This is a genomic window from Streptomyces sp. NPDC005775 (assembly GCF_042871565.1).
GTDB lineage: Bacteria > Actinomycetota > Actinomycetes > Streptomycetales > Streptomycetaceae > Streptomyces.
The window spans coordinates 69,660-127,330 of sequence record NZ_JBIAIU010000004.1 but is presented as its reverse complement, the minus strand read 5'-3'; the positions used below and the strand labels follow the sequence as shown (position 1 = coordinate 127,330).

Annotated in this window: 31 protein-coding genes, 1 tRNA gene and 3 pseudogenes (1 of these 35 only partly in view); 23 read left to right on the top strand and 12 right to left on the bottom strand. The window is 72.6% G+C overall.

All coding sequences use genetic code 11. The features are described from left to right. Positions 1–546: the start of a dynamin family protein gene (locus ACFYPA_RS11040; protein ID WP_359354363.1), read on the bottom strand. The gene continues 1,107 nt to the left of window position 1, outside the view; 546 of the gene's 1,653 nt are visible here — the first part of the coding sequence; its start codon is at positions 544–546; its stop codon lies beyond the left edge, outside the window. A gap of 317 nt (positions 547–863) precedes the next feature. Here ACFYPA_RS11040 and ACFYPA_RS11035 point away from each other — a divergent pair. Further along, positions 864–936 (top strand) — tRNA-Arg (locus ACFYPA_RS11035). Between the two features lie 220 nt (positions 937–1,156). Here the strand turns inward: ACFYPA_RS11035 and ACFYPA_RS11030 are convergent. Next, positions 1,157–1,342: a hypothetical protein gene (locus ACFYPA_RS11030; protein ID WP_389131191.1), complete on the bottom strand. Its 186-nt coding sequence runs from the start codon at positions 1,340–1,342 to the stop codon at positions 1,157–1,159. Positions 1,343–1,646: 304 nt separating this feature from the next. Here ACFYPA_RS11030 and ACFYPA_RS11025 point away from each other — a divergent pair, with 304 nt between their 5' ends. After that, positions 1,647–2,300, top strand: a complete 654-nt coding sequence (locus ACFYPA_RS11025) for a DUF4097 family beta strand repeat-containing protein (RefSeq protein WP_359085913.1) — start codon at positions 1,647–1,649, stop codon at positions 2,298–2,300. Positions 2,301–2,366: 66 nt separating this feature from the next. Here the strand turns inward: ACFYPA_RS11025 and sbnB are convergent, their stop codons facing one another. After that, a complete protein-coding gene (gene sbnB, locus ACFYPA_RS11020; RefSeq protein WP_389131188.1) occupies positions 2,367–3,365 on the bottom strand; it encodes a 2,3-diaminopropionate biosynthesis protein SbnB in 999 nt (332 codons plus the stop codon). Positions 3,366–3,502: 137 nt separating this feature from the next. Between sbnB and sbnA the strand changes: the two genes are divergently transcribed. The 16 genes and pseudogenes from sbnA to ACFYPA_RS10940 all read left to right on the top strand — a co-directional run. Beyond that, complete coding sequence (gene sbnA / locus ACFYPA_RS11015) at positions 3,503–4,537, top strand: 2,3-diaminopropionate biosynthesis protein SbnA (RefSeq protein WP_389131186.1); 1,035 nt, start codon at positions 3,503–3,505, stop codon at positions 4,535–4,537. 40 nt (positions 4,538–4,577) lie between these two features. Continuing rightward, positions 4,578–5,417, top strand: coding sequence for a 4'-phosphopantetheinyl transferase family protein (locus ACFYPA_RS11010; protein WP_389131185.1), 840 nt, complete (start codon positions 4,578–4,580; stop codon positions 5,415–5,417). Further along, positions 5,372–6,328 (top strand): ornithine carbamoyltransferase, encoded by a 957-nt coding sequence (locus ACFYPA_RS11005; RefSeq protein WP_359085909.1) that lies wholly within the window; start codon positions 5,372–5,374, stop codon positions 6,326–6,328. The genes ACFYPA_RS11010 and ACFYPA_RS11005 overlap by 46 nt, the downstream gene beginning before the upstream one ends. Beyond that, a complete protein-coding gene (locus ACFYPA_RS11000) occupies positions 6,325–7,638 on the top strand; it encodes an MFS transporter (RefSeq protein ID WP_389131182.1) in 1,314 nt (437 codons plus the stop codon). Before ACFYPA_RS11005 ends, ACFYPA_RS11000 begins: the two co-directional genes overlap by 4 nt. A gap of 58 nt (positions 7,639–7,696) precedes the next feature. Further along, on the top strand, positions 7,697–8,638 hold the full coding sequence (locus ACFYPA_RS10995) for a TauD/TfdA family dioxygenase (RefSeq protein ID WP_359085907.1): 942 nt from the start codon (positions 7,697–7,699) through the stop codon (positions 8,636–8,638). A gap of 23 nt (positions 8,639–8,661) precedes the next feature. Then, complete coding sequence (locus tag ACFYPA_RS10990) at positions 8,662–8,907, top strand: MbtH family protein (RefSeq protein WP_389131709.1); 246 nt, start codon at positions 8,662–8,664, stop codon at positions 8,905–8,907. A gap of 46 nt (positions 8,908–8,953) precedes the next feature. Continuing rightward, positions 8,954–13,996: an amino acid adenylation domain-containing protein gene (locus ACFYPA_RS10985; protein WP_389131179.1), complete on the top strand. Its 5,043-nt coding sequence runs from the start codon at positions 8,954–8,956 to the stop codon at positions 13,994–13,996. Continuing rightward, positions 13,993–24,621, top strand: coding sequence for an amino acid adenylation domain-containing protein (locus tag ACFYPA_RS10980; RefSeq protein ID WP_389131176.1), 10,629 nt, complete (start codon positions 13,993–13,995; stop codon positions 24,619–24,621). The genes ACFYPA_RS10985 and ACFYPA_RS10980 overlap by 4 nt, the downstream gene beginning before the upstream one ends. 147 nt (positions 24,622–24,768) lie before the next feature. Further along, complete coding sequence (locus tag ACFYPA_RS10975) at positions 24,769–25,719, top strand: TauD/TfdA family dioxygenase (RefSeq protein WP_359319131.1); 951 nt, start codon at positions 24,769–24,771, stop codon at positions 25,717–25,719. Then, complete coding sequence (locus ACFYPA_RS10970) at positions 25,716–26,465, top strand: thioesterase II family protein (protein WP_389131173.1); 750 nt, start codon at positions 25,716–25,718, stop codon at positions 26,463–26,465. Before ACFYPA_RS10975 ends, ACFYPA_RS10970 begins: the two co-directional genes overlap by 4 nt. A gap of 23 nt (positions 26,466–26,488) precedes the next feature. Next, the gene (locus ACFYPA_RS10965) at positions 26,489–26,713 is read left to right on the top strand and encodes an MbtH family protein (protein WP_359085901.1); all 225 of its coding nucleotides are present in this window, start codon (positions 26,489–26,491) and stop codon (positions 26,711–26,713) included. Beyond that, the gene (locus tag ACFYPA_RS10960; protein ID WP_389131170.1) at positions 26,706–35,912 is read left to right on the top strand and encodes an amino acid adenylation domain-containing protein; all 9,207 of its coding nucleotides are present in this window, start codon (positions 26,706–26,708) and stop codon (positions 35,910–35,912) included. Before ACFYPA_RS10965 ends, ACFYPA_RS10960 begins: the two co-directional genes overlap by 8 nt. 64 nt (positions 35,913–35,976) lie before the next feature. After that, positions 35,977–36,744: an ABC transporter ATP-binding protein gene (locus tag ACFYPA_RS10955; protein ID WP_359085899.1), complete on the top strand. Its 768-nt coding sequence runs from the start codon at positions 35,977–35,979 to the stop codon at positions 36,742–36,744. Then, positions 36,744–38,702 (top strand): FtsX-like permease family protein, encoded by a 1,959-nt coding sequence (locus ACFYPA_RS10950; RefSeq protein WP_389131167.1) that lies wholly within the window; start codon positions 36,744–36,746, stop codon positions 38,700–38,702. The genes ACFYPA_RS10955 and ACFYPA_RS10950 overlap by 1 nt, the downstream gene beginning before the upstream one ends. Positions 38,703–38,750: 48 nt before the next feature. Beyond that, positions 38,751–39,752, top strand: a pseudogene (locus ACFYPA_RS10945) (hydroxyacid dehydrogenase); the annotation flags it as partial. An 80-nt stretch (positions 39,753–39,832) separates the two neighbouring features. Continuing rightward, positions 39,833–40,147: pseudogene (locus tag ACFYPA_RS10940) on the top strand (chorismate mutase); the annotation flags it as partial. 76 nt (positions 40,148–40,223) lie between these two features. Here ACFYPA_RS10940 and ACFYPA_RS10935 read toward each other — a convergent pair. Together ACFYPA_RS10935 and ACFYPA_RS10930 are read right to left on the bottom strand one after the other, a co-directional pair. Beyond that, positions 40,224–42,119 carry a BTAD domain-containing putative transcriptional regulator gene (locus ACFYPA_RS10935; RefSeq protein WP_389131164.1) on the bottom strand — a complete coding sequence of 632 codons (1,896 nt, stop codon included), beginning with the start codon at positions 42,117–42,119 and terminating at the stop codon, positions 40,224–40,226. 237 nt (positions 42,120–42,356) lie between these two features. Beyond that, entirely contained in the window at positions 42,357–42,869 is a 513-nt protein-coding gene (locus ACFYPA_RS10930) for a phospholipase (protein WP_359085896.1), read from the bottom strand. Positions 42,870–43,126: 257 nt separating this feature from the next. Between ACFYPA_RS10930 and ACFYPA_RS10925 the strand changes: the two genes are divergently transcribed. Then, positions 43,127–46,117, top strand: coding sequence for a BTAD domain-containing putative transcriptional regulator (locus ACFYPA_RS10925; protein ID WP_359354318.1), 2,991 nt, complete (start codon positions 43,127–43,129; stop codon positions 46,115–46,117). A gap of 103 nt (positions 46,118–46,220) precedes the next feature. Here ACFYPA_RS10925 and ACFYPA_RS10920 read toward each other — a convergent pair whose 3' ends face one another. Continuing rightward, positions 46,221–46,466 carry a hypothetical protein gene (locus ACFYPA_RS10920; RefSeq protein WP_359319120.1) on the bottom strand — a complete coding sequence of 82 codons (246 nt, stop codon included), beginning with the start codon at positions 46,464–46,466 and terminating at the stop codon, positions 46,221–46,223. A 282-nt stretch (positions 46,467–46,748) separates the two neighbouring features. On the opposite strand from ACFYPA_RS10920, the gene ACFYPA_RS10915 reads away from it, so the two are divergent. Together ACFYPA_RS10915 and ACFYPA_RS10910 are read left to right on the top strand one after the other, a co-directional pair. Next, positions 46,749–48,350: a tryptophan halogenase family protein gene (locus tag ACFYPA_RS10915; RefSeq protein ID WP_389131159.1), complete on the top strand. Its 1,602-nt coding sequence runs from the start codon at positions 46,749–46,751 to the stop codon at positions 48,348–48,350. Between the two features lie 121 nt (positions 48,351–48,471). Next, positions 48,472–48,786: an L-rhamnose mutarotase gene (locus tag ACFYPA_RS10910; RefSeq protein ID WP_359085933.1), complete on the top strand. Its 315-nt coding sequence runs from the start codon at positions 48,472–48,474 to the stop codon at positions 48,784–48,786. An 18-nt stretch (positions 48,787–48,804) separates the two neighbouring features. On the opposite strand, the gene ACFYPA_RS10905 is transcribed toward ACFYPA_RS10910, so the two are convergent. The 4 genes from ACFYPA_RS10905 to ACFYPA_RS10890 all read right to left on the bottom strand — a co-directional run bounded on the left by ACFYPA_RS10905 (position 48,805) and on the right by ACFYPA_RS10890 (position 54,522). After that, the gene (locus ACFYPA_RS10905) at positions 48,805–49,251 is read right to left on the bottom strand and encodes a DUF1772 domain-containing protein (RefSeq protein ID WP_359319117.1); all 447 of its coding nucleotides are present in this window, start codon (positions 49,249–49,251) and stop codon (positions 48,805–48,807) included. 87 nt (positions 49,252–49,338) lie between these two features. Then, on the bottom strand, positions 49,339–50,943 hold the full coding sequence (locus ACFYPA_RS10900; protein ID WP_389131156.1) for a von Willebrand factor type A domain-containing protein: 1,605 nt from the start codon (positions 50,941–50,943) through the stop codon (positions 49,339–49,341). Positions 50,944–51,076: 133 nt separating this feature from the next. Then, positions 51,077–51,955, bottom strand: a complete 879-nt coding sequence (locus ACFYPA_RS10895) for an ABC transporter permease (protein ID WP_359085890.1) — start codon at positions 51,953–51,955, stop codon at positions 51,077–51,079. Beyond that, the gene (locus ACFYPA_RS10890; protein ID WP_389131706.1) at positions 51,952–54,522 is read right to left on the bottom strand and encodes an alpha/beta fold hydrolase; all 2,571 of its coding nucleotides are present in this window, start codon (positions 54,520–54,522) and stop codon (positions 51,952–51,954) included. Before ACFYPA_RS10890 ends, ACFYPA_RS10895 begins: the two co-directional genes overlap by 4 nt. Before the next feature lie 306 nt (positions 54,523–54,828). On the opposite strand from ACFYPA_RS10890, the gene ACFYPA_RS10885 reads away from it, so the two are divergent. Continuing rightward, positions 54,829–55,380, top strand: a complete 552-nt coding sequence (locus ACFYPA_RS10885) for a GNAT family N-acetyltransferase (protein WP_389131153.1) — start codon at positions 54,829–54,831, stop codon at positions 55,378–55,380. A gap of 50 nt (positions 55,381–55,430) precedes the next feature. Here ACFYPA_RS10885 and ACFYPA_RS10880 read toward each other — a convergent pair whose 3' ends face one another. Next, positions 55,431–56,186 (bottom strand): hypothetical protein, encoded by a 756-nt coding sequence (locus tag ACFYPA_RS10880; protein ID WP_359319109.1) that lies wholly within the window; start codon positions 56,184–56,186, stop codon positions 55,431–55,433. A gap of 126 nt (positions 56,187–56,312) precedes the next feature. Here ACFYPA_RS10880 and hemC point away from each other — a divergent pair, with 126 nt between their 5' ends. After that, positions 56,313–57,248 (top strand): hydroxymethylbilane synthase, encoded by a 936-nt coding sequence (gene hemC / locus ACFYPA_RS10875; protein ID WP_389131150.1) that lies wholly within the window; start codon positions 56,313–56,315, stop codon positions 57,246–57,248. A 24-nt stretch (positions 57,249–57,272) separates the two neighbouring features. On the opposite strand, the pseudogene ACFYPA_RS10870 reads toward hemC, so the two are convergent. After that, a pseudogene (locus ACFYPA_RS10870) lies at positions 57,273–57,419 on the bottom strand (DUF4291 domain-containing protein); the annotation flags it as partial. Positions 57,420–57,671 lie beyond the last annotated feature (252 nt).

Here is a 57,671-nt window from a genome sequence, read left to right as displayed (position 1 = left end):
GGCGGCCAGGACGCGGTTGCGCACGACGAGCGAGTCGATGTCGGGGGCGTCCAGCAGGGCGAGGCCGCGCGGCAGACCGGGGGCGGTCTCGACGCGCAGGGCGGTTCCTTCCTCGGCGGCGCTCCCGTCGAGTCCGTCGAGGTCGTCGCACTGGCCGGGGTCGGCCGACTCCTCGGGCGACAGCCAGACCCGGGTGAGCTGGGGCAGCACCCGGATGTCGGCGAACCAGTGGTGATCGTCCGGATGGCAGACGAGCACCGGTGTGCGGGTGGTCGGGCGCAGCACCCCTGCCTCGCTGACCCGGCGTCCGACGAGGGAGTTGACGAGCGTCGACTTGCCCGCGCCGGTGGATCCGCCGATGACCGCGAGCAGGGGCGCCTCGGGGTCCTTGAGCCGGGGCAGCAGGTAGTCGTCGAGCTGGGCGAGCAGTTCGATCCTGGTCTGCCGGGCGCGTGCGGCTCCTGGGAGCGGGAGTGGAAGACGCACGGCAGCGACACGGTCGCGCAGGGCGGAAAGTGCGTCGATGAGCTGAGGCCGTACGTCCAAGGTCACCACATGCGAAGAATGCCCAATTTTGGCGCCTTTTTGAAGCGTATAGCCACCTCTGCGCGCCGGTTCCCCCGTCCGGCCAGGGGTGACGAAGGGGGCGCAGGCATAACGAGTGCACAACACCCGGGGCGTGAGGCGTCAAAAGCGATGCATGAATCGCACCTACCTGCGATTATCGTCTCGCTTCACCGAACCTCCACATCGTGCCACGCAGGTGAAGCAACCGGGCCGCGTCGGTCGGAGCCCTATCCTTGTCCCGGCAAGGTCACGGACCACCCCGGTCCAGGGCTTCAGGTCATCGCGGCCGACACCCGGCCCCCGTAGCTCAGTGGATAGAGCAGGCGCCTTCTAAGCGCTTGGCCGCAGGTTCGAGTCCTGCCGGGGGCGCACATCGCGCACCACTATGAGGCCCTCCACCCCGGAGGGCCTTTTCGCTGGTCAGACGCACCCTAGAGGGTGGCCCGTAGAGGCCGTGTAAGCGCCGGACCGGCCTCTGGAGGCTGCGAGGGCGGTCCGGCGCTGTCCGGCTGTCACCGGGTTTCTGCGGGTGGCCACGGTGAATGCACGGTGAAGTTCTCCGTGCCCCCGTCAGCCCGCGTCATCCCCGTCAGATGGCCAGCAGGACCGGCACGCTGTTCCCCTCCCATGCCGGGCCCCGCGCCGGCGGAATGCCGTCGTTGAGCGACTTGGTCAACCGCTTGCGTCCCAGGTCGTACACCCGCTTACCCAGGGCTGAGGCATACGCGTCAGGGGTGAGGACCTTCGCCGAACGGCACAGGATCGCTTCACGCACCGCACCCGTGCCGGCCCGCGAGTGGGTCTGCGGGGACAGCCCTTCGGGGCCGTAGCCGCAGCGCGTGCCAGTCGCGTTCCGTATCCAACAGCCAGTCAGTGACGCGTAGCTCGGTGTCCGCACGAGTCACCTCAGGCCCGCCTCCGGCGGGGCCTTTGCACAGGTCGCAGCACGGTGGAGCGGCCGGCGTGGCGAACGCGTACATGCCCGCCCCCGCGGCGGCAGGGCTACGGATGTAGGGGCGTCATAGATGTGCGGGGGAACGTGGCGGTACTGGCCCGGTAACCGTTCCAAGGGAGATTCGATGAAGCGCCCGCTCCGCACGAAGACCGCGGTGTACGTCATGGCCGCAGTGCTGTCCGGGGGCCTCGCCTCCGGCTGCACGGGCAAGACCAGCGAGGAGTCCACCTCGTACACCGTCGACGACCACGTCACCTCGCTCCGGGTCTCGACCTCGGGCGGCCGCATCGCGGTGGTGATCGGCGGGGGCTCCTCGATCAGGGTGACCGAGGAGATCCGGTACGACGACGAGAAGCCGGCGACCAAGCACTCCACGCGGGGCGGCGAGCTGGCGCTGAGCGCGCCCTCCGACTGCGGGGGCGGCTTCGGTGGCGGGACCTGCGAGGTGAACTACCGCGTGGAGGTGCCCAAGGCGCTCGCCGCCCGGCTGGAGAGCGACGGCGGGGACATCGAGGTGGACCGGGCCGTGGCCGGCCGGCTCACCGCGCGCTCCGACGGGGGCAGCGTGAAGGTCGGCTTCGCCGAGGCGCCCGAGGCGGTGGATGTCGCCAGTTCCGGCGGCAACGTCACCATCCGGGTACCGGACAGCGCGTACACGGTGGACGCCGCGACGGACGGCGGCAGCCAGCAGGTGAAGGTGCGGACCGACCCCGGCTCCGCCCACCGCATCCGCGCCCGGTCGGACGGGGGCGGCATCTCCGTACTGCCGAACAGCTGACCGGGGTGGGGGCGGACCCACGGTGGGTGTGCGGGCCCCCCGTGGGCCCGCATACCCACGGTGGGGTCAGGCCTCCAGGAAGTCGTCCACCCGGACTCCGAGTCCCTGCTGTCCGGCCTGCTCCCGTACGAACTCGGCGAGGGCGATGTCGAGCACGCCGAGACCGAACGGGGAGTACACCACGTGCTGCCCCGCGCGACGGCTCAGCGCTGCCTCGCCCCGCAGCAGGGCGCCGATCGGCGCGGCGACGAACTCGCGGTCGCCGGTGCGCTGTTCGGCCAGGTGCAGGGACGTGCGCTCACGGCAGACGTGGTCGGCGTCGTCCACGACGTTCACCGCGTCCAGGATCGCCTCCACCGTCAGGTCACGGAGCGAGATGTGCAGGACGGTGGTGCCGGGCGCGCAGGCGGCGAGGTCCAGGTGCGGCTCGGCCGCCGTGGTGGCGAGTGAGACGAGCGGATGGGTGGCCAGCGCGTCGGCCAGGTCGGTCACCGGGTAGGCCTTCACGCCCGGCACCTGCTCGGCGCAGGTGAGGGCGAAGGCCTCGGCGCGCGCCGGATCGGTGTCGTACAGCGCCGCCTCGCCCAGGCCGGGCAGCGCGGCGGCCAGGAAGCGCAGGATCTCCAGGTTGATCACACCGCAGCCGATCAGGACGACTCCGGCCGGCGGGTCCTGCTCGGTGAGCACCCGGGCGGCCAGCGCGGCACTGGCCGCGGTGCGCTTGGCGGAGATGACGGAGCCTTCGATGAAGGCCGAAGGCTGTCCGTTCTCCAGCGAGTTGAGGGTGATGCTCGCGCTCGCCCGCTCCAGGCCCGCCGCGACGTTGCCCGGGAAGGAGGCGATCCACTTCATCCCGGCCACCGGCGAGTCGCCGCCCCGGTAGGCCGGCAGGCCGATGATCCGGTCCCGCTGGTGCTGCTCCTCCGGGAAGCGCAGGAACGTCGAGTGCGGCACCGCCGTGCTGCCCTCGTCGTGCAGTCGGTACGCCTCGGCAACGAGATCGATGATCTCCAGCTCCCGGCCCGCCAGGGTCTTCGATACGTCGGCTCGCCGAACGATCAGCATCCCGGTTCCTTCCGATAGTCGAGTTCTGTGGCGACCCTGCGGAGTCCCCCTATAGCGCTTCTCTAATAGAACGCGCATAGAACAGTTCATCACCGTGGGGGCCGGGAAAATCGATAGAGACAGCGAAGGGCAGCCGCATGAGCCGTCCCGTACTCAATGGGATTCTTGACACCATCGGGGACACCCCGCTGGTGGAACTGACCAATGTGTTCCCGGGCTTCGGTTCCCGGGTCTTCGCGAAGATGGAGAGGTTCAATCCAGGCGGAAGCATCAAGGACCGGTCCGCTCTCAACATGCTGCTGACGCGCATACGCCAGGGCGAACTGGTCCCCGGGCGCTCGGTGGTCGTCGAGTCGAGTTCCGGGAACCTGGCCATCGGAATAGCGCAGATATGCAAGTACTTCGGAATCGACTTCATCTGTGTCGTCGACGCGAAGACCACGACACAGAACCTGGCACTGCTGTCCGCGTACGGCGCACGCGTCGAGGTCGTCCGGACCCCGGACCCGGTCACCGGGGAGTACCTCGGCGCCCGGCTCGACCTGGTCAGGGAGCTGGTGGCCACGGTCCCGGGCGCTTACTGGCCCAACCAGTACGCCAACCCGCTCAACCCGCAGGCGCACCACCAGACCATGCGCGAGATCGCGGAGGCGCTCAACGGCGAGGTGGACTACCTCTTCTCGCCCGTGAGCACGTTCGGAACCCTCCTCGGCTGCGCCCAGTACATCGATCAGCACGCCCTTCCCACGACGGTGATCGCCGTGGACGCGGTCGGCAGCGCCATCTTCGGACAGCCGCACGCCCGGCGTCTCATTCCCGGGCACGGCGCCTCGGTACGGCCGGCCCTGGTCGACCCGTCCGCGGCCGACGAAGTGGTCCACGTCAGCGACCTCGACTGCCTCGTCGCCTGCCGGCGCATGGTGAACCGGGAGGGAATTCTCGTCGGCGGTTCCTCCGGGGCCGCAGCCGCCGCACTGGAGAAATTCCGTACCCGGATTCCCGACGGGTCGAATTGCGTCCTCGTGTTTCCGGACGGCGGCGACCGTTACCTCGACACCATCTATTCCGATTCCTGGGTCGCGACGAATTTCGGAGAGGTTTCCCATCTCTGGAAGCGCTCCCTGACGACGACCCCGGACCCGAGGCTGACCGCGGCCGCCGCGGGCGCCTGACCCGGTCCGGACGGCACCGACCAGAAAGGGGGTAACGCCCATGAGCGCCGAGGACTTCTCGGATGTCTTCGACGCCGGTGTGACGCACGTGTGGTGGGGGACGGTCACCGAGCCGGTCGGCCCGGATGGCGCCCTCGTGCTGTCCGCGGAGGAACGCACCGCGGCACGCACGATGACCACGGAGGCGGGCGCGTACTACTCGGGCGCCCACCTCGCGGTCCGCCGCATCCTCGCCGGCTACCTCGGGACCGGCCCGGCCGCCCTCCACTTCGGGCGGCTCCGCTGCCCGGAGTGCGCGGACCCCGGTCACGGCGCCCCGTGCATCGTGCGGCCGTCCACCGAACTGAGCTTCAGCCTGTCCCGCTCGGGACCGCACTGGCTGCTCGGCGTCACGGGCGGCGGCCGTCGGATCGGCGTCGACCTGGAACAGGTGCTGGGGTTCGACACGGCGTCGGTGGCGCCGTCCGTGCTGTCCGACCGCGAGCTCGCGCACCTGCGGGAGGAGGACGGGCCGGCGGCGCAGCTGGCCGTCTTCCTCCGCTACTGGACCCGCAAGGAGGCGGTGCTCAAGGCGAGCGGTGTCGGTCTCATGACCGATGTGCGGGCCGTGGACGTGCACGCGCCGCCGGGCAGCGGTCCGCTCCTCGTCCATCACGCGGCCGCCACCGGCCCCGCGGCCTGGGTGGTCGAGGACCTGGCGGTCGGACCCGGCCGGTACGCGGCCGTGGCCCGGGAGGCCTCGGCCGCCGGGCCGGTCCGGCTGATCGGCAGACAACCCCCGGCCGGACATGGCCGTCCGGAACCCCCGGAACCCCTCCAGACTAGGAGTACAACGTGGCCAGCACAGCCGCACGCCACCTCATCTCACTCGATGACCTGACCGATGGTCAGCTGCGATCCGTCGCCGCCCGCGGGGCGGAGTTCTCCTCCGGCCGGGCCGGGCGGGTCCGTCCGCTGGACGGTGCGGTCGCCGGGATCTACTTCCGGAAGACCTCCACCCGCACCCGTACGGCGTTCTCCTCGGGTGCGCTGCGGCTCGGTGCGCAGATCGTCACGTTCAACGGCGGTGATCTGCAGACGAACACCGGAGAGACCAGCGCGGACACCGGGCTGGTGTTCTCCCGGATGCTCGACGTGCTGGTCGCCAGGACGTCCGGGGACCCGGCCGAACTCCGCGCCTGGGCCGCCCAGTCGCGGATGTCGGTCGTCAACGCCATGAGCGCCGACGAGCATCCCACCCAGGGGCTCACCGATCTCACCACCCTGCTGGGGCACTTCGGGCGCATCGACGGGCTGCGGGTGCTGTACGTCGGCGAGGGCAACAACACCGCGGCGGCGCTGGCCCTCGGTCTGACCCGGTTCCCGGGCACCGAACTGGAGCTGCGCACCCCGCGCGGCTACGGGCTCGCCGGCGACGTGCTGGCCCGCGCGCTGGCGCACGCCGATGCCCACGGATCCCGGATCACCGAGCGGCACGACATGGCCGGCCTCCCGGCCGGGGCGGACGTCATCTACACCACGCGCTGGCAGACCACCGGCACCAGCAAGCCCGATCCCGCATGGCGGGAGCGGTTCGCACCGTTCCAGGTCAACGAGGCTCTGTGGGAGGGCAGTCCGGAGGCCGTCTTCATGCATGACCTGCCCGCCCATCGCGGCGAGGAGGTGACGGCCGAGGTGCTGGACGGAAAGCGGAGCATCGCCTTCGACCAGGCCGAGAACAAGATGCACAGCGCGATGGCGGTCCTGGAGTGGTGCCGGGCCGGCACGGGGGACGACGGGGAGGAGGGGTGAGCCTGCTCGACAAACCCGTCCAGGAGCCCCAGCCGGCGCCCCCGCCGCTGCGCCGCAACCGGGACTTCCTCCTGCTGTGGACCGGCGCGGGCCTCTCGCTGCTGGGTCTGCGGGCCAGTGTGGCCGCGTATCCGATGCTCATGATCTTCTACGAGGGCAGTGCGGCCGGTGCCGGCATGGTGGCGTTCGCCGCCCTGCTCCCGCAGTTGGTGGTGCAGCTGCCCGCCGGGGCCATGATCGACCGGTGGGACCGGCGCCGGCTGCTGATCGTCTGTGACCTCGCCGGGCTGCTCGCGATGGCGGCCGTGGCCGGCTCGCTGGCCGCCGGGCGGCTGTGGCTGCCGCTGGTGATGACGGCGGCCTTCGTCGACGGAACGGCGGGGCTGTTCTACCGGCTGGCCGAACGGGCGGCCGTCAGCCATGTCGTCCACCCCGCGCACCTCTCCTCGGCCCTCGGCCAGAACGAGGCGCGCGGACAGGCGGCCGGGCTGCTCGGTCAGCCGGCGGGCGCCGGGCTGTTCACGTTCGGGCGGTGGACGCCGTTCGCCTTCGCCGCCGTGACCCACGTGGTCGCGCTCTGGACCCTGCTGCTGATCCGCAAGCCGCTCCAGGGTGAACGGGCCGCCCCGGCGGGCTCGTTGCGTGCCGAGATGGCCGAGGGCATCGGGTGGGTGTGGCGGCAGCGCTTCATGCGGGCCGCCGTCGGACTGATCGCCGGAAGCAACCTGATCTTCCAGGTGCTGCCCCTGACCCTCGCGCTCATCGTCAAGGAGAACGGCGGCTCCGCGATGACGTTCGGCCTCATCGGCCTGGTCGCGGGACTCGGCGGAGTGGCGGGCGCGCTGGCCGGGTCCCGGGCGGCGGGACGGGCCCGGCCCTCCGTCGTGCTGGCCGGCTCCCTGAGCGTGTGGGCCGCCCTGATGGCGCCGGTCGCCTTCACCACCGATCCGTACGTGCTGGGGGCGCTGCTCGCCGGGATGAGCTTCGCCGGGGCACTGATGAACGTGGTCGCGGGTGTGCACCAGGTGCGGATCACGCCCGAGCCCATGCAGGGCCGGGTGACCAGCGTCTTCGCGCTGCTCGGCTCCGGCATGGCGTCGGCCGGGGCGCTGGCCGGCGGGGTGCTGCTCACCGCGTTCGGCACGGACAGCGCGGCCCTCGGTGCCGCCGCGGCGATGGGGCTCCTGGCCCTGGTCGCGGTGGTGGCCCCGGCGCTGCGGGACCCGGCCGGACTGCCGGTCCGTTCGCCGCGCAGCGAGGAAGCCGGCGAGGAAGTCCCGGCCCGTATGGCGCGTAGCGAAGAAATATAGGCCCGCCTCAGAGGGTGGGTCCCGAGGGGCGAGTCCCCTGTCGAGAAGGAGAGCACGCATGGAGAACAACGTCTCCTGGAGCCCCGCGGAGATCACCCCGGCCGATACCGGCACGGAGCCGACCGCGCGGGGCCTGGCCGGTCACCTGAACTCCCTGCCGGACCTCGGCGGGCTGCTGGCCCGCGAGAAGGCCCTGGTCTTCAGGGGGTTCGGGGTCGGCCGGGCGGAGCTGGACGAGGTGATGGACCTGCTGCTGCCGAACCGGCTCGCGTACGTCCACGGCAACTCGCCGCGCACCAAGGTCGGTTCCAATGTGTACACCTCGACCGAGTACCCGGCCGAGTTCAGCATCTCGATGCACAACGAGATGAGCTACGCCCATCAGTGGCCGGCCCGGCTGCTGTTCTTCTGCGAGACCGCGCCGCTGACCGGTGGTGCCACTCCCGTGATCGACGGCACCCGCTGGCTCGGATGCCTCGACCCCGAGGTGCGCGACGCCTTCGCCGGTGGAGTCCGCTACAGCCAGAACCTGCATGGCGGGATGGGGCTCGGCAAGAGCTGGCAGGCGACGTTCGAGACCGAGGACCGCGACCGGGTCGAGGCGTTCCTGAGCGAATCGGGCGCCGACTGGAAGTGGCTGCCCGACGGCTCGCTGCGCGTCAGCCAGCTGCGGCCCGCCGTCATCCGGCATCCGGTCACCGGTGACGAGGTCTGGTTCAACCAGGCCGACCAGTGGCACCCCGCATCGCTCGGCGACGACACGGCCGCGGCCCTGGCCGCGATCATGCCGGCCGAGCAGCTCCCGCAGTCCGTCAGCTTCGCCGACGGCTCCCCCATCCCCGACGCGTACGCGATCCAGGTCCGCGACCGGGGCCTCGAGAACGCCGTGGACGTCGACTGGCACACCGGTGACCTGCTGCTCATCGACAACGTGCTGGTGGGCCACGGCCGCCGTCCGTTCACCGGCCCGCGACGGGTCCTCGTCGCGATGTCCGACTGATCACCTCACACATCCAGTCACACATCCAGGAGAGAACCGTGTCCGCTGCGAACACAGAGAACGCCGTGCAGACCGCGCCCGCCTACCGCGTGGTGCTCAACGACGAGGAGCAGTACTCCGTCTGGTGGGCCGACCGCGAGCTGCCCGCCGGCTGGGAGGCCGAGGGCACCGAGGGCAGCCGCGAGGAGTGCCTCGCCCATGTCGGACGGGTCTGGACGGACATGCGCCCGCTGAGCCTGCGCCGGCGCATGGACCCCGTCGCCGGCTGACCCTCGACCTCAACACTGCCGATCACCGACAAGGAGCAACGAAGACATGAATCCCGAGTCGCGTACGGGCGCCTCCCCCAACGAGCCCCTCCTGGCTCATGAACTCGTAGCGAGCCGCGCGGCGGCGACTCCGGATGCTGTCGCCGTCGTCGATGACGCGCAGGAGATCAGCTACGCCGAGCTCGACACCCGCGCCGACCGGCTGGCCCACCAGCTGCGCGGACGGGGTGTCGGGCCGGGGTCCGTCGTGGGCGTCTGCCTGCCCCGCAGCGCGGAACTGGTCAGCACGCTGCTCGCCGTATGGCGGGCGGGCGCGGGCTATCTGCCGCTCGACCCGGCCCAGCCGGCCCTCCGCTCCTCCTGGATGCTCCAGGCCGCCGGGGCCGCCCTCGTCATCACCGATCACGACTCCGCACACGTGGCACAGGGTTCGGGCGCGCAGCCGCTCGTCCTGGCCGAACTGGCGGACGCGGCGGCGGACCTGCCGAGCGGCCCGCCCGTGGCCGACGCCGGTCAGCAGGACGCCGCCTACGTCATCTACACCTCCGGTTCCACCGGGGAGCCCAAGGGCGTGGTCGTCACCCACGCGGGCATCGCCAACCGCATCGCCTGGGCCACCGGGACGCATGGCCTCGGGCCGGCCGACCGGCTGCTGCACAAGACCGCGGTCACCTTCGACGCCCATGTGTGGGAGATCTTCGCGCCCCTCGTCAGCGGAGGCACCGTGGTGCTGGCGCCCGCGGGCGCCGAGCGGGACGCCGCCGCCCTGCTGCGTACCGTCGCCGAGCGACGTGTCACCGTCCTGCAGGTGGTTCCCTCGGTGCTGCGGCTGCTGGCCGACGAGGACGGCTGGCAGGGCTGCGGGTCGCTGCGGCTGCTCTTCTCCGCCGGGGAGCCGCTCCAGGCCGAACTGGCCCAGCGGGTGCTGCGCCGGGCAGCGCGCCGGGAGGGCGACGCCGAGCTGGAGATCTGGAACACCTACGGACCCACCGAGTGCGCGATCGACGTGACCGCCCACCGCTTCGACGCGGCTCAGCTGTCGGGCCCCGTGCCCATCGGCCGGCCCATCGGCGGGATGCGCGCCCTGGTCGTCGACGCGGCCGGCGCGCCGGTCGGGGTCGGCACGCCGGGCGAGCTGTACGCGGGGGGCGTGGGCGTGGCCCGCGGGTACCTCGGCAGCCCCGCGCAGACCGCAGACCGCTTCGTGCCCGACCCGTTCGCCAAGGACGGCTCGCGGCTGTACCGCACCGGTGACAAGGTGCGCTGGCGCAAGGACGGCGTGCTGGAGTACCTGGGTCGCATCGACCACCAGGTGAAGATCAACGGGGTCCGGATCGAGCCGGGTGAGATCGAGAGCGCGCTCAGCGCCCATCCGCGGGTCAGCGGCGCCGTCGTCACCGCGTTCGGCACCGCCCAGGGCGACAAGCGGCTCGCCGGATACGTCACCGCCGACGCCGACGACGTCGTCGCGGGTCTGCGAGCGTTCCTCCAGGAGCGGCTGCCCGACACCCACATACCCGCGGTCTTCATCCGTCTCGACGCCTTCCCGCTGACCGTCAACGGCAAGGCCGACCGCGCCGCGCTGCCCTCCCCCGAGCTTGCCGCCGGCACCGGCCGGCCCGCCTTCCGGGCTCCGTCGACCGAGGCCCAGAAGCTGGTCGCCCAGGCCTGGCAGGAGCTGCTGGGAGCCGACGGGGTCGGCCTCGACGACGACTTCTTCGGCCTCGGCGGAACGTCCCTGCAACTGACGAGACTCGCGAGCCGGCTGCGTACCGCCACCGGCCAGAAGATCCAGCTGCGCGGGCTGTTCACCGCCACGACCGTCGAGGCGCAGGCAGGGCTGGTCACGCCGGACGGCGCGGCGGACGCGGCCGGAGAGCCGGCCGAGGCACCGATGACCGCGGTGCCGCGCGACGGCGGACCGCTGCCGCTCTCCTTCGGCCAGCGCCGGCTGTGGTTCCTGGACCGGATGAACCCGGGGAGCCCCGAGTGGGTCGCCGGCATGTTCCTCAAGGTCCCGGAGGGCACCCACGTCAGCCATGTGCGGCGCGCGCTCAACGCCCTGGTGGAGCGGCACGAGGCGCTGCGGACCCGGTACGCGGTGGTGGACGGCGAGTCCGTCCAGTACATCGCCGAGCCGCACCGGGTCGAACTGCGTCATCTGCACGCCGACCGGGACGAGTTCACGGCCCTCGTCAAGGAGGACTTCAGCCGCGGCTTCGACCTGGAGAACGGCCCGCTGCTGCGCGCCATGCTCGTCCGGCTGCGCCGCGGGGACCACATCGTCACCGTCGCCATGCACCACATCACCACCGACGGCTGGTCGTCGGACATCCTGGAGCGCGAGTTCCACCAGCTCCTGGCGGCCTACCGCGCGGGCGAGCAGACCGCCGTGCTGCCGGTGCGGACGCTCGACTACGCCGACTACGCCGGCTGGCAGCGCGCCCGTCTCACCGACGGGGTGATCGCCAGGGAGCTCGACCACTGGCGCGGGGCCCTGGCCGGTTCCGTCCCGGTGGAACTGCCCACCGACCGGCCGCGCGCGGCCGTGCGCGACGGCCGCGGTTCCGTCGTCCACTTCTCCGTGCCCGCCCCGGTGGTCACGGCCCTCACCGAACTGGGCCGGCAGCACGGCGCGACGCCCTTCACCACCCTGCTGACGGCGTACGCCACGCTGCTCGCCGCCCACAGCGGCCAGTGGGACGTGCCGGTCGGCACCCCGGTCGCGGGGCGTGGCCGGCCCGAGACGGAGAACGTCGTCGGCTTCTTCCTCAACAGCCTGGTGCTGCGCTGCGCGCTGGAGGGGAAACTCACCTTCCGCGAGGCACTGGAGCGGGTCAGGGCGACCGGCCGCGAGGCCTTCGCCCACCAGGACCTGCCGTTCGAACGCCTGGTGGAGGAGCTGGCGCCGGAGCGCGACCTCTCCCGCACCCCGCTCTACCAGGTCGCCTTCGACCTGCACGACGAGTCGTTCAACGGCGCGGTCCAGGAGCAGGAGGACATCGCGACGCTCAAGGAGATGTGGAACGTCGCCCACACCGACCTGACGCTGTACATGCGCCGTCACGAGGACGGCACCCTGTTCGCCAGCTTCGAGTACGCGACCGCGCTCTACGACGAGGCCACGATCGCGGCTCTCGCCGAGCGCTTCCAGCGGCTGCTGGGCTCCTTCGCGGCGGACCCCGGGGTCCGGCTCGACGCGGCCGGCATGCTCTCCGGGGCCGAGTACCGGGAGCTGACCGACGGCTGGGCGAAGGCGCCGGCCGGGCCGGTGACCGCCGCGGTGCACGAGGTGTTCGAGCAGCGGGCCGCGCTCACCCCGGAAGCCGTGGCCGTCGAGGAGGAGGGCCGGCGCGTCTCGTACCGGGAGCTCGACGCACGGGCGAACCGGCTGGCCCACCACCTGGGGTCGCTGGGCGTCGGCCCGGAGAGCCTGGTGGGGGTCCTCCTGGACCGCGGGGCCGAGCTGACGGCCACCCTGCTGGCCGTCTGGAAGGCGGGCGGCGCCTACATCCCGATGGACCCGGCCTGGCCGGCCGAGCGCGTCGCTGGGGTGTGCTCCGATGCCGGGGCGACGGCGGTGGTGACCACCGCCGGGTACGGCGAGCGGTTCGAGGGGTACGACGGCGAGCTGGTGCTCACGGACACGGACGCCGACGAAGCGGCCCTGGCCGCGCTGCCGGTGACGGCCCCCGCCGTCACCGCCGATCCGGACCGGCTGGCCTACGTCATCTACACGTCGGGTTCCACCGGCCGCCCCAAGGGCGTCGCGGTGGAGCACCGCGGTCTCGCCAACCACCTGCGGTGGGCCGTCGACGCACTGGTCTCCCGGGGCACCGGCGGCAGCGCGGTCTTCTCCTCCACCGCCTTCGACCTGACGATGCCCAATGTGTGGGCGCCGTTGCTCGCCGGGCAGCGCGTGGTGATGCTGCCGCAGGACATGGACCTCACCGAGCTCGGTGAGCGGCTCGCCGCCTCGGGGCCGTACAGCTTCCTGAAGCTGACGCCCGGGCATCTCGACATCCTCACCGGGCAGTTGTCCGCCGAGCGGGCGCAAGCGCTGGCCGGGGTGATCGTGGTGGCCGGTGAGGCACTTCCGGGGGCTCTCGCCCGTCACTGGGCGGGGCTGCTCGGCGCCGGCCGGCTCATCAACGAGTACGGGCCGACCGAGGCGTCCGTGGGCACCTGCGTCCACCCCGTGGCCGCCGACGAGCGGGCCGCGGTGGTCCCGATCGGGCGGCCGCTGCCCGGGATGGCGATGTACGTCCTGGACGCGGGGCTGCGGCCCGTGCCGCCCGGCACGGTCGGTGAGCTCTGCGTCGGCGGTACGGGGGTGGCCCGGGGCTACGCGGACCGCCCGGAGGCGACCGCCGAGCGCTTCGTGCCGGACCCGTACGGCCCGGCCGGAGCGCGGCTGTACCGCACCGGGGACCTGGTGCGGTGGCTGCCCGGCGGGGTCGTGGAGTTCCTCGGCCGCGGCGACCACCAGGTCAAGATCCGCGGCTATCGCGTGGAGCCCGGCGAGGCGCAGGCCGTGCTCGCCGGTCACCCCGGCGTGCGGGAGGCGGCCGTCGTCGCCCGCACCGACGAGGCGGGAACGGTCCGACTGGCCGGTTACTACGTGCCGGCCTTCGGCCCGACGGACAGCGGGGAGCTCAGCGCGTACTGCGCCGAGCTGCTCCCCGACTACCTGGTGCCGTCCTCGTTCACCGCGCTGGAGTCCCTCCCCCTGAACGCGAACGGAAAGCTCGACCGGGCGGCCCTGCCGGACCCGCGGGCCGTCGCCGAGGAGAGCGGGCCGGGCGACGCCCCGGAGAGCGCGCTGCAGGAACGTATCTCCGAGATCTGGGCGGAACTGCTCGGCGCCCACGTCGGAGTGCACGACAACTTCTTCCGCTCCGGCGGGAACTCCATCCTCGCCATCCGTCTGATCGCGGCGATGCAGTCCGAGTTCGACATCGCCCTGCCGATCCGGCGGATCTTCGAACACCCCACCGTCGCCGGTCTCGCGGACGCCGTCGAAGCCGACATCCGGGCCGAGATAGAGCAGCTGTCCGACGCCGAACTGCTGGAGGACCAGAGCGCATGACCATTCAGGAAACGACTCCTGTGGACCAGAGAGCCGCGGCTGCCGCCGAACGCCGCGCCGAGCTGCTGCGCAGCCGGCTCGCGGGCCGGCGCTCCGGTGGCCGCCCGAAGTCCGCGTCCCTGTCCCTGCCGCGCGCCGACCGCGACACACCGCTCCCGCTCTCCGCCGGACAGCGCCAGATGTGGTTCCTCAACCGTCTCCAGCCGGACAGCGCCGAGTACCTGGTGCCGATGGTCCTGCGGCTGAGCGGCACCCTGGACCGGGCCGCGCTCGCCGGGGCGTGGCAGACGATGACCGACCGCCACGAGATCCTGCGCACCCGCTACGGGCTGTCGGGCGTCGAGCCGGTCCAGCTGATAGACGCCCCCGCGCCGGTCGCCCTGCCGGTCGTGGACCTGTCCGGTGAGCCGGCCGCCGACCGGGAGCGGCTGGCCGCCGAACTCGTCGAACGCGAGGTCACCACGCCCTTCGACCTCGCCGCCCAATGGCCCGTCCGGGCCCGGCTGGTGAAGCTGGCCGAGGACGAGCACGTCCTGGCCGTGGTCTTCCACCACATCGCGTGCGACGCTTGGTCGATCCGGGTGTTCGCCGGTGAACTGAGCAGTCTCTACGGCGGTACGCCCCTGGCCCCGATGTCCACGCAGTACGCCGACTACGCGTCCTGGCAGCACCAGCAGCTGTCCGGGCCCGCCCTGGAGCGCGGGCTGGCGCACTGGCGGGGACTGCTCTCGGGCGCCCTGCCCACCGAGCTGCCCGCCGACCGGCCGCGGCCCGCGCTCCGGGACACCACCGGCGCCGACGTGCGGTTCACCTTCCCCGCGGAGCTCGCCGCGCGGGTCCACGCGCTGGCCGGAAGCCACCGCACCACCCCTTACGCGGTGCTGCTGACGGCCTTCCAGGTCCTGATCTCCCGCTACACCGGGCAGCCCGACGTCTCCGTGGGCACCGTCGTCTCCGGGCGCACCCGCCCCGAACTCCAGCAGCTCATCGGCTACGGCATCAACACCGTGGTGATGCGCGGGAGCTGGGCGGACGACCCGGGCTTCGGTGAACTGCTCGACCGGACGACGGGCGCGGTGCTCGACGCGTTCGACCACCAGGAGGTGCCGTTCGCGCGGCTGGTGGACGAGCTGCAGCCGGACCGGGACATGTCCCGCACGCCGCTGCACCAGGTCGCCTTCACGATGCACGAGCAGCGCATCGACGCCCTCGCCCTGCCCGGTCTCGCCGTCGAGCAGTACGGGCGGAGCGAGACCGTCGCCAAGTACGACCTGACCCTCCAGATCGAGGAGGGCCCCGACGGCTCGCTGGGCGGGGCGCTCAACTACGCCACGGCCCTCTTCGACCACGCGACCGTGAACCGTATGACGGGCCACCTGCGGCGGCTGCTCGACGAGGTCACCGCACGTCCCGGAGTCCCGGTCTCCCGGCTGCGGATCCTCGACGACGAGGAGTACGCCGCCGTCACCGGCGCACCTGCCGGAACCCGCCCCGCCGCGCCGGCCGAGCGCTGTGTGCATCAGGTCTTCGAGGAGCGGGCCGCCGCGACACCGGACGCCGTCGCCGTCACCGCGGGCGGCCTCTCGCTCACCTACCGGCAGCTCAACGAGCGGGCCAACCAGCTCGCCCACCATCTGCGCGAGCTGGGGGCCGGCCCCGAGCAACTGGTCGGCCTCTGCCTGGAGCGCGGCGCCGAACTCCTTCCCGCCCTGCTCGGCATCCTCAAGTCCGGTGCCGGCTACCTGCCGCTGGACCCGGCCAACCCGGCCGAGCGGCTCGGTTACGTCCTCGAGGACGCGGGCGCCCGGATCGTCGTCGCCACCTCCACGACCGCCGCCGCCCTGAAGGACGTGCACGACGGCGGGCTCGTCGTCCTGGACCGCGACGCGGAACGCATATCGGCCCGCCCCCTCACGGACCCCGAGCCCCTCGCGGGCCCGGACTCCACCGTGTACGTCATCTACACCTCCGGCTCCACCGGCCGGCCCAAGGGTGTGGTGCTGGAGCACGGCAACGTGACGCGTCTGCTGTCCACGGCCCATGAGCACTACGACTTCACCGCCGAAGACGTCTGGACGATGTTCCACTCGTACGCCTTCGACGTCTCCGTCTTCGAGATGTGGGGCGCGCTGCTCCACGGCGGCAGGCTGGTGGTCGTGGACCAGGACACCGCCCGGTCGCCGTCCGACTTCCTGGACCTCCTGGTCTCGGAGCGGGTGACGGTCCTCTCCCAGACCCCGACCGCCTTCCGCTCGCTGGTGACGGCGGCCGGCTCGGGCGATCCGAGGATCGACGAACTCGCCCTGCGCGCGGTCGTCTTCGCCGGCGAGAAGCTCGAAGTACCCGAACTGCGCCCCTGGACGGACCGGGTCGGTCCCGACGGGCCCGCTCTCGTCAACATGTACGGCATCACCGAGACGACCGTGCACACCACCTACTACCGGATCGGGGAGAAGGACTTTGATCCGCTCTCGGGCAATCGGGTGGGCCATCCGCTCAGCGATCTATCGGTGTACCTGCTGGACGCCTCGGGAAACCCGGCGCCCATCGGCGTCCCGGGTGAGATACACGTCGGCGGTCCGGGAGTCGCGCGCGGCTACCTGGGCCGGCCGGAGCTGACGGCCGAACGCTTCGTGCCCGACCCCTTCGGACCGCCCGGCGCGCGGCTCTACCGCAGCGGCGACGCGGCCCGGCGGCTGGCGGACGGCAGCCTGGAGTTCGTCGGCCGGATCGACGGGCAGGTCAAGATACGTGGCTACCGCGTGGAACCGGGCGAGATCGCCCACGCGCTGCTGGAGCACCCGGGCGTCGGCGAGGCCGTCGTCCGGGTCCGCGAGGACAGTCCGGGCGAGAAGCAGCTCGTCGGTTACCTCGTCGCACAGGGCCCGGGCGGGCTGCCGGAGGCCGGTGCGCTGCGGGCCCTGCTGCGCCGCACCCTGCCCGAGTACATGCTGCCCGCCGCGTTCGTGGCGCTCGACCGCATCCCGCTGACCGTCAACGGCAAGCTCGACCACCGGGCGCTGCCCGCCCCGGACCAGCAGACGCTGCGCGGCACGGCCGCGTACACCGCCCCTCGTACGCCCGTGGAGGAGCGTGTCGCCGCGGTCTGGGCCGACGTCATCGGCGTGGACCGGGTGGGGGTGGAGGACTCCTTCTTCGACCTCGGCGGCGACTCGATCCGGGCGATCGCCCTGGTCGGCGCGTTGCGCGCGGCGGGCTACGACGTGGCGGTCCGCGACGTCTTCGACTTCCGTACGGTCGCCCTGCTCTGCGAGTCCCTCACCGGCCGCCCGGCCCTGGCCGCAGGCAACGAGACCGTCCAGCCGTTCGCGCTGATCACCCCGGAGGACCGGGCGGCCCTGCCGGCCGGTGTCACGGACGCGTACCCGCTGTCGCAGATGCAGCTCGGCATGGTCGTCGAGATGCTCGCCGACACCACCCGCAACCTCTACCACAACGTCTCGACGTTCAGAATCCGCGACGACCGCCCCTTCGACGCCGAGGCGTTCGCCGAGGCCGGGCGGATCGTCACCGCGCGCCACGAGGTGCTGCGCACGTCGATCGACCCGACCGGCTACACGCAGCCCATGCAGCTCGTGCACGCCGAGGCCGTCATGCCGCTCGGCCACCAGGACCTCCGAGGGCTGGGTCCGGCCGAGGTCGACACCGCGTTGCGTGCCTTCACCGCCGCCGAGCGGGCCGACATCTTCGATCTGTCCGTCCCCTCCCTGATGCGTTTCTTCGCGCACCTGACGGACTCCGACGACGGCTGGTGGATCTCGGTGACCGAGTGCCACCCGATCCTGGAGGGCTGGGGGCACCACTCCCTGCTGATGGAACTGGTGGAGTGCTATCAGGCGGTGCGCGACGGCCGGGAACCGGAGCCCTACGACGCTCCGGCCGTCCGCTTCGCCGACTTCATCGCCGGTGAGGTGCGCGCCCTGGACTCCGAGGAGGACCGCGGCTACTGGCGGTCGGTCGTCGAGGAGCACGCCGCGCTGCGACTCCCGCAGGGATGGGGCGACAGCCCCGAGCTGCCCCGGGAGACCGTCCAGGCGGGCATCGTCTGGACCGACCTGGAGGACGGGCTGCGGGCCCTGGCCAGGCGCGCCAGGACGTCGATGAAGAGCGTCATGGTGGCGGCCCACCTGACGGTGATGAGCCGGCTCACCGGTGAGTCCGCCTTCCACACCGGGCTGGTGTGCGACGCCCGGCCCGAACTGGCGGGCGCCGACCGGGTGCTCGGCATGTACCTCAACACGCTGCCGTTCGCCCACGACCGCTCCGCGCGTACCTGGTCGGAGCTGGTGCGTCAGGTCTTCGCCCGTGAGGTCGAGCTGTGGTCCCACCGCCGCTACCCGATGGCCGCGATCCAGCGCGAGTGGGGCGGCACGCGCCGGCTGCTCGACGTGTACTTCAACTACCAGGACTTCCGGCAGGTCGACGCCGGTCTGGTGGACCACGAGGGCGGGATCGACGACAGCCCGTCGGAGTTCCCGCTGACCGTCTCCTCGCGGGTCGGCCACATCATCGTGACCGCCGACTCGCACGCCGTGAACCGGGCCAACGCCGACCGCCTGGTGGCGATGTACCGCACCGTGCTGGAGGGCATGGCCGCCGACCCGGACGGGGACGCCACCGGTGACCTGCTCGCCGACGACGAGCGTGCCCGGCTGCTGACGGACTGGAACGCCACCTCGGTGGAGCGTGCCGCGACCCCCGTGCAGGCCCTCTTCGAGGCGCGAGCGGCCGCCACCCCGGACGCGGTCGCCCTCGTCCACGACGGCGGCCGGTTCACGTACGCCTGGCTGAAGGAGCGCTCCGACCGGTACGCGGCCCGGCTGCACACGCTCGGCGCGGGCCCCGAGTCGGTCGTCGGACTGTTGCTCGACCGTACGCCGGAGCTGGTCGCCGCGATGCTCGGCGCCTGGGGAACCGGCGCCTCGTACGTGCCGCTCGACCCGGCCTTCCCGGCCGACCGCGTCGGCTACGTCCTGTCCGACGCGGGCGCGGACGTGGTGGTGACCGACTCCGCCCTGGCCGGCTCGCTGGACGGGGTGTACGAGGGCGAGCTCCTGGTCCACGACCTGCCGTGGCCCGCCGCGGAGTCCCAGAAGCCGGTCGCGGCCCGCTCCGGCAACCTCGCGTACACGATCTACACCTCGGGCTCGACCGGCCGTCCCAAGGGTGTCGGGATCGGGCACGCGGCGCTGGCCAACCTGCTGCTCGCCCTGGCCCCGGAGCTCGGCTCCGGCGAGACCTCCACCTGGCTCTCCCTCACCTCCGTCTCCTTCGACATCTCCGGCCTGGAACTCTTCCTGCCGCTGGTCACCGGCGGCCGGCTGGTGCTGACCGACAGCCTGCGGACCAAGGACGGGGCGGCGGTGTCCCGGCTCGTGGAGGACCACGGCATCACACACGTCCAGGCCACGCCGTCCGGCTGGAACCTGCTGCTCCGCTCCGGCTTCGGCGCGGCGCCCGTCACCGCGCTCACGGGCGGCGAGGCGCTGCCCGCCGAGCTGGCCGGTGAGCTGCGCTCCCGGGTCGGCCGTCTGGTGAACGTCTACGGGCCGACCGAGACGACCATCTGGTCCACGAGCTGGGAGGTCCCCGAGGAGCCCGGCCAGGTCTCGATCGGCCGGCCGATCGCCAACAACACGGTCTACGTCCTGGACGAGCTGATGCGCCCCGTCCCGGTCTCGGTCCCCGGCGAGCTCTACATCGGGGGCACCGGGCTGGCCCGCGGCTACCGCAACCTGCCGGAGCGCACCGCCGCCTCCTTCGTCCCCGACCCCTTCTCCGCGGTGCCGGGAGCCAGGCTCTACCGCACCGGCGACATCGTCCGGTTCCGCCCCGACGGCACCCTGCTGTACACCGGGCGGGCCGACAACCAGGTCAAGATCCGCGGAGTGCGGATCGAACCGGGCGAGATCGAGTCGGTCCTGAGCGGGCTCCCCGCGGTCGCCCACACCGCCGTGACCGTCCGCGAGGACACACCGGGCGACAAGCGGCTCGTCGCGTACGTCGTGCCGGCCGCCGGCCAGACCGTGGAGCCGGGCGAACTGCGCAGGCAGCTGGCCTCGTCGCTCCCCGAGGCGCTCCTGCCCTCTGCGTTCGTCCTGCTGGACGAACTCCCGCTGAACGCGGCGGGCAAGATCGACCGGCGCTCCCTGCCCGCACCCGCGCAGGACGCCCTGGCCTCGGCCGCCTACGTGGCGCCCGGCACTCCGGACGAGGAGCGCCTCTCCGCGCTCTGGGCCCAGGTGCTGGGCGTGGACCGGGCGGGGGTCGAGGACTCCTTCTTCGACCTCGGCGGGGACTCGCTGCGCGCCATCAACCTGGTCGGCACCCTGCGCGCCGCCGGGTACGACGTCGCCGTCCGGGACGTCTTCGCGCACCGTACGGTCGCCGGTCTGGCGCGTGCGGTCGAGGGACGCCCCGTGCTGAGCGAGTCGATCACCGGCGTGGCGCCGTTCGCCCTGCTCGACGCCGACGACCGGGAACTGCTGCCGGCCGGGCTCCTGGACGCCTACCCGGCCTCACAGCTCCAGCTCGGCATGCTGGTCGAGATGCTCGCGGACACCGGTGGCAGCACGTACCACCAGTGCGTCTCCACCCGGGTCCGCGACGACCACCCGTTCTCCCCGTCCGCCCTGCGCGCGGCCGTCGCCCGGGTCACGGCCCGCCACGACGTGCTGCGGACCTCCTTCGACCTGGTCGGGCACTCGGTGCCCATGCAGTTGGTGCACGAGAGCGTCGACGTCCCGGTGCGCGTGCACGACCTGCGCGGTCTGGACGCGGCGGCGCAGGAGCGCACGATGGCCGAGTTCCTCGCGGCCGAGCGGGCCGACCCCTTCGATCCGGCCGCGGCGCCCCTGCTGCGGGTGGCGGTCCACCTGGAGAGCGATGCCGCCTGGCGGGTCACCTTCAGCCAGCCGCACGCCATCACCCAGGGCTGGGGGCAGTTCGCGCTGCTCACCGAACTGGTCGACTGCTACCGCGAGATCCTGGACGGTACCGGGGACGCGGAGCCGTACCAGGCGCCGCCGGTGCGGTACGCCGACTTCGTGGCGGGAGAACTGGAATCCCTGGGAGCCGGCACGGACCGTGCGTACTGGCGGGGCGTCACCGGTGCGTACGCTCCGCTGGAACTGCCCGCCGGATGGGGGGAGGCGGGTGAGCGCCGCACCCATGTGGTGCCGGTCGTCCTCACCGATCTGGAGGAGCGGCTGCGGGCGTTCGCCTCGCGCAGCCGGGTCTCGCTGAAGAGCGTGCTGCTCGCGGCGCATCTGAAGGTGATGAGCCTGCTCACCCGGGAGGAGACCTTCCACACCGGCCTGGTCGCCGACGCGCGTCCCGAGGTGCTGGGCGCCGACCGGGTGCTGGGCATGTACCTCAACACGCTGCCGTTCGCGTACGACCGTTCGGCGGGCAGCTGGCACGAGCTGGTCCAGCAGGTCTTCGACCGCGAGGTCGCGCTGTGGCCGCACCGCCGCTATCCGATGTCCGCGATCCAGCGGGACGCGCCCGGTGCCCGCCGGCAGATGGACGTGCTGTTCAACTACCACGACCTGAGGATCTTCAACAGCGACCGGATCGACGCCGGTTCGAGCATCGGGCAGACCACCACCGAGTTCGCGCTGAGCGTCGCCACCGGCGGCGAGGGCCTCAATCTCACGGCCGACTCGCGGGTGCTGAGCCGGGCGAACACCGAGCGGCTCGCCGGAATGTACCGGGCGGTGCTCGTCTCCATGGCCGCCTCGCCCGACGGCGACCCGCGGGCGGTCCTCCTCGACGCGGGCGACCTGGAGCGGCTGGACGCCTGGACCGACACCCGGCGCGAGCCGGAGTGGGTGGCGGTCGAGCAGGAGGTGGACCGGTTCGCGGCGACGCACCCGGACCGGGCCGCGATCACGGCGGACGGGGTGGAACTCGACTACGCCGAGGTCGCCGCGCACACCAGCCGGCTCGCCCACCACCTACGGGCGCTCGGCGTCGGCCCCGACACCGTCGTCGCCGTGCACGCACGCCGCTCCCCCGCCACGGTGCTGGCGGTGCTGGCGGTCCTCAAGGCGGGCGGCGCCTACCTGCCGCTCGACCCGGACCATCCGGCCGAGCGCCTGGCGTACATGGTGCGGGACGCGGGCGCGGTCGTCCTCCTGGCCGAACAGACCCTGCCGGGGCTCCCGGTGACCGGGGTGACGACGGTGGCGCTGGACCGGCCCGAGGCGTGGGCCGGCTGCCCGGCCGACGCTCCGGTGCCGCTCGCGGAGCCGGACCACCTGGCGTACGTCATCTACACCTCGGGCTCCACCGGGCTCCCCAAGGGGGTGCACGTCACCCGTCGGGGCATGGCCAACCACCTGCTGGCCAAGGTCGAGGACCTCTCGATGACCGGGGCCGACTCCGTGGTGCAGAACGCGTCGATGGCCTTCGACATCTCGGTCTGGCAGATGCTGTCGGCCTTCGTGGTCGGCGGGCGGGTCCGGGTCGTCGGCCCGGACCACGCGGTCGACCCCGAGGCGCTCTTCGGGCGGACGGCCCGGGAGCGGATCAGCGTCCTGGAGGTCGTGCCGTCCCTCCTGCGGGCGTCGCTGGACGCCTGCGACGCGGGAACGCTGGAGCTGGAGCTGCCGGATCTGCGGTGGATGGTGGTGACGGGTGAGGCGCTGCCGCCGGACCTGTGCCGTCGCTGGTTCGCCCGCTTCCCGTCGATCCCGATGGTCAACGCGTACGGCCCCACCGAGTGTTCGGACGACATCACGCACGCGGTGATCCGTGCCGGCGACCGGGTGGGCGAGGCCCGGGTCACCATCGGGCGGCCGGTACGCAACACCCGGCTGTACGTGCTGGACGCCGACATGGCGCCGGTGCCGGTGGGGGTGCCCGGCGAGCTGTACGCGGGCGGCCTCGGGGTCTCCCGCGGCTACGGCGGCCGGCCCGCCCTCACGGCCGAACGCTTCGTCCCGGACCCGTTCGGTCCGCCCGGCGGGCGGCTCTACCGCACCGGCGACGTGGCCTCCTGGAACGAGGACGGCGGCATCGAGTTCCTCGGCCGGGTCGACCACCAGGTGAAGCTCCACGGGGTACGGATCGAGCTCGGCGAGATCGAGTCGGCGCTGACCGCGCTCGACGCGGTCACGGACGCGGCGGTCGCGGTGAAGCAGGGCCCGCTCGGCCACGAGCACCTCGTCGGCTACGTGGTGACCGCCGACGGGGCGGCGCCCGACTCGGCCGCGCTGCGCGAGGCACTCTCCCGCGCGCTGCCGGAGACGATGATCCCGTCGGCCTACGTCCAGTTGCCCGCCCTGCCGTTGACATCCAACGGCAAGGTGGACCGCAAGGCGCTGCCCGATCCGGACCGGTGGGCCGGCCAGGACGACCGCCCGTACACGGCTCCGCGTACGGCCACCGAGCGGACGATCGCGGCCATCTGGTCGAAGGCGCTCGGCATCGAGCCGATCGGCCGCGAGGACAGCTTCTTCCGGCTGGGCGGCGACTCGATCCTGGTGATCCAGGTGATCGCGGCCGGACGCCGGGCCGGGCTGCCGATCTCTCTGTTCCTGCTCTACCGGCACGAGACGCTCGCCGCACTCGCGGCGGCCGTCGACGCCGAGCGGGTGCCCGAGCCGGCCGCCCGGACCTCGGGCGCCGTCGACGTCGCGGCCGTGCGGGCCGCGCTCGCCGGGAGCGGGGTGCCCGGCGCGAGCCTGGCGGTGATCGAGGGGGGCGAGCTGGTCTCCCTGGAAGGCATCGGAGTCCTGAGCGCCGGCTCCCGCGAGCCCGTCACGCCCGACACCCTGTTCCAGGCGGGCTCCTGGGGCAAGCACGTCACCGCCTTCGCGGTCATGCGACTCGTGGACCGGGGTGTGATCGACCTGGACGCGGACGCGAACGCGTACCTGCGCTCCTGGAGGCTGTCGGACGGCCGGGAACCCGTCACCGTACGGCAGTTGCTGAGCCATCTCGCCGGGCTCGCGGAGACTCCGCGGCGCGGGGTGCGGCGCGGTGACGGGGTGCCGGACCTGCTCGGCCTGCTGCGCGGGAGCGCGGTGCGCGAGACGGCGCCGGGTGAGCGGTTCCACAAGTCCAACGCCCACTACTCCGTGGTGGAGCAGTTGCTGACCGACGTCACGGGGGAGAGCTTCGAGGCGCTGATGCGCCGGCTGGTGCTCGACCCGCTGTCGATGGACGGCACCAGCTTCGACCAGTCCTTCCCCGAGCGGGCGGGGCGCCCGGTGGCCCTGGGTCACGACGAGGAGGGTCACACGCTGGACGGCGGCTGGCTCGTCCATCCGGAGCAGGCCGCGGCCGGGCTGTGGAGCACGGCCGCCGACATGGCGAAGCTCGAACTGGAGGTGCGGCGCAGCCGGCTGGGCCGTCCGCTGGCCCTGCTGACCCAGCACGCCGCACAGCAGCTGCTGACGCCCCACAGCGACAGCTTCTACGGCCTCGGGACCATCGTCGACGCCGGTGAGGCGGAGGTGGAATACGGGCACGGCGGTTCGCCCGGTGGCTATCAGGCCGTCTCCATGGCGCAGCTGCACCGCGGCACCGGCGTGGTCGTGCTGACCAACGGCGAGTTCAACGCCGCCGTCCTCAAGGCGGTGGGAGCCGAGCGTTAGGTCCTGTCCGCAAGGCGTCTTATCGAAGATATATAGCCCCCGGCCGGAGAGTGATCCGGCCGGGGGTTCTTCGTGTTCCCGGCCGCCGAATGACCGGCTCGTCCCGGCGGATCGCCAGTGGATCACCAGCAGAGAAGGAAGTGGCCGATGACCGCAGACACGCTCGCGTTCGTACTGGAGCGCGAGGCCGGCAGCCCCGGCATCATCGAACTGATCGGCAAGGAGGCCGGCCACATCCGGGAGCGGCTCCACCGGCATGGCGCGGTCCTGCTGCGGGGCTTCGACATCGGCGGGGTCGACGGCTTCGCCGCGGTCGTGCGCGCGCTGTCCGGGGAGCCCCTGAAGTACACCGAGCGCTCGTCGCCGCGGTCCACGATCAAGGGGAACGTCTACACGTCCACGGACTATCCGCAGGACGAGGAGATCTTCCTCCACACGGAGAACTCCTACCAGTCCTCATGGCCCCGGCTGCTCTACTTCCACTGCGTCCAGGAGCCCGAGACGCTCGGCGCGACCCCGCTGGCCGACATCCGTGAGATCCACCGGCTGATCGACCCGGCCGTCCGCGCGGAGTTCGAGCGCCGGGGCTGGATGGTCGTCCGCAACTTCCACGACGGCTTCGGAGTCGACTGGCGGCAGGTCTTCAACACCGAGGACCGCGCCGAGGTCGAGGCGAACTGCCGCGCCAAGGACCTGGAGTTCGAGTGGACGGCCGACGGCGGCCTGCGCACCCGCGGGGTCCGCAGGGCGGTGCACCTCCACCCCGACACCGGGGAGCAGGTGTGGTTCAACCACATCGCCCTGTTCCACCACTCGACGCTCGCCCCCGAGGTGCGGGAGGGGCTGCTGGAGCTGTTCTCCGAGGAGGACCTGCCGAGCAACACCTACTACGGTGACGGCGGATCCATTCCTGCCGAGGTGATGGACCACCTGCGCTCCTGCTACCGCGCCGCGTCCACCCGCTTCGACTGGCGCCGCGACGACGTGCTCGTGGTCGACAACATGCTGGCCGCCCACGGCCGCGAGCCCTTCACCGGGCCGCGCCGGATCGCGGTCGCGATGGCCGAGCCCCACGCGCCCGCCGGGGGGCCGAGGTGAGCGCCTGGTTCCGTACGTTCACCCCCCGGCCGTCGGCGGCCGTACGGCTGATCTGCTTCCCGCACGCCGGCGGTGCCGCCAGCAGCTACCGGGGCTGGGCGGGACTGCTCCCGCCGTCGGTGGAGGTCACGGCCGTCCAGTACCCGGGGCGCCAGGACCGCATCATGACGGACCCCGCCCCCGACATGGACGCCCTGGTGCGGTCCGTCACCGCGGCGATCGAGCCGCTGGTGGACCGGCCGGTGGCGTTCTTCGGGCACAGCATGGGGGCCACGGTCGCCTTCGAGGTGGCGCGCGCGCTGCCCCGCGAGCTGCGGCCGGCGCTGGTGCGCCTGATCGCCTCCGCCCGGAAGCCGCCGCACGCCTGTGCGCCGCTCGCGCCGGAGTTCCGGGGCGACGAGGGGGTCCTGCGGTACGTCGCCGGGCTCGGCGGCGCGGGGGCGGCCCTGCTCGCGCACGAGGAACTGCGGGAGATCGCGCTGCCCGTGCTGCGCGGCGACTTCCATCTGATCGACACCTACACCTACCGGCCGGGCGCGCCGCTGACCTGTCCCGTCACCGCCGTCGCGGGGTCGTTCGACACCTCCTGCACCCGCACCCAGGCCGAGGGCTGGGCGCGGTACACCACGGCCGGCTGCGAGGTACGGGTGCTGCCCGGCGGCCACTTCTACCTGGAGACCGCCGCCAAGGAGCTCATGGCGCTGGTCGCCGAACAGCTCGACTTCCCGGTTCCGGCCGCTCGCTGACTACTGCCCTAGGAGTTCTCACCATGGCGAACAATCCCTTCGACGACCAGGACGGCAGCTTCCTCGTGCTGGTCAACGGCGAGGAGCAGTACTCCCTCTGGCCGGCGTTCGCCGTGGTGCCCGAGGGCTGGACGGTGGCGCTGGCGGAGAGCGGGCGCGCCGCGTGCGTGGAGTTCATCAACAGCCGGTGGACGGATCTGCGTCCGCTGAGCCTGCGCGAGTCGATGGCGGGGCGGTCCCATGTCTGAGCGCAAGCCCGACGCGGTGCGGCTGCCGCTGTCAGCCGCCCAGAGCGGGATCTGGTTCGCGCACGATCTGGACCCGACCGGCCGCCGGTACAACGTCGCCGAGTACAAGGAGATCCTGGGGCCGCTCGACCCGGAGCTGCTGGCGGCGTCCTGGTACCAGCTGGCCCGGGAGGCGGATGTGCTGCGCATCCGCGCCATCGAGCGCGACGACACGGGACTGTGGCAGACCGTCGACACCGAGCCGGGCGATCGACGGCTCCGGTGGTTCGACATGACGGAGCGGGACGACCCGGAGGGCGCCGCCCGTGCGTGGATGGATGCCGAGCTGGCCACGCCCGTCGACCTGGCGGCGGGTGCGCTCTGCACCCTCGCCCTGATCAAGGTCGCCCCCGAGCGGTTCTTCTTCTACCAGCGCTACCACCACATCGTGATCGACGGGATGGGTGCCGCCCAGCTGGACGCCCGTTTCGCCGAGCTGTACGCGCAGGCGCTGGCCGGTGAACCGTGGGGGCCCACCCCCTTTGGGACGCTCGAAGAGGTGCTGGCCGAGGACGCCGCCTACCGCGCCTCGCGGGAGGCCGCCGACGACAGCGCCCACTGGGCCGAGCACCTGGCGGCGCTGCCGGACGAGACCCCTCGGCTCGCCGAGCGCCGCCCGTCCGGCCCGGTCGGCTCCGAGGACCACGCCACCCCGTTCGTGCGCCGCAGCGTCTTCCTCCCCGCCGCCGAGGCGGACCGGGTGCGGACCGTCGCGCGGGGCGCGCGTACCCGCTGGTCGCTGCTGCTCATCGCGCTCGTCGCCGCCTACGTGCACCGCGTCTCGGGCAAGGACGAGCTGGTGCTCGGCCTCCCGGTGACCGGCCGGACCACCGAGCTCACCCGCCGCACCCCGAGCATGTCGTCGAACGTGGTGCCGCTGCGGGTGGGCGTACGCCCCGGCCAGCCGCTCGCCGAGCTGGTCCGCTCGGTCGTCCGGGAGGTCCGCCACGGCCTGGCGCACCAGCTGCCGCGCTACGAGGACCTCTGCCGCGACCTGGGCGCGGGCGGGCCCGCGCGGCGGATAGCGGCACCGATGATCAACATCATGGCGTTCGCGCCGGGCCTCGGCTTCGGCGGCCATCCCACGGTCCAGCACAACCTCAGCAACGGGCCTGTGGACGATCTGTCCATCGGCATCTACGACCTCGGTGACATGGGCCTGCGGATCGACTTCGACGCCGCCCCGGCCGTCTGTGACGTCGACGCCGTCGCTGCCCACCAGGACCGCTTCCTGCACTTCATCGGTTCGGCGCTCGACGACCCCGCGCTGCCGCTCGCGCAGGTGGAGTTGATCGGCGAGGACGAGCGCCGCAGACTCCTCGTGGACTTCAACGCGCCCGATGCCGAGGTCGCCGTGCCGGCCGAGACGGACACCCTCGCCGCCCTCTTCGAGGAGCAGGCCGCCCGCCACCCCGAGCGGGTCGCGCTCACCGACGGCGACGTCTCCCTCACGTACGCGGAGCTCGAATCCCGTGCCAACCGGCTGGCCCGGCTGCTCACCGCCCGCGGGGCAGGGCCGGAGGGGTATGTCGCCGTGGCCGTGGACCGCTCCGCCGATCTCGTCACCGCCCTGCTCGCGGTCGTCAAGTCCGGTGCCGGCTATGTGCCGCTGGACCCGCACTACCCGGCCGACCGGCTCGCCTACATGCTCTCCGACGCCGCGCCCGCCCTGCTGGTCACGACCGCGGCGGACAGCGCGGGCCTGCCCGACACCACCGTCGAGCGGCTGGTCATGGACGCTCCGGAGACCGTCGCCGCGCTCGCGGCGTCCGACCCGGGCGCGCTCACCGACGCCGACCGCACCGGGCCGCTGACCTCCGGCACCCCGGCGTACGTCATCTACACGTCCGGCTCCACCGGCCGCCCCAAGGGCGTCGTCGTCCCGCACTCCAACGTGGTGCGGCTGTTCACCGCCACCGAGCACTGGTTCGGCTTCGGACCCGACGACGTGTGGACGCTGTTCCACTCGTACGCGTTCGACTTCTCGGTCTGGGAGCTGTGGGGGCCCCTGCTGCACGGCGGCCGTCTCGTCGTGGTCCCGCACTCCGTCAGCCGCTCCCCCGCGGAGTTCCTCACCCTGCTCGCGGCCGAGGGCGTCACCGTCCTCAACCAGACGCCGTCGGCCTTCTACCAGTTGATGCGGGCGGACGCCGAGAGCAGGGAAGCCGCGACGGACGCCCCGCTCGCCCTGCGCCGGGTGGTCTTCGGCGGCGAGGCGCTTGATCCGGGCCGGCTCGAGCCCTGGTACCGGAACCATCCGGAGGCCGTGCTGGTCAACATGTACGGCATCACCGAGACGACCGTGCACGTCAGCCATCTCGCGCTCGACGCGGACGCGGTCGGCGGACAGACCCGCAGCCTCATCGGGCGGGCCATCCCCGATCTGCGGATCCATGTGCTCGACACGGCACTCCAGCCCGTGCCGGTGGGTGAGCGCGGCGAGATGTACGTCTCCGGCGCGGGCCTGGCGCGCGGCTACCTCGGCCGGCCGGACCTGTCCGCCGACCGCTTCGTCGCGGACCCGTACGGGGGGCCGGGATCGCGCATGTACCGCACCGGCGACCTGGCGGTCCGGCTGCCCAACGGCGGTCTGGAGTACCTGGGCCGGGCGGACCACCAGGTGAAGATCCGAGGCTTCCGCATCGAACTCGGCGAGATCGAGAGCGTGCTGCTCGATCTGCCCGAGGTGTCCGGTGGGGCCGTCATCGTGCGTGAGGACCGGCCGGGCGACAAGCGGCTCGTCGCGTACGTCGTGACGGCCGCCGGGTCCGGGAGCGGCGCCGAACCGTTGCGCGCCGCCCTGGGCGAGGCCCTGCCCAGCCACATGGTTCCGTCGGCCTTCGTCCTGCTCGACGCCCTGCCGCTCACCGCCAACGGCAAGCTCGACACCCGGGCGCTGCCCGCCCCCGCCCTGACCGGGTCCGGCACCGGCCGCGCCCCGCGCACCCCGCGCGAGCAGGTGCTGTGCGCCCTGATGGCCGAGGTGCTCGGCGCCGGGGAGGTGGGGGCCGACGACTCCTTCTTCGACCTCGGCGGGGACAGCATCATGTCCATCCAGCTGGTGTCGCAGGCCCGCGCGGCGGGTCTGGCCATCAGCCCGCGCGACGTGTTCCGGCTGAAGACCGCTGCCGCTCTCGCCGAGGCCGCCACGGCCCTGGACGGGCAGCCCGCGGAGCCGGTGGACGCCGCTCTGGGCACGGTCGCGCTCACACCCGTCATGCACTGGGCGGCCGGACACGGCGGACCGCTCGACGGCTACAACCAGTCGATGGTGCTGCGGGTTCCGGCCGGAGCGACCCTTCCGCTTCTCGGCGCCGCCCTGCGGTCCGTACTCGACCACCACGACGCGTTGCGCGCGCGGCTCACCGACGGGGGCCTGTCCATCGGCCCCGCCGGTTCGGTCGACGCCGACGGCTGCCTGCGCCGGGTCGCGGCGACCGGGCTCGACGACACGGCCCTGGACGCCCTGGCGGGGGCGGAGGGCCGCCGGGCCGTCGCCGCGCTCGCGCCGCGCGCCCCCGAAGGCGGCGGCATGGTGCGCGCCGTCTGGTGCGACCGCGGCCCCGACCGGTCCGGGCTGCTGGTCCTGGTCGTCCACCACCTGGTGATCGACGGGGTCTCCTGGCGCGTCCTGGCCCCCGACCTGGCTCAGGCGTACGCCGCAGCCGTACAGGGCGTCGCACCGCGCCTCCAGCCGGCCGGCACCTCACTGCGCACCTGGTCCACGCGGCTCGCCGAGGCGGCGCTGTCTCCCGAGCGGGAGGCCGAACTCCCGTACTGGACCGCGCTGCTGTCCGGCGCCGGTCAGCCGCCGGACGTCCGTCCCCCGGACCCGGTGCGCGATGTGCTGGGGACCGCCGGGCAGCTGACGCTGCGGCTGCCGGCCGAGGTGACGCAAGCACTGCTCACCACGGTCCCCGCCGCCTTCCACGCCGAGGTCAACGACGTCCTGCTGACCGCCTTCGCCCTCGCGTACCGGCAGTGGCGGGGCGGCGAGCAGGTCCTGGTCGACCTGGAGGGCCACGGCCGCCAGGAGTCGGCCGCCCCCGGCACCGATCTGAGCCGTACGGTCGGCTGGTTCACGAGCCTGCATCCCGTCCTGCTCGACGTGGGCCGGGCAGTCGCTCCCGGCGCGGCGCTCAAGGCGGTCAAGGAGCAGTTGCGCGCCGTACCCGACAAGGGAATCGGCTACGGGCTGCTGCGCCACCTGAACCCCGGGACCGCCGCACAGCTCGCCCCGCTCGCCGAGCCGCGGATCGGCTTCAACTACCTCGGTCGCTTCGCCACCGCGGGCGCCGAGGCCGACTGGGCCGTCGTCCCGCGCGTCGAGGACGGCATTCCGGGCGGCGGCGACGACATGCCGCTCGCCCACGCCCTGGAGCTCAACGCGCTGACCCAGGACGGGCCCGAAGGACCCGAACTCGTGGCGAGCTGGACCTGGGCCTCCGGAGTACTCGACGAGGAGGAGGTCGCGGGGTTCGCCGCCGCGTGGTTCGACGCCCTGCGGGCCCTCGCCCTGGCCGGTGTCCGGCCGGGTGCCGGCGGGCGCTCCCCCTCCGACGTCGCCGCGACCGGGCTCTCCCAGAGTGAGATCGAGCTGCTCGAAACGCGCAGGCCGGGCCTGTCGGAGCTGCTGCCGCTCTCCCCGCTCCAGGAGGGCCTGCTCTTCCACAGCCTCCAGGCGGGTGACAGCGACGTGTACACGGCGCAGCTCGAACTCGACCTGGGCGGAGAGCTGGACGCCGCGCTGCTGCGCGACGCCGCCCGCGCGCTCCTGGACAGGCACCCCACCCTGGGCGCCGAGTTCCACCACGAGGGACTGGGCCGCCCGGTCCAGCTGGTCCCCGCCGAGCTCCGGCTGCCCTGGGCCGAAGTGGATCTGACCGGGCTCCCGCCCGAGGAGCGGTCCCGGGCCGCCGAGGACGCCGCGGCCGGGGAGCGGGCAGCCGGCTTCCGGCCGGACCGCGCGCCGTTGCTGCGCCTCACCCTGATCCGGCTCGGGTCCGCCGGCCACCGGCTGGTGCTCACCAACCACCACCTGCTGCTCGACGGCTGGTCGATGCCGGTCCTCATCCGCGAGCTGCTGACCCTGTACGCGGCCGGCGCCGACCCGTCCGCGCTGCCGCGCGTCCGCCCCTACCGGGACTTCCTGGCGCATCTGGCGGCCACGGACCAGCAGGCGGCACGTGCCGCCTGGCGCGAGGCGCTCGCCGGGTTCGAGGAGCCCACGCTCGTCCGCCGGGCGGAGCCGGACCGGACGCCGCGGGTGCCCGAGCGGCTGGAGTTCACCCTGCCCGCCGAGGACGCCCGCGCCCTGGCCGGCCGCGCCAAGGCCGCCGGGCTGACCATGAACACCGTGCTCCAGGGCGCCTGGGCGCTGACCCTGGCCCGCCTCACCGGCCGTGACGACGTGGTCTTCGGGGCGACGGTGTCCGGACGCCCGCCGGAGCTGGAGGGCGTGGCGGGGATGGTGGGCCTGTTCATCAACACCCTGCCGGTCCGGCTGCGTCTGCATCCGGACGAGCCGCTGGAGTCGCTGCTCGCACGGATGCAGCAGGAGCAGTCCGCGCTCCTCGGCCACCAGCACCTGGGCCTCTCCGAGATCCAGCAGATCGGCGGCGTCGGGGCACTGTTCGACACGGCGATGGTGTTCGAGAACTATCCCCTCGATGTGGCCGCGCTCGCCGCGGCCTCCGCGGGCACCGGTCTGACACTGGACGGGGTGCGGGGCCACGACGCCGTCCACTACACGTTGGGCATGGTCGCCCGCCCGGGCGACGACGGGCTGAGCTTCCGCCTCGACCACCAGCCGGACCTGATGGACCGGTCCGGGGCGCGCGCGGTCGCCGACATGCTGCTGCGTGTCCTGACCACCGTCGCCGACCGGCCCCGCACCCTCGTCGGCCGGATCGACCTCCTGTCCCCCGCGCACCGCGACGAACTGCTCACCGGCTGGAACGACAGCGAGGTGCCGGACGCCCTCACCAGTTCCACGCTGCCCGCCCTGTTCGCGGCCCAGGTGGCCCGTACGCCGGACGCCGCGGCCCTGGCGCACGGCGCCACAACGCTCACGTACGCCGAACTCGACGCCCGCGCCAACCGGCTGGCCCGGCTGCTGGCCGAGCGCGGCGCCGGCCCCGAGCGGCTCGTCGCCATCGCGCTGGAACGCTCGGTGGACCTGGTGGTGGCGCAACTGGCCGTCCTGAAGGCGGGCGCCGCGTTCGTGCCGCTGGACCCGGGCTACCCGGCCGACCGACTGGCGTACATGCTGGAGAACTCCGCCCCGGCGCTGGTCATCACCAGCAGCGCGGTGGCGGCGGGATCACTGCCGGACACCGGCGCGCCGCGGCTGCTCATCGACCGTACGGACACCAGCGGTCACGCCGCCTCGGAGCCCGCCCACGTGATCGACGCCTCCCGGGCCGCCTACGTCATCTACACCTCGGGGTCCACCGGCCGCCCCAAGGGCGTGGTCGTCACCCACTCCGGCATCGCCTCCATGGTCGCCGGGCAGCGCCGAACGCTGGCCGTCACTCCCACGAGCCGGGTGCTGCAGTTCGCCTCGCCCAGTTTCGACGCGGCGGTCTGGGAGCTGTGCATGGCCCTGCTCACCGGAGCCTGCGCGGTCCTGGCCGACGCGGACCGGCTGCTGCCGGGCCCGTCGCTGGCCGCCCTGATCGCCGAGCACCGGATCACCCATGTGACGCTGCCGCCCTCGGCGCTGCCCGTGATGCCCGAGGACAGCCTGCCGCCAGGCTCGACGCTGGTCGTGGCGGGCGAGGCCACCGCTCCGGACCTGGTGGACCGCTGGTCCCGCGACCGGCGGATGATCAACGCCTACGGTCCGACCGAATCCACGGTGTGCGCCAGCATGAGCGAGCCGCTGGCCGGCCCGGTCCTCGCGCCGATCGGCCGTCCGATCGCCAACACCCGGCTGTACGTGCTGGACAGCCACCTCCAGCCGGTGCCCGTGGGCACGGCGGGCGAGCTCTACCTCGCCGGTGCCGGACTGGCCCGCGGCTATCTCGGCCGCCCCGACCTGACGGCCGACCGGTTCGTCGCCGATCCGTTCGGGGAGCCGGGATCGCGGATGTACCGCACCGGCGACCTCGCCTCACGGCGGCCCGACGGCGACCTCGACTACCTGGGCAGGGCGGACCACCAGGTGAAGATCCGCGGCTTCAGGATCGAGCCCGGCGAGATCGAGTCCGCTCTGGCGGCCCATCCGCGGGTCGGCCGGGCGGTGGTGCTGGTGCGCGAGGACCGGCCCGGTGCGAAGCGGCTGGTGGCGTACGTCGAGTGCGAGGCGGCCGACACCGCCGGGCTGCGCGCCTTCCTCGGCGCCTCGCTGCCGGACTACATGGTGCCCTCCGCCTTCGTCGCTCTCGACGCGCTGCCGCTCACCGCCAACGGAAAGGTGGACCGCAAGGCGCTGCCCGCTCCCGACCTCAGTGGTTCGGAGGCGGGGCGCGCACCCACCACGGCTCGCGAGGAGGTGCTGTGCCGGCTGTTCGCCGAGGTCCTCCTGGTGGACCGGGCCGGGGCCGACGACTCGTTCTTCGACCTCGGCGGCGACAGCATCATGGCGATCCAGCTGGTCTCCCGGGCCCGGGACGCCGGGCTCGTCCTCTCCGTGCGGGAGGTGTTCACCCACCGCACGGTCGCGGCGCTCGCGTCGGTCGCCGACGAGGCGGGGGACGGGGCAGCCGCGGACGGGACGGCCGGGCCGGAGGACGGCGACGCCTTCCTGCGCGGGCCGTTCCCGGGGCTGGAGGAGGAGACGGAGGTGCTGATGCGTTCGGACCCGGACCTCCTCGACGTGCTGCCGCTGACCCCGCTCCAGGAGGGCTTCCTCTTCCACGCCCTGCTCTCCGGGGACGAGGCGGACGTCTACACCACGCAGCTCGGCATCGACCTCGAAGGCCCGCTGGACCGGGACGCGCTGCGGTCCGCCGCCGAACGGCTGCTGGCCCGGCACCCCGCGCTGCGCACCTCGTTCCGTCACGAGGAAACGGGCCGCCCGGTCCAGGTGGTGCACGCGAAGGCGCCGCTCCCCTGGCTCCACGCGGACCTCTCCACCGACGGGGACAGCGCGGCCACGGCCGCCCGGCTCGCCGGCGAACAGCGGCTCCGTGCCTTCGATCCGGCGGTACCGCCGCTGCTGCGCCTGCTGCTCCTCACCCTGCCGGGCGGCCGCCACCGACTGGTCCTGACGGCACACCACATCCTGTGGGACGGCTGGTCGGTTCCGGTGCTGGTCGAGGAGCTCTTCACCCTGTACGGGGAGCGGGGCGCCGCCACCCGGCTGCCGCAGCCGCCGCCGCTGCGCGCCTACCTGGCGTGGCTGGACGGCCAGGACCGCGCCGCGGCGCGGTCGGCATGGTCGGCCGCGCTGGCAGGGCCCGCCACTCCCACCCTGGTGGGGCCGGCCGGTGCTCCCGCACAGGGCAACCCGGTCGCCCAGGAGTCGGTGCGCACCGAGCTGTCCGAGGAACTCACCGGCCGCCTCCGGGACAGCCTCCGCGGCCACGGTCTCACCCTGAACTCCGCGGTCCAGGGTGCCTGGGGCGTGGTGCTGGGCCGTCTCACGGGGCGCGACGACGTCGTCTTCGGCTCCACCGTCTCCGGGCGGCCTGCCGAGGTTCCCGGCATCGAGCGGATGATCGGCAACTTCATCAACACCCTCCCGGTGCGCGTACGGGTGGACGCGTCGGAGTCGATCGCCGCGCTGCTGACCCGGATTCAGGAGGAGCAGGCGGCACTCATCCCCCATCACCACCTCGGTCTCGGCGACGTGCAGCGGCTGGCGGGCGCCGGTCCGCTCTTCGACACCACAACGGTGGTCAAGAACACGCCACTCGACGCCGACACTCTGCTCGCACACACGGACGGTCTGCGCCTCCTCGGGGGTGACAGTGAGGACGCCACGCACTATCCGCTGCGCATGCAGGCGGTCCCCGGACTCGACACCTCCACTCTCGGGCTGCATCTGGGATATTTGCCCCACCTCTACCAACTGACCGAGGCACAAGGGCTGTTGGATCAAATGGTCCGACTTCTCGAAGCCGTCGCGGACTGCCCGGACACTCCAGTGGGCAAGCTGGAGCCGCTCCCGCAGGAGACCGAACAGGATCTGCTGGCGCAGTGGGGCGGCTACTGACCTGGCTCAATGAGCACGGCGAGTTCATCGGACCAGCACGACATCACTTGATAGGCGTTGACACATGGCAGACAATCAGGCAGTCCGGCTCGAACAGGTCAGCAGGTGCTACGCGGCCGCGACCTCCGCGGCGGTGCGCGCCCTCGACGAGATCTCCGTGGTCTTCGAACGCACCACCTTCACCGCGATCATGGGCCCGTCCGGGTCGGGCAAGAGCACACTGCTGCAGTGCGCGGCCGGCCTCGACCGGCCCGACTCGGGCCGGGTGGTCGTGGACGACGTCGATCTCGGAACGCTGGGCGAGAAGGCCCTCACCGAACTGCGCCGGGACCGGATCGGCTTCATCTTCCAGGCGTTCAACCTCCTCGGCGCGCTGAGCGCCGAGCAGAACGTGGGGCTCCCCCTGCGGCTGGCGGGCCGCCGGCCCGACTCCTCCGAGGTCCGGGCCGCCCTCGCCCAGGTGGGACTCGGTGACCGCGCCAAGCGGCTGCCCTCCCAGCTGTCCGGCGGCCAGCAGCAACGGGTGGCCATCGCCCGCGCGCTGATCACCAGGCCCAAGGTCCTCTTCGCCGACGAACCCACCGGCGCCCTGGACAGCAGCAGCAGCCGGACCGTGCTCGAACTGCTTCGGTCCCTGGTGGACGACCAGGGACAGACCACGATCATGGTGACGCACGACCCGGTCGCCGCCTCGTACGCGGACCGGGTGGTGTTCCTCGTCGACGGGCGCATCACCGACGAGATGAGGCAGCCGACCGTGCAGGGTGTCGCCGAGCACATGGCCGCCCTGGAAGCGGGCACGGAGCCCGCGCGTGTGGGCGGTGGCGAGTGATGGGGAAGTCCTCCCTCCTGATCCCCGTCGCCGTGGCCACCCTGCGCAAACGGTGGCTCGGCTTCGCGGGCTCGTTCGTCGCCCTCACCCTGGGCGTGGCGCTCATCGCCGCCACGGGCCTGCTCGTCACGACGTCGGCGGGGCTGGAGAACAACGACCCCACGGCGCCGTCCCTGAAGAAGCTCCTCACGTTCATGGCCGGGATGTCCGGTTTCGTGTCGCTCTTCGTCGTGGCGTCGACGTTCGCCTTCGCCGTCGCGGGCCGGCGCCGCGAGACGGCCCTGCTGCGGGCCGTCGGCGCCACCCCCCGCCAGATCAGGCTGCTGGTGCTCGGTGAGTCGGTGGTCGTCTCGCTGATCGCCGCGGTCGCCGGTTCGCTGCTCGGTCCGGCGCTCGCGCCGCTCTTCGCGCGGTGGCTGGTGGACCGCGGCGCCGCCCCCGAGGGCTTCACCGTGGAGTTCTCGGCGGGGCCGCTGCTGATCGCCTCGGCCGTCGAGGTGGGCGTGGCGGTGCTCGGCGCGTACGCGGCGGCCCGCCGGGCCGGGCGGGTACGCCCCGTCGAGGCGCTGAACGCCGCGGCCGTGGACGGCAAGGTGATGACGCTCGGCCGCTGGGTGTGGGCCGTCGCCTATCTCGCGCTCTTCGGCACGGTGGTGGCCCTGTTCCTCGCCATGCCCCCGGGCATGCGGCAGGACCCGCAGCTGCGTGACCCGCAGAACCTGCCGGTCTGGTCGCTGCTGATCGACGTCATGGCGATCATGGCGCTCGCGCTGTTCGCCCCGGTGGTCGTCCCGCCCCTGGTCCGGCTGCTGACCCTGCCGGTGCTGCCGGCGGCGGGCGCGGTCGGGATGCTGGCCCGGCAGAACGCGCTGGCCGCGGTGCGCCGGACGGTCTCCACCGCGACCCCGGTCTTCCTGGTCATCGGCCTGACCGGAACGGTGGTGGGCTCCACGCTCGCCTTCGGCGAGGCCAGGGCCCAGCAGTCACGTGCGGCGCTCAGCGCGCAGTACGTGGTCGAGCCGGACGGTGGCTCCAGGCTCTCCACCGCGGCGGTGCGTCACCTGCGGGAGCTGCCCGGTGGCCGGACCACCACCATCCACCCGACCCTCGTCTCGGACCTGGGCGGCGGCATGACCGGCGGGACGACCGCCGCCACGGCCATCGACGGTGACGCGGCGGGGACCTGGAAGCTGAAGACCGAGGAGGGCTCGCTCGACGCCCTGAAGGGCCCGGCCGTCGCCGTCTCCAGCGACCTCGCCGAGTCCAACAACTGGCGGGTCGGCGACCGGCTCGACGCCTCCCTGGCCGACGGCACCCCCCTCACCCTGAAGCTGGTCGCCCTGGTCAGGACGCCGCTCAGCCTCTCCGAGGTACTGCTCCCGTACGCCCCGGTCGCCTCGCACCTGACCGGCGACAAGCAGCCCACCGCGGCGTTCGTCTCCACCTCGTCCGGCGCCGCCCCGACACTGGACGCCGCCGACGGCGCGAAGGTCACTCCCACCGCGCGGTGGGGCAGCGGCGACGACGATCCGCGGGCCCGCAGCGACTGGATCACCATGATCGCCATCCTGGGGCCGGCCCTGCTCTACGCGCTCATCGCCATCATCAACACGATGATGATGTCCACGGGCGACCGGCTGCGGGACTTCGCCACGCTCCGGCTGACCGGCGGCAACGACCGACAGGTCCTGTCCATGGTCGGAGCGGAGGCCGTCCTCACCGCCGCCACCGCCACGGTGCTCGCCGTGGTCGTCACCACCGGAACCCAGGCCGCGAGCCTGATGCTGATCAACCGCCGCGTCCTGGACGCCGGTTCCGCGCTCTCGCTGAGCCTGCCGTGGCCGGCCATCGGTGTCAGCGCGCTCGCGGCGCTCGCCCTCGCGCTGGTCTCCAGCGTCCTCCCGGCCAGGCTGGCGCTGCGCGCCCGCGCCCTGGACATGGCCGGCGTCCGCCAATAGCACCCGCGGGCCGTTCCCCGGTCCACACCTCTTGAGAGAAGGCTGTCCATGACCACCGCACCCGCCCTGTTCACCGGCTCCGGCCCGTCCACCGCGCCACCGGCAGGCCCCGTCGACCGTCCCGTCGTGCTGCTGGCGGAGGAGCTGTCCCCCGCGACCGTGGAAGCCCTCGGTCCGGACGTCGACGTACGGCGCGTCGACGGAACCGACCGGCGCGCGCTGCTGGCCGCGCTCGCCGAAGCCGATGCCGTGGTCGTCCGCTCGGCCACCACCATGGACGCGCAGGCCATCGCGGCCGGCCGCGGCCTGAAGGTGATCGCACGGGCCGGCATCGGCCTGGACAACGTGGACGTGGCCGCGGCCACCGCCGCGGGCGTCCTGGTCGTCAACGCGCCCACGTCCAACATCGTGAGCGCCGCCGAGCACGCGATCGCGCTGCTGCTCGCCGTCGCCAGACACGTGCCGGCGGCCGACGCCTCGCTCCGGGCCGGCCAGTGGCAGCGCTCCCGCTTCACCGGGGTCGAACTCTCCGGGAAGGTGCTGGGTGTCGTCGGTCTCGGCCGCATCGGCGCACTGGTCGCACGGCGGCTGGCCGCCTTCGACATGGACGTCGTCGCCTACGACCCGTATGTGGACGCCGGGACCGCCGCGGCCGCCGGGGCCCGGCTCGTCCCGCTGGAGGAGCTGCTGTCGACGGCCGACTTCATCACCGTGCACCTGCCGAAGACCCCGCAGACGCTCGGCCTGATCGGCTTCGACGCCTTCGCCTCGATGAAGCCGGGCGTGCGCCTCGTGAACGCGGCCCGCGGCGGCATCGTGGACGAGAACGAGCTGTACGCGGCCCTCAAGGAGGGGCGGGTCGCCGGCGCGGGCCTCGATGTGTTCGCCACCGAACCCTGCACCGACTCCCCGCTGTTCCGGCTGGAGAACGTGGTGGCCACCCCGCACCTCGGCGCGGGCACGCGGGAGGCGCAGGAGAAGGCGGGCACCTCGGTCGCCGCGTCCGTACTCCTGGCGCTGGCGGGCGAGCCGGTGCCCGACGCGGTCAACGGCTGATCCCCCGGCACGCCCCCGCCCCTGCGACCCGCCCCGGCCCCTCGTCCTGATTTCCCCCGCCCCGACCCTCGAAGGAGCACCTCATGCAGAACGCATCCACGCTCGCGAAGCCCACGGACACCGACGCCGTCATCGCGGAGCTGCGCGACGGCATCGACGGCCTCGACGCCGAGATACTGCACCTGCTCGAACGGCGGCGCGAGCTCTCGGCGGCCGTCCAGCGCGCCCGTATCGCCGCGGGCGGCCGACGCACCGAGCTCGGCCGCGAGAACGAGATCATCAGACGGTACGCGGACCGTCTCGGCCGGTCCGGAGGCACCATCGCCACGACGGTGCTGGAGATCTGCCGGGGAGCGATCGCGACGCCGGGCGGCGGCAGCCCGCGCTGACCGCGGGCGGGAGCCGCGCCGGCGGCAGCGGGAGCCGGCCGCCGGCGGACCTCTTCCCAAAGGCCCGCCGGAATCCTCAGCTCGCGTGCGCCAGCGCGGCGCGCACGGGCCGTTGCACGGCGGACGCCTGGGCGTAGAGCAGGACGAGCCGGTGGAAGCGGTACTGCAGCGCGCCGGAACCGCCCGCGCCGGTCTCTCCCGGGCGGCGCCCCGGTTCGATCAGGGAGCTGTCGGCGAGCCGCTCCAGAAGGTCCTCGGCGCGCTGGTCCGGCAGGCCGAGGACGATGGCGGCCGCGGCCGCGGAGAACGGCCGCTCCCCCAGTACGGACAACCTAGGCAGGAGCGCCCGGTTTCCGTCGTCCATCCGTCGCAGCCAGTCCCGCAGGGTGCGGTCGACGTCGAGATCCCCGAAGCTCAGCTCGCTCAGCCGGGCCCCGGGGTCCGCGAGCCGCCGGGCCAGCCGGGCCAGCGACCAGTGCGGCCGGGAGGCGAGCTTGGCGCCCGCGATCCGCAGGGCGAGCGGCAACCCGGCGCAGTGCCGCACCAGTTGGGCGGCGGCCTGCGGGTCGGCGGCCACCCGTCCGGTGCCGGCGACCGCCGAGAGCAGTTCCAGGGCCGAGCCGTCGTTCATCGGCCCGACCGCGAGGGTGACCGGACCCGTGGAGAAGGCGAGGTGGGCGTTGCCGGTGACCAGGGTGGCGGAGAGCGGACTGGCGGGCAGCAGCGGGGCGAGCTGCTCGTTGTCCACCGCGCCGTCGAGGAGGACCAGCAGCCGGCGGCCGGCGGTGCGGGTGCGGTAGATCCGGACGAGCTCGTCGAGATCGTGGGCGACCCGGCCCGGCACCTCGTGGCCGAGCGCCCGCAGCAGCCGGACCAGTACCTGACGCGGGTCCTTGGGTCTTCCGTCACGGCCGACGAGCTCGGCGTACAACTGGCCGTCCGGGAAGTGTTCCTGGCATGCGTGGGCGGCGCGCACCGCGAGGGCGGTCTTGCCGACTCCGGCCATCCCGGTGATCAGGCAGCGTCGCGAGCGGGGGGTGTCCGTCGCATCCGGTCCGGGCACGATCAGCGCCCGCAGGACGGCCAGTTCCCGCTCCCGGCCCGCGAACGGGGCGATGTCAGGCGGCAGCATGGCGGGCGGCCCGTCCTCGTGGCCTGAGCGGACGACGGTGAGCCCGACGGGGGCCGCGACGGCCGGGGGTGTCACCGGTCCCGTGTCGGCACGGGCCATGGGCTCCCAGCCCAGGGTCCCGCAGAGGGCTGCCTGATGCGTGTCCGTGAGGTCGCTTCCCGGGTCCACGCCGAGCTCCTCGGCCAGCACCTTCCGGCCCTCGTGGAAGACGTGGAACGCCTCGGTCTGCCGGCCGCAGCGGTACAGGGCCGTCATCAGCTGTGCCCGCATGCGCTCGCGCAGCGGGAACTCGGCGACCAGGCGGGTGAGTTCGGCGGTGATCTGCTGGTGCCTGCCGAGGGCGAGATCGGCCTCCAGCCGATTCTCCAGAGTGGCGGCGTATCCCTCGGACCATTGCGGAATTTCTTCCTCCGCGAGGAATTCGGTGACATTCGCGAGCGCGGGCCCACGCCAGAGTTCCAGGGCATTGCGCAACAGGGTGCCGGCCTCGTCGTAGCGGTGCTCCTGGAGGGCCTGCCGGCCGAGCCGGTCGAGCCGCTCGTACTCCACCACGTCGAGGCGGCTGCCGGCCGTGACGATCGCGTACCCGGGCGCCCGGCGCTCCAGGGAGACCTCGGGTTCCAGGAGCTTGCGCAGCCGGGAGACGTACGTATAGATCTGGGCGTTCATGGTGGCGGGCGGGTTCGCACCCCACAGCAGCGCGCTGAGGCGGGTGTCCGGCACCACCCGGCCCCTGGCCAGCAGGAGCGCTGCCAGCAGCGTGTGCATCTTCGCACCCGAGATGGCGATCCGCAGGTCCTCACGTCTGGCCTCGACCGGGCCTAGCAAGTGAAATTCCATGGTTCCCCGTTCAGCGATGGTCCTGATCTGGCTGTGTGGGTCACCCTGCCGAACCGCTGTGTTCTCCGAATTTTGGTTTGATTTCGCCGCCGCACTTGATATATGGACGGGCCTGCCGGGAGAACTACGACAGACCCCATGGTTGCATTTCCAGCCATTTCCCGGAGTGCCGGTCATCCCGAAAGGGCGCTCCCCGCCGAGAGTCGGCCGGGAGCGCCCTGTGAATCACCGATGCCGTCACCGAGCGGCGGCCCCGGCACTGGGGATGGCAGCCGAACCAGCCGTGACGGCAGGGGAGTTACCCAATTTGTCGACCGCCTGGTAGTACGTCCACGCCGTGGCGTCGCACGTGGTGCGCTTGACACCGGAATAGGCAGCGCAGACACGCTTGAGGTCGGAGTAAAAGGCGCTGTCCAGCCGGGCCTTGTTGGCGGAGAAGGAGCCTGCGGCCTTGTAGTTGCGGTAGCCGAAGTCGTGCCGCGCGCAGGAGGTCTGGAAGGCGAAGCCCAAGGGGTTGTCGGGCGATGTGGAGCAGTAGTCGGTCGACCAGTCGAAGCCGTACGCCGACCAGGTGCCCTGACTCTGACGTGCCGATACCCAGGAGTTGTAACTGGCGGCGCTCGTCTGGGTCCAGCCGCTCAGCACCGCCGGCTTGTCCGCGGGCGCGGCGGCGGCCGGACTGGTGAGGGCGACGACGCCGGTCAGGGCCGCTGCCGCGGCGACGAGAACGGATGCGGTACGACGGCTCATCACAGACCTCCGTGAGGCGAAGAGGCCACCGGCAATTTCCGGCGGCTTCCCCAGACTCGGCGCAGGACATATGCCAGGGCTCCGTCCGCTCTATACCGCAGCTCGTGCCCCGCGCCGAAACCCTGGGGGCGGCCCACACCCCACGATGGCCAAATACCATCGCTATCCGGCGACCCGGGAGGTGGATCTGCGGCGGGTATCTGATCACAATGAAACGCGTACCGGGGGGTGCATGGTGAACCAGGGGGGTTCTACAGATGCAGCAGATCGCATTCCGACTTCTGGGGCCGTTGGAAGTTCGGTTCGACGGCACTTCGCTCGCCCTCGGCGGGCCGAGGCAGCGGACCGTCCTGACGATGCTTCTGCTGGCGCCGGGCCGCGTCGTGTCGGTGGACAGTCTCATCGACACGGTGTGGCCGAACGGCGCCCCGACCACCGCGCGCAACCAGATCGCCATCTGTGTGGCCGCGTTGCGCAAGGTCTTCAAGACGGCGGCCGGAGTCAGCGACCTGATCGTGACCGCGCATCCGGGCTACGCCCTCAGCGCGCTGGAACACCGCGTCGACGTGGTGGACTTCGAGGAGCGGGTGGGCCGTGCCCGCGAGGTGGCCCGGGGCGGGCAGACCGCCGAGGCCTGTGACGTCTTCGCGGAGGCGCTCTCGCTGTGGCGCGGCCGGGCCCTGGACGGGGTCACCGGCATCCGGGTCGAGCAGGAGGCCACCAGGCTGGAGGGACTGCGGCTGGACGTGCACGAGGAGCACGCCGGACTGCGCCTGCAACTGGGGCACCACCACGCCCTGATCCCGGAGCTCTCGGCACTGGTGTCGGAGCATCCGATGCGTGAGCAGGCCAGGGCCCATCTGATCCTGGCCCAGTACCGCTCGGGTCGGCGGGCCGAAGCGCTGTCCGCCTTCCGGGAGGGCCGGCGATTCCTGGTGGAGGAGCTGGGCATCGAGCCCGGACCGGTGCTTCAGGGGTTGCACGACCTCGTCCTGCGGGACTCGCCCGAGCTCACGCAGCCCCCGGCCGACCCGGCTCCCGTCCCGGCCACCAACGTGCCGGCCCAGCTTCCCGTCGAGTCGGCCTCGTTCACCGGCCGGGTCAGGGAACTGAGCTCGCTGGACCGCATGCTGGACGAGCGGCTCGGCCAGTCGCCCCTGACCATGGCGGCCATCAGCGGCATCGGCGGCGTCGGGAAGACCGCGCTCGCCGTCCACTGGGCCAACCAGATCGCCGCCCGCTTCCCCGACGGACAGCTCTTCACCGACCTGCGCGGGTACGACGAGAAGGACGACCCGGTCTCACCCGCCACTACCCTCGACCGGTTCCTGCGGGCCCTCGGCGTGCCCGCGCCGCAGATCCCCGCCGACCCCGGCGAGCGTGCCGCGCTCTACCGCAGTGTGCTGGGCGGCAAGCGGGTGCTGATCGTCCTCGACAACGCCCGCTCGCTCCAGCAGATCCGGCCGCTGCTGCCCGGCAACGGCCGCTGCTGCGTACTGATCACCGGCCGCGACCTGATGGACGACCTGCTCGGCGACTACGCCGTGCTGCAGATCGGGCTCAACGCGATGGCCGCGGAGGAGGCCACCGCGCTGCTCGCCGGAATCGCCGGGGGAAACCGGATCGGCGTCAGCCCCGCCGCCACCGCGAGACTGGGCGAGCTCTGCGACCGGCTGCCGCTGGCCCTGCGGATCGCCGGCGCCCGGCTGGCCGCCAAGCCGCACTGGTCGGTACGGACCCTGGTCGCCCGGCTCGAGGACCAGAGACGGCGACTGGACGAGCTGAGCCCCGGTGAGGGCGGCGTGCGCGCCGGCTTCCGGCTGAGCTACCGCGACCTGCCGCCCGCAGCGCGGCAGTTGTACCGGCGGCTCGGGATGCTGACCGTGCCCGACTTCGCCGCCTGGGTCGGTGCGGCCCTCCTCGACACGGATCCGGTGGAGGCGGAGAACCTCATCGAGCAGTTCGTGGACGCCCAGCTCCTCGAGGTGGCGTCCACCTCTGGTCCCGTGATCCGGTACCGGTTCCAGGACCTGCTCCGGCTGTTCGCCTGGGAGCGCGCCCAGGCCGAGGAGAGCGACGACGAACGGGGAGCGGCGCTGGAGCGGGCGTACAGCGGCTGGCTGACGCTCGCCGACTCGGCGCGGCAACGGGCCTACGGCGGTAGCCACTCGGTGGTGTACGGCCCGGTGCGGCGGCTCGCGCTGCCGATGGAGCTGATGGACGAACTGCTGGATGATCCGATGGGGTGGTTCGAGTCGGAGCGGACGGCGCTCGCCGACGTCATCGGTCAGGCGTCCGGAACGGACCGCTCGGCGTACGCCTGGGGTCTGACCGTCAACAGCACCACTCTCTTCGAGGCGCACAACTACCTGGAGGACTGGCGCTCCTGCGCCGAGAACGCGCTGGCCGCCGCCGAGCGGACGGGCGACCGGCTCGGTGAGGCGACGATGCTGCGCTCACTCGGGACGCTGGCGATCTACCAGCGCCAGTACGAGGAGGCGAAGCCCTGGCTGCTGCGGTCGCTGGCGCTCTTCGACGCGTGCGGCGAGGTGCACGGAAGGGCCGTGACCCTGCGCAACCTGGCGCTGTGCGCCCGCTTCTCCGGCGATCTGGACGAGGCCGCGCTCGGCGCCCAGGAGTCCCTGGAGGGGTTCCGCCGGGCCGGCGACACGGCGGGCGAGTCCCATGTCCTGGGGCTGCTGGCCCAACTCGAACTGGAGCGCGGAAACGTGTCCGCGGGGATAGCGCTGTGCACGGAGGCGATCGCCAAGAGCCGGGAGGCCGGATCCGTGCGGGGCGAGACCCAGAACACCTACCGGCTCGCGGAGGCCCTGCTGCGGCAGGGCGATCCCGCCGGGGCCCAGGAGGCCTGCTACAAGGTGCTCGACCTCACCCGTGAGGACGGCGACCGGCTCGGCGAGGCGCACGCCCTGCGGGGCATCGGCGAGGCCCGGTGGCGCCAAGGCAGGTCGGAGGCCGCGCAGACCATGCTGCGGGAGGCCCTGGAGGTGGCGGAGGAGGTCGGCGACCGCTTCCTGCAGGCGCGGATCGAGGCCGATGTCGGCTTCGCGCTCGCCGTCCACGGCACCGCCGACGCGGCCCCCCGGCTGCTCGCCGCACGTGAGGTGTTCGACGCGCTGGGCGCACGCATCTGGCGGGAGCGGATGGACCGTGCCGTGGCCGCGGTCAGCACCCCGGATCACGGGCCGATCGCGGCCGAGGAGCTGGCGATGATCCTCGAGAGCTGAGCCGGCTGCCGTCGCGGCCCCACGGGCCGGGGCGGTGCCCCGTGCACGGAAGCCCGGGCCCGCCGTGTCGGCGGGCCCGGGCTTCCGTGCAGGTGCGGAGGTCTCAGGTCCAGGGGACCTCGCCGTCCGTGATCTCGCCGACGATGTCACCGAGCAGATCCAGGAGCCCGGGCACCGGCCCCGTCCACGGAACCTCGCCCAGCGTCCCGTCCTGCGCGGCGCCGACGGTCTGCGCAGCGCCGGAGGCCTGCTCGCCCGCCACCGCCTGGCCCGCCACGCCCAGGGTCAGGGCGAGGGTGGCGGTCAGGGTGACAAGGGCGGTCGCAAGACCAGTGCGGGTACTGCGCATCGTGTTCTCCTCCGTGGATGTGTATCCGTGCTGCGCCGCGGTGCGGTGCGACAGAAAGAACGCTACGGAGGGGCCTTATTGGGGCGATGTCGCTTCGATTTCGCTCCCCCGGGACACCCGGTCGCGGCCCGGCACCGGACCGCGCCGGTCCGCACGCGCGGCGGCCGTCAGCGTGCGCGTCCACAGCGCGGCGACGGCGCGGGCGGCGGGTATAGACCGGCGATAGACGCGTCCCGCAGCCTGGGAGGAATCGATTCGTCCCGTCCGGAAGTGAGACCGCGTATGACCGGCACCGCCCCACGCATCCAGAAAGTCGTCGTACTCGGTGGCGGGACGGCGGGGTGGATGGCCGCCGCGTACCTCGGCAAGGCTCTTCACGGCACGGTGGAGGTCACCGTGCTGGAAGCGCCGTCGCAGCCGCGGGGCCGCACGGGCGAGGCCACGGTCCCCAATCTGCAGCGCGCCTTCTTCGACTTTCTCGGCATCAACGAGAACGAATGGATGCGCGAGTGTGACGCGAGCTTCCGGATGGGTGTGCGTTTCGTCAACTGGCGTACCGGCGGCGCGGGCGAGCCGGCCGCCCGCGCCCTCCCGGCGGGCGGCCCCGACCACTTCTACCGCCCCTTCGGCCTGCTGCCCGACTACGACCGGGCGCCGCTGTCGCAGTACTGGGTCAAGCGGAAGTTCGACGGCGCCACGGCGGAGCCCTTCGACTACGCCTGCTTCCGCGAGCCACCGGTCATGGACGCCCTGAAGTCCCCCCGCTGGCTCGACGGCCGGCCGGCCACGCGTTACGCCTGGCACCTGGACGCCGGACTGCTCGCGGACTTCCTGTGCCGCTTCGCCACCGAGAAACTGGCCGTGACCCGCGTCGAGGACGAACTGACCGAAGTCGCCAGGGACAGCCGTGGTCATGTCTCGGCCCTGCGCACGGCGTCGGGCCGGGTGCTGGATGCCGACCTCTTCGTGGACTGCTCCGGGTTCGACGGGCTGCTGATCAACCAGGCCCTGGAGGAGCCGTTCCTGGACATGGGCGATCACCTGCTGGGCGACAGCGCGGTCACCGCGGTCGTGCCGCACGACGACGCGGCCCACGGGATCGAGCCGTACACCTCGGCGCTCGCGATGACCGCGGGCTGGACCTGGAAGATCCCGATGCCCGGCCGCTTCAGCACCGGCTACGTCTACTCCAGCCGGTTCACCACACCGCAGGAGGCCACCGGTGAGCTCTGCGAGCTCTGGGGCCTCGACCCCGCGACGACCGAGTTCGAGCACGTCACGTACCGGGTCGGCCGCACCGAGCGGGCCTGGGTGAACAACGTGGTCAGCATCGGGCGGTCCGCCGGCTTCCTGGAGCCCCTGGAGTCGACCGGCATCCGCTTCGTCACGGCGGCGCTGCACCTGCTCGCCGAGCACTTCCCCGACCGCACGTTCAACCCGGCGCTCGTCGACCGCTTCAACCACGAGGTCGCGGCGATATTCGACGACGCCCGTGACTTCGCCCAGACCCACTTCCACTGCGCCCCGCGCGACGACACTCCCTTCTGGCGGGCGAGCACGGAGCTGCCTCTCCCCAAGAGCGTGCGGGACAAGATCGCCACCTACCGGGCCGGCCTGCCGGTCGGCTCTCCGCACACCGACGAGTCCCTGTACTACGGCAACTTCGACGCGGAGGTCCGCAACCTCAGCACCAACGGCGGCTACTACTGCGTCTTCGCGGGCCTCGGCATGCTGCCCGACGCCCCGCTCCCCTCCCTCGCCCACCGCCCCGAGTCCGTGGCCGGGGCCGAGCCGCTCTTCGAGGCGGTCAAGCGCCAGCAGCAGAACCTCCTGGACACGCTGCCCAGCGCCTACGACTACCTGCGCAGGCTGCACGGGGCCTGAGCAGGTCCCCGCCCCCATTGACGGGGCCCGCGGTCCCCGTCTAGCTTCCGATGAGCCCGATTGAAACCTTTCACGGGCCGCGGGCCGGGACGGACGGCCGATGAGCACGGGAGACCTTCTGATGCAGCGTGTCTGCTTCCTGCTGAACGTACGCAAGGACCGCGTCGACGAGTACCGCGAGCGCCATGCCGCGGTCTGGCCGGACATGCTCGCGGCCCTCTCCGGGGCGGGCTGGCACAACTACTCGCTCTTCCTGCGCGAGGACGGGCTGCTCGTCGGCTATCTGGAGACGGAGGACTTCGACGCGGCCCGTGAGGCGATGGCCGCGACCGAGGTGAACGAGCGGTGGCAGCGCGACATGGCGGACTTCTTCGAGCAGCCGGAGGCGGCGGACGAGGCGATGGTGCCGCTCACCGAGGTCTTCCACCTGGCCTGAGACGGTGCCGGCGCCCCGTCAGACGTCGACCGCCAGAAGGACGAACGCGGCCAGCGAGAAGGCGGTACGTATCCGGTGGAGGGCGTTCCAGCGGGCCTCGAACGCGGTACGGGCCGCGCTGTCGTCGCCGCCCTCGGAGGCGGCGAGCGCCTGGTTCAGCGGGATGTTGCCGGCGATCGTCACCAGGTGGGAGACGACGGCGCACGCCAGCGCCGCGGCGACCAGCGGCCACCCGTCCTCCCCGTACTCGGTGAAGGCCGCGACGGCCGGGAAGGCGATCACTCCGAGGAAGAGGACGAGGAAGACGGGCCCCGGAACCTTCTCGTTGAAGCGGCGCATCGCCGCGGTGAAGCCCGCGTCGGGCAGCGCGGCGAGCCCGGGCATGATCGCGACGAGGAAGGTCAGCATGAAGCCGGCGTAGAGGCCGGTCGTGATCACGGCGAGCGTCAGGAACAGGGAGGCCATGAGGTCATCATGGCCCGGCGGAACCGGCCGTACGGCCTGAACTCGCAAGGCCGTACGGCCATCTCTTGCGGCGGGGTGACGCGCCGTTCAGTCCATCTCCCCCTCGCCGGCGCCCGTGCCGGTGTCGGCGCGGCCGCCCCGGAGGCGGTCCGCCCGACCGATCGCGGTGGCCAGCTTCGCCACCGAGTCGTCCTCGGTCCTGCGCGCCAGTTCATCGGCCCGGGTGGCGAGTTCGCCCAGGCCGGGCGCACCCGGAAGCCCGCCGCCCCGCAGGCTGTCGGCGAAGTAGGCCGCTGCGGCGGCCACTTGGAGGCGGGTGCTGCTGCCGCCCCACAGTTTGCCGTCGATCGCGCCGGTCTCGACCGAGCCCGTCTCCTCGTGCGCCGCCCGCGACTCGGGATCCAGCCAGCGTACGGTCGCGGTGGCGACATGGCCGGAGGCACCGTCCCGCAGACGGACGGCGTAGAGCGCCGTCACCGTGTGGCCGGGGCCGATCTCGCCGCCGTCCACGCTGTCGTCGCGGAAGTCGTCGTCGGCCACCTTGCGGTCCTCGTAGCCGACCAGTTTGAACTTCTCCACGGTCTTCGGATCGAAGGCGACCTGCGCCTTCGCGTCGCGCGCCGTCAGTTCGATGTGGGCGGGCAACTGGTCGACGAAGACCTTGCGGGCCTGTTCCTCGTCGGCGATGTAGGTGGTGTGTCCGTCGCCCTTGTTGGTGAGCTGCTCCATGAACGCGTCGCCGTAGTCGCTGCCGACACCGACCCCGAAGAGGGTGATGCCGTAGTCGCGGCGGGCGGAGTCGATCCGTTCGAGGATCGCCTCGGCGTCGGTCTCGCCGGTGTTGGCGAGCGCGTCGGAGAGCAGGACGACGCGGTTGTTGGCGCCCTTGCGGTGGCCGTCGACGGCTTCCTCGTAGCCGCGCCGGACACCTGCCCCCACGTTGGTGGAGTCGGCGGGTTCCATGGAGTCGACGGCGTCGTGGATCTTCCCTCGGTGGTCCCGCAGCCGGGTCATCGGCAGGATGGTCTCCGCCTCGCCGCTGAAGGTGACCAGGGAGACCGCGTCGTCGTCGCGCAGCTCGTCGGTGAGGATGGCGAGCGAGGTCTTCACGAGTCCGAGGCGGTCGGGCGAGGCCATCGAGCCGGAGATGTCGACGACGAACGTGAGGGCGGCGGGCGGCCGTTCGGCGCTGCTGGGCGCGGCCTTGGTGGCCAGCCCGACCCGTACCAGCGACCAGTCCCCGCCCTCGCCACCGGCCCGCGCCCCGTCCACGGAGACGGAGAAGCCGTTACCGGCCGGCCGGTGGTAGCCCTGGCGGAAGCTGTTGACGAACTCCTCCGGCCGTACGGTCTCCGGGCCGGGCAGCCTGCCGTCGGCGAGGGTGCGGCGCGCGTATCCGTACGAGGCGGTGTCCACGTCCAGCGCGAAGGTGGACAGATAGTCGGGCGGGGCTGACTCCCTCAGACGGTCCGTCTTCCCGGCACCGTCCGCCGGCTTCGCCCCGTCTGCGGCCGCCCCGCCCGAGGAGGTGCCGCCGCCGGGGGCGGCCGGTGCGGGACCGGCCGCCCGTTTACCGCCCCGGGCGGCACTCGTGTCGCTGCTGCCGCCGCCACCCGAGCAGCCGGTGAGCAGTACGCCTCCTGCGAGGAGCAGCCCCAACGCCCCTCGGTACATGCGTGTCCGTCGTTCCATCCCTCGGCCCCCAGTGTCGTCGTGTCACCACTGGTGGATGTGACGTGCGAGCGGGGGCGTCGGAGCCGTCGAAGGGGTTGCGGAAGCGTCTCGATGCGGCAACGGCGGACGGCGGTCCGGCGGAACGTCGAGGTCAGGACACGATGTCCTTACGACTGAACCCCCGGAAGGCGAAGGCGAACAGGATCAGGGCATACGTGACCGAGATGGCCGCGCCCTTCGCCATGCCGCCCCACTCCAGATCGGGCTGGAGCGCGTCGGCCCACGCGAACTGCCAGTGGGCGGGCAGGAACTCGCGCCAGGAGCCGAGCGCGGTGACCGCGTCCAGCACATTGCCGACGATGGTCAGCCCGACCGCGCCACCGACCGCGCCGAGCGGGGCGTCCGTCTTGGTCGACAGCCAGAACGCCAGCCCTGCGGTGACGAGTTGCGACACGAAGATGAAGGCGACGACGAGCGCGATCCTCGGCACCGTGTCCCCGGTCGCGAGCGCACCACCGGTGGGCAGTTCGAGCGGCCCCCAGCCGTACGCGGCGGCTCCCGCGGCCAGCGCGACAAGCGGCAGCAACACCATCGCGGCGAGGCTGAAGCCGAGCGCCACGACGAGCTTGCTCCACAGCAGCCTGGCCCGGGGCACGGGCGCCGCCAGCAGATAACGCAGCGAGGACCAACTGGCCTCGGAGGCCACGGTGTCGCCGCAGAACAGCGCGACCGGGACCACCAGCAGGAAGCCGGCCGAGACGAACAGACAGGTCGCCGCGAAGTTCGCGGCGGACGCGGTCGCGGTGTCCATCAGGGTGACCCGTTCGCCTCCCCCCGGCCCGCCGTCCGGGGTGCCGCCGATCGCGAACGCGATGATCAGGATGAACGGCAGCGCGCCCAGCACCCCGCCCATCAGCAGGGTGCGCCGCCTGCGCAGCTGGCGTACCGCCTCCACGCGCAGCGGAAGGGTCCGCCGGGCACGGTATCCGGGCGCCTCGGGGGCTTCGGGGGCTTGGGCCGTGGTACTCATGCGGAGCCTCCGGAGATCAGGGTGAGGAACGCGTCCTCCAGGCGGCGGTGCGGTCCCACGCCGGTCAACGGAACGTCCAGCCGGACCAGTTCGGTGACGAGCTGCGGCGAGGTGGCGCCGTCGAGGCGCACCAGCAGCCCGTGCGCGTCATCGGTACGGACGGCGGAGCCGATCCCCGCGAGCGCGGCGATCTTCTCGACGAGCGGCTCGGTGATCTCCTCGGCGGAGGTGACCAGCACCATGTCACCGGAGCCGGTGATCTCGGCGACGGGCCCGGCCTGGACGAGCCGGCCGCGGTCCATGACGACCAGGTGGGTGCAGGACTGCTCGACCTCGGACAGGAGGTGGCTGGAGACGATGACGGTACGGCCACCGGCCGCGTACCGGATCATCACGTCCCGCATCTCGCGGATCTGGGGCGGGTCGAGCCCGTTGGTCGGCTCGTCCAGGATGAGGAGGTCCGGCATGCCGAGCATGGCCTGGGCGATGGCGAGGCGTTGCCGCATGCCCTGCGAGTACGTACGGACGGCCCTGGCCAGTGCGTCGCCGAGCCCGGCGATCTCCAGGGCCTCCTCCATGTGCGAGTCCTCGGCGGGGCGCCCGGTGGCCCGCCAGTACAGCTCCAGGTTGGCGCGGCCGGACAGGTGCGGCAGGAAGCCGGCACCTTCGACGAACGAACCGACGCGGGACAGCACGGGCGCACCGGGCCGGATGGCCCGTCCGAAGACGCGGATCTCGCCGTCGTCGGGCGTGATGAGCCCCATGAGCATGCGCAGCGTGGTGGTCTTCCCGGCGCCGTTCGGCCCGAGGAGCCCGAGTACCTGCCCCTTCTCGACGCGGAACGACAACTCCTTCACCGCATACCGGTCGGCGGACTTGGCGTACTTCTTCGACAGGCCGGTGATCTGCAGCGGTACGTCGGCGAGTGCGGGGTCGGGCGCGGGTGTGGCGGTACGACGCCGGGTGCTGAGCAGCAGGACCGCCGCGATCACCACGGCGGCGGCCGGGAGCCCCCAGGTCCACCACGGCAGCGTTGCCGCCGCGGTCGTCAGGCCGGGCGCGGTGGGGATGGTCAACGGTCCGTCGAGGGAGACGGTGTACGTGGTCGGCGCGGCCGGGGACGCGTAGCCGAGGTCCGTGGCGGCCAGCACGAGGCGCAGGCGGTGCCCCGAGTCGAGTTCGTGGTCGACGGCGGGCAGCGTCAGTTCCAGCGGCCGGCCCTGCTGCGCGGGGGTGATCCGGAAGGGGGCGACGAGCTGGGAGGGGAGCACCTGCTGCTTCCCGTCCGGCGACACGTCGTACACCTTGCCGAACAGCACCGCGTCGCCCTCGCCCGCCTTCACGTTCACGCGGACGGTGGGTGAGCCGGTGATGCGCCGGGAGGCGGTCAGCGGGGCGGAGTCGAAGCGGGCGTACTGCCCGGGGAAGTCGATGGAGAGCCCGACGCCGAGGGTGGACAGCTGGGCGAGGCCGCCGCCGACGCCGGGGACGGCGGAGATGGCGGGCGGATTGGCTCCGGCGGGATTGCTGAACTTCTGCTCCCCGCCCCGCAGTGCCACGGTCCGCGGACCGCTGCGCAGTCCGGGGTAGGTGTCGCTGCCGGCGCCGCGGGTGAGGGCGGCCCCGTCGGTGGAGTCGATGCCGCCGGTCCGGGTGACGCGGAAGGCGGGCCCGGTGGCGGCTCCCTCGTCGCCCTTGAGATAGCGGTCGAACCAGTCCCCGACCCGCTGCCGCACCCGGCCGGTCTCCCTGTCGCCGCCGTCGTGTCCGCCGGCGATCCAGTCGACGGCGACGGGGGCCCCGTTGGCCTTGATGGCCTTCGCCATGGCGTCGGCCTGGCCGAGCGGGAAGAGCGAGTCGGTCTGCCCCTGCACGATGAGCGCGGGGACCTTGATGCGGTCGGCGACGGCGCTCGGGGACCGCTCGGTGAGCAGGGCGCGCGCGGCGGCGTCCGGCTTCCCACTGACGGCGACCCGCTCGTACATGGCGCAGAGCTGCTTCTCGAAGTTCCCGCAGCCGCCGCCGGTGGTGACGAAGATGCCTGCCCAGAGCTTCTTGAACACCCCGTCGGGGAACAGGGCGTCGGCGAGGTTCCAGTAGGTGATCTCCGGGGCGATGGCGTCGACGCGCCGGTCGTACCCGGCGGCGAGGAGCGAGACGGCGCCGCCGTAGGAGGCGCCGGTGATCCCGACGCGCGGATCACCCTTCGCGTCGAGCCGCACCTCGGGCCGGCCGGCGAGCCAGTCGATCAGCCGGGACACGTCCCTGACCTCGCGGTCGGGTGCGTTGAGCGAGATCTTCCCGCCGGACTTCCCGAACCCCCGCGCGGACCAGGTCATCACGGCGTACCCGTCGGCGGCCAACTGCTCGGCCTGCGCCCGCGTCTCGGCCTTGCTGCCGCCGAAGCCGTGACCGATGAGCACGGCGGGCCGGCGCCCGGTGCCGCCGGTGGTGAAGTACGAGGTGTCGAGGGACACCCCGTCGACGCGCATCATCCGGTCCTGCCGGTGCACGGCCGGGGCGCCGTCGTCGGCCACGGCGGTCCAGGTGCCCGCCCCGGCCAGCACGACGAGCGCGGCAATGCCCGCGGCCCACCGGCCACGGGCGCGGGGCAGCAGGCGCCGCCACCGGGGCGTACGCGCAATAGGGGTCTCCATGTACCGACCCTAAGCGGACCACCGCCCCGCCCACGCTGCCGTCAGGCGGAGGTACCCGGCCTCCTCAAGGCGTACGGCGCTCGCCCGGCGTACTCCGCCTGCGGTATGCCCACGGCTCGGCCCGGGTGGCTGTCCCACCGGGGACGGCCGGCGGCTCCGCACCCCGTACGACGAAATCCGATGGCGCGGGGCGGCTGTGGCGTCAAGAATCGCCGGATGTGTGAAGTGAGGCTGTCCGACGGGTTCATCGCCCTGTCCCCGCTCCGCCTGGACGATGTGGAGGCACACCTCACGGGAGAGGACGAACTGCTCGCTCGCTACCTCAACGGCGGTCCCGGCACACGAGAGGGCGTCGAGACGTACTTCCGGCGTTGCCGGGACCAGTGGGCCACGGCCGGGCCGCTCCGGGCGTTCGGCATCCGGGCGGGCGCCCTCGGGCCGGTCGACGGGACAGCCGACGGGTCACTCGCGGGGACGATCGACCTGCGGTTCGAAGGAGAGGGCCTGAGCCCCGGCCAGGTGAATGTGGCGTACGGCCTCTACCCGCCCTGGAGGGGGCGCGGTCTGGCCACGCGGGCGGTCGTCCTGGCGTCCCGGTACGCCGCGAGTGAGGGCGGCCAGGAGGCGGTGATCCAGGTGGAGCCGGGCAATTCCGCGTCTGCCGCGGTCGCGCGACGAGCAGGGTTCACCCCCGGCGAGCGCACGCTGAGCGAGGACGGAGCACGGCTGGACCGGTGGACCCTGCGCATCGGGCCCCGCAGCCGCTGACAACCGCTCCGCCCGCCGCCACCCGTCACGGGGCGGCGGGCCGCGCCGGCTCAGCTCTGGAGGGTGGACATGAGGTCGCGCATGTCGCTGATCATGGCCGCCTTGTGGACGCCCAGATCCGGCAGCTCCACCGCATCACCGGGCTCCTGCCCGTCGTCATACCAATTGTTGGAGCACGAGAGGGCAAGCGAGAGCACCGCCCCGCCGTGCAGCACCCGCAACTCCTGGTCCCCGCCCTCCAGGGAGAGCAGATACGCCTTGCCACCGAGCCCGGGCACCGCTTCCACCTTCGTCTTCGGGTCCACTCCGAAATCGGTCAGAGTCCTCTCCGCCTCGAACTCGACGGCTGGGTCGGTCTTCTTGTGCAGGGCGACCTTGACCGTGACGGTGTACTCGACGAACCATCCCTTCTCCGCCCGTTGCTGTTCACTCCCGGTACGGAGGGAGAAATCGCACTGAGCCTGGTCGAGAGCGTCATGCCTGAGTATCCCCGTTTCGTACTCGCTCTCGGGCTCTCTCGGCGCGATCGCCGCCCCGATCGACTTCAGCCCCACGGCCGCACATGGGTCCTGGCCCAGCCGGTACCCGTGCAGGTCGGGCGCCCCGTCACGCGATCCGTCCGCGACCAGCACCGCCCCCCACACGGCCGACGCCACCACGACCCCGCCGAGAGCCCACAGCCACCGGGCCCCCGGCCTCGGAGCACGCGGCGGGCGCTCGCCTCCGGGCCGCGGGCCGGAATGGTCCAGCACGTCCCGTCCGGCGGACGCACCGAACTCCCCCGCCATCTCCGGCTCGGAAATCATCCCGCTCCCCCTAGGTCTCCCACCGCACCCCTCAACCCCGCACCTCAGCGCCATGATCCCGCACGGGCAGCCGTCCGGCACGGCTCACGCCGGAACTCGCGTACCTGACGGACTATCATCGAGGGCATGTCCGCCCTGGATCGCATCCGCATCGTGTCCCGCGACTCGCCCATGGCCCTCGCCCAGGTGGAGCGCGTGCGCGCCGAACTGGCCGCGCTCCACCCCGGCACACGCACCGAAGTCATCCCGGTCAAGACGACCGGCGACAAATGGATGGGCGACCTCAGCGCGGTCGAGGGAAAGGGCGCGTTCACGAAGGAGGTCGACCAGGCGCTGCTCGCCGGTGACGCCGACCTCGCGGTGCACTGCGTCAAGGACATCCCGGCCGACCGGCCCCTGCCCGCCGGCACCGCCTTCGCGGCGTTCCTCAAGCGCGACGACATCCGGGACGCCCTCATCCACCCCGGCGGCGCCTCCCTCGACCGGCTCCCGCCCGGCACCCGGATCGGCACCTCGTCCGTGCGCCGGTCCGCCCAACTCGCCGCTTCGCACCCGCACCTGGACTGCGTACCGATGCGCGGCAACGCGAACCGCCGCATGGAGAAGCTCGCCGCCGGAGAGGCCGACGCGCTGCTCCTGGCCGTGTCCGGCCTGGAGCGCATCGGCCGGACCGACGTGATCACCGAGGTCCTGTCGCCCGAGGTGATGTGTCCGCCGATCGGGGCGGGGGTCCTGGCCCTCCAGTGCCGCGAGGGCGACTCCGCGCTCATCGACCTGGTGAGCGCGCTCGGCGACCCCGCCACCCACCGCGAGACCACCGCCGAACGCATGTTCCTGCACGTTCTCCAGGGGCACTGCAACTCTCCGATCGCCGGATACGCACAGGTCGAGGGCAACGGCGAACTCGCGCTCCGGGCCAAGGTCTTCACCCCCGACGGCAAGACGGTCCTCAACGCACACGAGTGGGCCGGCCGCCTCGACCCCGCCACCCTCGGCACCTCCGTGGCCGTCGCCCTGCTGCGTCAGGGCGCACGCGAACTGATCGACGGCATCGCTCACTGATCGAAAACGGGGCAGGCGCTCGCCTCACCCGGCCCCCGGGGCCGCCGCCGGGGCCGGGTAGGCCCGCTCCTCCGGCGGGAGCCGATTCGCCGCATCCACCGCACCCGCCCGAACCAGCTCATGGATCTCCCGGGCGAGCGGGGTGACGTCGCGGATCGCCACCGTCCACTCGCCAGTCGTACAAATGAATCGCCCCTATCACGCTCTCGTCGACCACCCTCCTCCGCCCGCTTCCGAAGCCTCAGGGTTCGACGTCAGAAACAAGTCCTGCAGAGAGCTTCCGTCCGGCTGCCCGGCGCGTCTACGCTCGCTGCGCATGGGAGCGCTCCCATGCGCAGCGAGCGTAGACGCGCCGGGCGGTCCCCGATGGGGTGGAGGGGGATAAACGTGGGTTGTGGGGGAGTGCGCTGTGGCTTACAAATG

What these genes read in the sequence shown, in the direction of transcription:
- ACFYPA_RS10885 (WP_389131153.1), top strand. Translation starts at nt 54,829, where the DNA reads ATGTGTGAAGTGAGGCTGTCCGACGGGTTCATCGCCCTGTCCCCGCTC.
- ACFYPA_RS10905 (WP_359319117.1), bottom strand. Translation starts at nt 49,251, where the DNA reads ATGGCCTCCCTGTTCCTGACGCTCGCCGTGATCACGACCGGCCTCTAC.
- ACFYPA_RS10900 (WP_389131156.1), bottom strand. Translation starts at nt 50,943, where the DNA reads ATGGAACGACGGACACGCATGTACCGAGGGGCGTTGGGGCTGCTCCTC.
- ACFYPA_RS10910 (WP_359085933.1), top strand. Translation starts at nt 48,472, where the DNA reads ATGCAGCGTGTCTGCTTCCTGCTGAACGTACGCAAGGACCGCGTCGAC.
- ACFYPA_RS10895 (WP_359085890.1), bottom strand. Translation starts at nt 51,955, where the DNA reads ATGAGTACCACGGCCCAAGCCCCCGAAGCCCCCGAGGCGCCCGGATAC.
- ACFYPA_RS10925 (WP_359354318.1), top strand. Translation starts at nt 43,127, where the DNA reads ATGCAGCAGATCGCATTCCGACTTCTGGGGCCGTTGGAAGTTCGGTTC.
- ACFYPA_RS10995 (WP_359085907.1), top strand. Translation starts at nt 7,697, where the DNA reads ATGGAGAACAACGTCTCCTGGAGCCCCGCGGAGATCACCCCGGCCGAT.
- ACFYPA_RS10920 (WP_359319120.1), bottom strand. Translation starts at nt 46,466, where the DNA reads ATGCGCAGTACCCGCACTGGTCTTGCGACCGCCCTTGTCACCCTGACC.
- ACFYPA_RS10935 (WP_389131164.1), bottom strand. Translation starts at nt 42,119, where the DNA reads ATGGAATTTCACTTGCTAGGCCCGGTCGAGGCCAGACGTGAGGACCTG.
- ACFYPA_RS10960 (WP_389131170.1), top strand. Translation starts at nt 26,706, where the DNA reads ATGTCTGAGCGCAAGCCCGACGCGGTGCGGCTGCCGCTGTCAGCCGCC.
- sbnA (WP_389131186.1), top strand. Translation starts at nt 3,503, where the DNA reads ATGAGCCGTCCCGTACTCAATGGGATTCTTGACACCATCGGGGACACC.
- ACFYPA_RS10955 (WP_359085899.1), top strand. Translation starts at nt 35,977, where the DNA reads ATGGCAGACAATCAGGCAGTCCGGCTCGAACAGGTCAGCAGGTGCTAC.
- sbnB (WP_389131188.1), bottom strand. Translation starts at nt 3,365, where the DNA reads ATGCTGATCGTTCGGCGAGCCGACGTATCGAAGACCCTGGCGGGCCGG.
- ACFYPA_RS11010 (WP_389131185.1), top strand. Translation starts at nt 4,578, where the DNA reads ATGAGCGCCGAGGACTTCTCGGATGTCTTCGACGCCGGTGTGACGCAC.
- ACFYPA_RS10985 (WP_389131179.1), top strand. Translation starts at nt 8,954, where the DNA reads ATGAATCCCGAGTCGCGTACGGGCGCCTCCCCCAACGAGCCCCTCCTG.
- ACFYPA_RS10975 (WP_359319131.1), top strand. Translation starts at nt 24,769, where the DNA reads ATGACCGCAGACACGCTCGCGTTCGTACTGGAGCGCGAGGCCGGCAGC.
- ACFYPA_RS10965 (WP_359085901.1), top strand. Translation starts at nt 26,489, where the DNA reads ATGGCGAACAATCCCTTCGACGACCAGGACGGCAGCTTCCTCGTGCTG.
- ACFYPA_RS10915 (WP_389131159.1), top strand. Translation starts at nt 46,749, where the DNA reads ATGACCGGCACCGCCCCACGCATCCAGAAAGTCGTCGTACTCGGTGGC.
- ACFYPA_RS10880 (WP_359319109.1), bottom strand. Translation starts at nt 56,186, where the DNA reads ATGATTTCCGAGCCGGAGATGGCGGGGGAGTTCGGTGCGTCCGCCGGA.
- ACFYPA_RS10950 (WP_389131167.1), top strand. Translation starts at nt 36,744, where the DNA reads ATGGGGAAGTCCTCCCTCCTGATCCCCGTCGCCGTGGCCACCCTGCGC.
- ACFYPA_RS11025 (WP_359085913.1), top strand. Translation starts at nt 1,647, where the DNA reads ATGAAGCGCCCGCTCCGCACGAAGACCGCGGTGTACGTCATGGCCGCA.
- ACFYPA_RS10930 (WP_359085896.1), bottom strand. Translation starts at nt 42,869, where the DNA reads ATGAGCCGTCGTACCGCATCCGTTCTCGTCGCCGCGGCAGCGGCCCTG.
- hemC (WP_389131150.1), top strand. Translation starts at nt 56,313, where the DNA reads ATGTCCGCCCTGGATCGCATCCGCATCGTGTCCCGCGACTCGCCCATG.
- ACFYPA_RS10980 (WP_389131176.1), top strand. Translation starts at nt 13,993, where the DNA reads ATGACCATTCAGGAAACGACTCCTGTGGACCAGAGAGCCGCGGCTGCC.